52 protein-coding genes, 2 tRNA genes and 1 riboswitch (1 of these 55 cut by a window edge) are annotated in these 56,194 nt (G+C 70.7%); of the genes, 30 read left to right on the top strand and 24 right to left on the bottom strand.

The genetic code is table 11. The features are described from left to right. Nucleotides 1-14 precede the first annotated feature (14 nt). Nucleotides 15-1,136: a TOMM precursor leader peptide-binding protein gene (locus tag ACZ4Z4_RS22910; RefSeq protein ID WP_468330101.1), complete on the bottom strand. Its 1,122-nt coding sequence runs from the start codon at nt 1,134-1,136 to the stop codon at nt 15-17. A 316-nt stretch (nt 1,137-1,452) separates the two neighbouring features. Between ACZ4Z4_RS22910 and ACZ4Z4_RS22905 the strand changes: the two genes are divergently transcribed. The 4 genes from ACZ4Z4_RS22905 (at nt 1,453) to ACZ4Z4_RS22890 (ending at nt 5,376) form a co-directional block, all read left to right on the top strand. After that, on the top strand, nt 1,453-2,076 hold the full coding sequence (locus tag ACZ4Z4_RS22905) for a M48 metallopeptidase family protein (RefSeq protein ID WP_468330098.1): 624 nt from the start codon (nt 1,453-1,455) through the stop codon (nt 2,074-2,076). A 117-nt stretch (nt 2,077-2,193) separates the two neighbouring features. After that, entirely contained in the window at nt 2,194-3,912 is a 1,719-nt protein-coding gene (locus ACZ4Z4_RS22900) for a TerD family protein (protein ID WP_468330096.1), read from the top strand. A gap of 11 nt (nt 3,913-3,923) precedes the next feature. Then, nucleotides 3,924-4,604: an AIM24 family protein gene (locus ACZ4Z4_RS22895; protein WP_468330093.1), complete on the top strand. Its 681-nt coding sequence runs from the start codon at nt 3,924-3,926 to the stop codon at nt 4,602-4,604. A gap of 16 nt (nt 4,605-4,620) precedes the next feature. After that, nucleotides 4,621-5,376, top strand: a complete 756-nt coding sequence (locus tag ACZ4Z4_RS22890; RefSeq protein ID WP_468330090.1) for an AIM24 family protein — start codon at nt 4,621-4,623, stop codon at nt 5,374-5,376. A gap of 82 nt (nt 5,377-5,458) precedes the next feature. Here the strand turns inward: ACZ4Z4_RS22890 and ACZ4Z4_RS22885 are convergent, their stop codons facing one another. Next, a complete protein-coding gene (locus ACZ4Z4_RS22885) occupies nt 5,459-5,983 on the bottom strand; it encodes an NUDIX hydrolase (RefSeq protein WP_468330088.1) in 525 nt (174 codons plus the stop codon). After that, nucleotides 5,980-7,437: a zinc-dependent metalloprotease gene (locus ACZ4Z4_RS22880; RefSeq protein WP_468330085.1), complete on the bottom strand. Its 1,458-nt coding sequence runs from the start codon at nt 7,435-7,437 to the stop codon at nt 5,980-5,982. The genes ACZ4Z4_RS22885 and ACZ4Z4_RS22880 overlap by 4 nt, the downstream gene beginning before the upstream one ends. A gap of 191 nt (nt 7,438-7,628) precedes the next feature. On the opposite strand from ACZ4Z4_RS22880, the gene ACZ4Z4_RS22875 reads away from it, so the two are divergent. The 4 genes from ACZ4Z4_RS22875 to ACZ4Z4_RS22860 all read left to right on the top strand — a co-directional run bounded on the left by ACZ4Z4_RS22875 (nt 7,629) and on the right by ACZ4Z4_RS22860 (nt 10,842). After that, nucleotides 7,629-8,741 carry an SDR family oxidoreductase gene (locus ACZ4Z4_RS22875; protein ID WP_362996373.1) on the top strand — a complete coding sequence of 371 codons (1,113 nt, stop codon included), beginning with the start codon at nt 7,629-7,631 and terminating at the stop codon, nt 8,739-8,741. 168 nt (nt 8,742-8,909) lie between these two features. Beyond that, entirely contained in the window at nt 8,910-9,371 is a 462-nt protein-coding gene (locus tag ACZ4Z4_RS22870; protein ID WP_468330082.1) for a molybdenum cofactor biosynthesis protein MoaE, read from the top strand. 149 nt (nt 9,372-9,520) lie between these two features. Further along, entirely contained in the window at nt 9,521-9,691 is a 171-nt protein-coding gene (locus ACZ4Z4_RS22865; protein WP_468330079.1) for a hypothetical protein, read from the top strand. Nucleotides 9,692-9,750: 59 nt separating this feature from the next. Then, nucleotides 9,751-10,842 carry a YlbL family protein gene (locus ACZ4Z4_RS22860; protein ID WP_468330076.1) on the top strand — a complete coding sequence of 364 codons (1,092 nt, stop codon included), beginning with the start codon at nt 9,751-9,753 and terminating at the stop codon, nt 10,840-10,842. A gap of 78 nt (nt 10,843-10,920) precedes the next feature. Here ACZ4Z4_RS22860 and ACZ4Z4_RS22855 read toward each other — a convergent pair whose 3' ends face one another. Continuing rightward, complete coding sequence (locus ACZ4Z4_RS22855; RefSeq protein WP_468330073.1) at nt 10,921-11,460, bottom strand: PPA1309 family protein; 540 nt, start codon at nt 11,458-11,460, stop codon at nt 10,921-10,923. Between the two features lie 148 nt (nt 11,461-11,608). On the opposite strand from ACZ4Z4_RS22855, the gene ACZ4Z4_RS22850 reads away from it, so the two are divergent. The 4 genes from ACZ4Z4_RS22850 (at nt 11,609) to ACZ4Z4_RS22835 (ending at nt 16,919) form a co-directional block, all read left to right on the top strand. Next, nucleotides 11,609-14,587 (top strand): UPF0182 family membrane protein, encoded by a 2,979-nt coding sequence (locus ACZ4Z4_RS22850; RefSeq protein ID WP_468330468.1) that lies wholly within the window; start codon nt 11,609-11,611, stop codon nt 14,585-14,587. Nucleotides 14,588-14,637: 50 nt separating this feature from the next. Further along, nucleotides 14,638-14,711 (top strand) — tRNA-Met (locus ACZ4Z4_RS22845). Nucleotides 14,712-14,944: 233 nt separating this feature from the next. Then, the gene (locus ACZ4Z4_RS22840; RefSeq protein WP_468330070.1) at nt 14,945-16,765 is read left to right on the top strand and encodes a tetratricopeptide repeat protein; all 1,821 of its coding nucleotides are present in this window, start codon (nt 14,945-14,947) and stop codon (nt 16,763-16,765) included. An 80-nt stretch (nt 16,766-16,845) separates the two neighbouring features. After that, nucleotides 16,846-16,919 (top strand) — tRNA-Met (locus ACZ4Z4_RS22835). 44 nt (nt 16,920-16,963) lie between these two features. Here the strand turns inward: ACZ4Z4_RS22835 and ACZ4Z4_RS22830 are convergent. The 4 genes from ACZ4Z4_RS22830 to ACZ4Z4_RS22815 form a co-directional block, all read right to left on the bottom strand. Then, entirely contained in the window at nt 16,964-18,103 is a 1,140-nt protein-coding gene (locus ACZ4Z4_RS22830) for an ABC transporter substrate-binding protein (RefSeq protein WP_468330067.1), read from the bottom strand. Then, on the bottom strand, nt 18,100-18,972 hold the full coding sequence (locus ACZ4Z4_RS22825) for an ABC transporter permease (RefSeq protein WP_468330064.1): 873 nt from the start codon (nt 18,970-18,972) through the stop codon (nt 18,100-18,102). Before ACZ4Z4_RS22825 ends, ACZ4Z4_RS22830 begins: the two co-directional genes overlap by 4 nt. Continuing rightward, nucleotides 18,969-19,751 carry an ABC transporter ATP-binding protein gene (locus tag ACZ4Z4_RS22820; protein WP_468330060.1) on the bottom strand — a complete coding sequence of 261 codons (783 nt, stop codon included), beginning with the start codon at nt 19,749-19,751 and terminating at the stop codon, nt 18,969-18,971. The genes ACZ4Z4_RS22825 and ACZ4Z4_RS22820 overlap by 4 nt, the downstream gene beginning before the upstream one ends. Before the next feature lie 196 nt (nt 19,752-19,947). Then, a complete protein-coding gene (locus ACZ4Z4_RS22815) occupies nt 19,948-20,364 on the bottom strand; it encodes a Fur family transcriptional regulator (RefSeq protein ID WP_468330057.1) in 417 nt (138 codons plus the stop codon). Between the two features lie 139 nt (nt 20,365-20,503). Between ACZ4Z4_RS22815 and ACZ4Z4_RS22810 the strand changes: the two genes are divergently transcribed. After that, nucleotides 20,504-21,973 (top strand): catalase, encoded by a 1,470-nt coding sequence (locus ACZ4Z4_RS22810; protein ID WP_468330054.1) that lies wholly within the window; start codon nt 20,504-20,506, stop codon nt 21,971-21,973. An 81-nt stretch (nt 21,974-22,054) separates the two neighbouring features. Here ACZ4Z4_RS22810 and ACZ4Z4_RS22805 read toward each other — a convergent pair whose 3' ends face one another. Both ACZ4Z4_RS22805 and hisN read right to left on the bottom strand, forming a co-directional pair. After that, nucleotides 22,055-22,462, bottom strand: a complete 408-nt coding sequence (locus ACZ4Z4_RS22805; RefSeq protein ID WP_468330051.1) for a CBS domain-containing protein — start codon at nt 22,460-22,462, stop codon at nt 22,055-22,057. A gap of 216 nt (nt 22,463-22,678) precedes the next feature. Then, nucleotides 22,679-23,479, bottom strand: a complete 801-nt coding sequence (gene hisN / locus ACZ4Z4_RS22800) for a histidinol-phosphatase (protein WP_398300985.1) — start codon at nt 23,477-23,479, stop codon at nt 22,679-22,681. A gap of 160 nt (nt 23,480-23,639) precedes the next feature. Between hisN and ACZ4Z4_RS22795 the strand changes: the two genes are divergently transcribed. After that, nucleotides 23,640-24,245, top strand: a complete 606-nt coding sequence (locus ACZ4Z4_RS22795; protein WP_468330048.1) for a TetR/AcrR family transcriptional regulator — start codon at nt 23,640-23,642, stop codon at nt 24,243-24,245. A gap of 27 nt (nt 24,246-24,272) precedes the next feature. On the opposite strand, the gene ACZ4Z4_RS22790 is transcribed toward ACZ4Z4_RS22795, so the two are convergent. The 4 genes from ACZ4Z4_RS22790 to ACZ4Z4_RS22775 all read right to left on the bottom strand — a co-directional run bounded on the left by ACZ4Z4_RS22790 (nt 24,273) and on the right by ACZ4Z4_RS22775 (nt 27,849). Beyond that, nucleotides 24,273-24,596: a DMT family transporter gene (locus ACZ4Z4_RS22790; RefSeq protein WP_468330046.1), complete on the bottom strand. Its 324-nt coding sequence runs from the start codon at nt 24,594-24,596 to the stop codon at nt 24,273-24,275. 121 nt (nt 24,597-24,717) lie between these two features. Next, nucleotides 24,718-25,728, bottom strand: coding sequence for a ribosome small subunit-dependent GTPase A (gene rsgA, locus ACZ4Z4_RS22785; protein WP_468330043.1), 1,011 nt, complete (start codon nt 25,726-25,728; stop codon nt 24,718-24,720). 16 nt (nt 25,729-25,744) lie between these two features. Next, nucleotides 25,745-27,094 carry a 3-phosphoshikimate 1-carboxyvinyltransferase gene (gene aroA, locus ACZ4Z4_RS22780; RefSeq protein WP_468330040.1) on the bottom strand — a complete coding sequence of 450 codons (1,350 nt, stop codon included), beginning with the start codon at nt 27,092-27,094 and terminating at the stop codon, nt 25,745-25,747. A 32-nt stretch (nt 27,095-27,126) separates the two neighbouring features. Next, on the bottom strand, nt 27,127-27,849 hold the full coding sequence (locus ACZ4Z4_RS22775; protein WP_468330037.1) for a M50 family metallopeptidase: 723 nt from the start codon (nt 27,847-27,849) through the stop codon (nt 27,127-27,129). 49 nt (nt 27,850-27,898) lie between these two features. On the opposite strand from ACZ4Z4_RS22775, the gene ACZ4Z4_RS22770 reads away from it, so the two are divergent. The 10 genes from ACZ4Z4_RS22770 (at nt 27,899) to ACZ4Z4_RS22725 (ending at nt 37,990) form a co-directional block, all read left to right on the top strand. Further along, nucleotides 27,899-28,714, top strand: coding sequence for an SOS response-associated peptidase (locus ACZ4Z4_RS22770; RefSeq protein ID WP_468330034.1), 816 nt, complete (start codon nt 27,899-27,901; stop codon nt 28,712-28,714). A 1-nt stretch (nt 28,715) separates the two neighbouring features. After that, on the top strand, nt 28,716-29,363 hold the full coding sequence (locus ACZ4Z4_RS22765; RefSeq protein WP_468330031.1) for an alpha/beta hydrolase family protein: 648 nt from the start codon (nt 28,716-28,718) through the stop codon (nt 29,361-29,363). A 231-nt stretch (nt 29,364-29,594) separates the two neighbouring features. After that, entirely contained in the window at nt 29,595-30,278 is a 684-nt protein-coding gene (locus tag ACZ4Z4_RS22760; RefSeq protein ID WP_468330028.1) for a sigma-70 family RNA polymerase sigma factor, read from the top strand. Further along, nucleotides 30,275-30,583 (top strand): mycothiol system anti-sigma-R factor, encoded by a 309-nt coding sequence (gene rsrA / locus ACZ4Z4_RS22755; protein WP_362996335.1) that lies wholly within the window; start codon nt 30,275-30,277, stop codon nt 30,581-30,583. Before ACZ4Z4_RS22760 ends, rsrA begins: the two co-directional genes overlap by 4 nt. A gap of 129 nt (nt 30,584-30,712) precedes the next feature. Further along, nucleotides 30,713-32,077: an HD-GYP domain-containing protein gene (locus ACZ4Z4_RS22750; RefSeq protein WP_468330025.1), complete on the top strand. Its 1,365-nt coding sequence runs from the start codon at nt 30,713-30,715 to the stop codon at nt 32,075-32,077. Next, nucleotides 32,074-33,333: an HD-GYP domain-containing protein gene (locus ACZ4Z4_RS22745; RefSeq protein ID WP_468330022.1), complete on the top strand. Its 1,260-nt coding sequence runs from the start codon at nt 32,074-32,076 to the stop codon at nt 33,331-33,333. Before ACZ4Z4_RS22750 ends, ACZ4Z4_RS22745 begins: the two co-directional genes overlap by 4 nt. A gap of 138 nt (nt 33,334-33,471) precedes the next feature. Beyond that, nucleotides 33,472-34,452, top strand: coding sequence for a tetratricopeptide repeat protein (locus ACZ4Z4_RS22740; RefSeq protein WP_362996329.1), 981 nt, complete (start codon nt 33,472-33,474; stop codon nt 34,450-34,452). A gap of 63 nt (nt 34,453-34,515) precedes the next feature. Then, complete coding sequence (gene def, locus ACZ4Z4_RS22735) at nt 34,516-35,166, top strand: peptide deformylase (RefSeq protein ID WP_468330019.1); 651 nt, start codon at nt 34,516-34,518, stop codon at nt 35,164-35,166. A gap of 326 nt (nt 35,167-35,492) precedes the next feature. Continuing rightward, nucleotides 35,493-36,617, top strand: coding sequence for an epi-isozizaene synthase (cyc1, locus tag ACZ4Z4_RS22730; protein WP_468330016.1), 1,125 nt, complete (start codon nt 35,493-35,495; stop codon nt 36,615-36,617). Next, the gene (locus ACZ4Z4_RS22725; protein ID WP_468330013.1) at nt 36,614-37,990 is read left to right on the top strand and encodes a bifunctional albaflavenone monooxygenase/terpene synthase; all 1,377 of its coding nucleotides are present in this window, start codon (nt 36,614-36,616) and stop codon (nt 37,988-37,990) included. Before cyc1 ends, ACZ4Z4_RS22725 begins: the two co-directional genes overlap by 4 nt. 67 nt (nt 37,991-38,057) lie before the next feature. On the opposite strand, the gene ACZ4Z4_RS22720 is transcribed toward ACZ4Z4_RS22725, so the two are convergent. From ACZ4Z4_RS22720 to ACZ4Z4_RS22685, 8 genes are all read right to left on the bottom strand, one after another. Further along, nucleotides 38,058-39,080 (bottom strand): ribonucleotide-diphosphate reductase subunit beta, encoded by a 1,023-nt coding sequence (locus tag ACZ4Z4_RS22720; protein ID WP_468330010.1) that lies wholly within the window; start codon nt 39,078-39,080, stop codon nt 38,058-38,060. Beyond that, on the bottom strand, nt 39,080-41,497 hold the full coding sequence (locus ACZ4Z4_RS22715; RefSeq protein ID WP_468330007.1) for a ribonucleoside-diphosphate reductase subunit alpha: 2,418 nt from the start codon (nt 41,495-41,497) through the stop codon (nt 39,080-39,082). Before ACZ4Z4_RS22715 ends, ACZ4Z4_RS22720 begins: the two co-directional genes overlap by 1 nt. Before the next feature lie 131 nt (nt 41,498-41,628). Further along, nucleotides 41,629-41,751: riboswitch (cobalamin riboswitch) on the bottom strand. 59 nt (nt 41,752-41,810) lie between these two features. Continuing rightward, nucleotides 41,811-42,311: a GNAT family N-acetyltransferase gene (locus ACZ4Z4_RS22710; RefSeq protein ID WP_468330004.1), complete on the bottom strand. Its 501-nt coding sequence runs from the start codon at nt 42,309-42,311 to the stop codon at nt 41,811-41,813. 101 nt (nt 42,312-42,412) lie between these two features. After that, nucleotides 42,413-44,041, bottom strand: a complete 1,629-nt coding sequence (mctP, locus tag ACZ4Z4_RS22705) for a monocarboxylate uptake permease MctP (protein ID WP_468330001.1) — start codon at nt 44,039-44,041, stop codon at nt 42,413-42,415. After that, nucleotides 44,038-44,292, bottom strand: a complete 255-nt coding sequence (locus ACZ4Z4_RS22700; protein WP_468329998.1) for a DUF3311 domain-containing protein — start codon at nt 44,290-44,292, stop codon at nt 44,038-44,040. Before ACZ4Z4_RS22700 ends, mctP begins: the two co-directional genes overlap by 4 nt. Before the next feature lie 110 nt (nt 44,293-44,402). Next, nucleotides 44,403-44,600 carry a CstA-like transporter-associated (seleno)protein gene (locus ACZ4Z4_RS22695; RefSeq protein WP_468329995.1) on the bottom strand — a complete coding sequence of 66 codons (198 nt, stop codon included), beginning with the start codon at nt 44,598-44,600 and terminating at the stop codon, nt 44,403-44,405. Further along, complete coding sequence (locus ACZ4Z4_RS22690; RefSeq protein ID WP_468329992.1) at nt 44,597-46,711, bottom strand: carbon starvation CstA family protein; 2,115 nt, start codon at nt 46,709-46,711, stop codon at nt 44,597-44,599. Before ACZ4Z4_RS22690 ends, ACZ4Z4_RS22695 begins: the two co-directional genes overlap by 4 nt. 82 nt (nt 46,712-46,793) lie before the next feature. After that, nucleotides 46,794-47,576: a GntR family transcriptional regulator gene (locus ACZ4Z4_RS22685; RefSeq protein WP_468329989.1), complete on the bottom strand. Its 783-nt coding sequence runs from the start codon at nt 47,574-47,576 to the stop codon at nt 46,794-46,796. 326 nt (nt 47,577-47,902) lie between these two features. Here ACZ4Z4_RS22685 and ACZ4Z4_RS22680 point away from each other — a divergent pair, with 326 nt between their 5' ends. From ACZ4Z4_RS22680 to ACZ4Z4_RS22665, 4 genes are all read left to right on the top strand, one after another. After that, nucleotides 47,903-49,177, top strand: a complete 1,275-nt coding sequence (locus tag ACZ4Z4_RS22680) for an extracellular solute-binding protein (protein ID WP_468329986.1) — start codon at nt 47,903-47,905, stop codon at nt 49,175-49,177. A gap of 94 nt (nt 49,178-49,271) precedes the next feature. Then, nucleotides 49,272-50,261 carry a carbohydrate ABC transporter permease gene (locus ACZ4Z4_RS22675; RefSeq protein WP_468329983.1) on the top strand — a complete coding sequence of 330 codons (990 nt, stop codon included), beginning with the start codon at nt 49,272-49,274 and terminating at the stop codon, nt 50,259-50,261. Continuing rightward, nucleotides 50,258-51,088: a carbohydrate ABC transporter permease gene (locus ACZ4Z4_RS22670; protein WP_468329980.1), complete on the top strand. Its 831-nt coding sequence runs from the start codon at nt 50,258-50,260 to the stop codon at nt 51,086-51,088. Before ACZ4Z4_RS22675 ends, ACZ4Z4_RS22670 begins: the two co-directional genes overlap by 4 nt. A 6-nt stretch (nt 51,089-51,094) precedes the next feature. Then, complete coding sequence (locus ACZ4Z4_RS22665; protein ID WP_468329977.1) at nt 51,095-52,594, top strand: glycoside hydrolase family 3 protein; 1,500 nt, start codon at nt 51,095-51,097, stop codon at nt 52,592-52,594. An 86-nt stretch (nt 52,595-52,680) separates the two neighbouring features. Here the strand turns inward: ACZ4Z4_RS22665 and nagB are convergent, their stop codons facing one another. After that, entirely contained in the window at nt 52,681-53,466 is a 786-nt protein-coding gene (gene nagB / locus ACZ4Z4_RS22660; RefSeq protein WP_468329974.1) for a glucosamine-6-phosphate deaminase, read from the bottom strand. A 395-nt stretch (nt 53,467-53,861) separates the two neighbouring features. Then, nucleotides 53,862-54,680, bottom strand: coding sequence for an SDR family oxidoreductase (locus ACZ4Z4_RS22655; protein WP_468329971.1), 819 nt, complete (start codon nt 54,678-54,680; stop codon nt 53,862-53,864). A gap of 93 nt (nt 54,681-54,773) precedes the next feature. Here ACZ4Z4_RS22655 and ACZ4Z4_RS22650 point away from each other — a divergent pair, with 93 nt between their 5' ends. Further along, nucleotides 54,774-55,391, top strand: coding sequence for a TetR/AcrR family transcriptional regulator (locus ACZ4Z4_RS22650; RefSeq protein WP_468329968.1), 618 nt, complete (start codon nt 54,774-54,776; stop codon nt 55,389-55,391). A gap of 281 nt (nt 55,392-55,672) precedes the next feature. Next, nucleotides 55,673-56,194: the 5' portion of a sensor histidine kinase gene (locus ACZ4Z4_RS22645; protein ID WP_468330465.1), read on the top strand. 945 nt of this gene lie beyond the right edge of the window; the window shows 522 of its 1,467 coding nt (coding positions 1-522); the start codon lies at nt 55,673-55,675; its stop codon lies off the right edge, out of view.

Below are 56,194 nucleotides of genomic sequence, written 5' to 3'. Positions count from 1 at the left end.
GCCTTGTCAGGCGGTTACCCGGCCATTGTTGCGTGCGGCTTCGTGTCAGCGGTGGGCCGATCCCCCTTAACGGACACACCGGCCCCACAAGAGCATGATGGATGCGGCGAAATCGGGCTCGAGTGCCACTCGAATCCTGGGACGGAGGCCGTCCAGCGCACCCCCGCCCCGGCCGACGAACCGCTGTCCAAAAAGGCGAGGGCATGCCCTGCCGCCAGCCCGGCGACCGACGTCGACAGGGCCAGGTCGCACGCCGGCACCTGCCGGGCAGGCCCGGAGCGCCACTGCGCCAGCATCCGGGGCCAGGTGGCATCGCGGTCCGCGCGGTGCCGGAACAGGCACTCGGCACACGCGGTCGTCCCCGGCAGGACCAGAGGGCCCACCACGCCCGTCCCCTCGATCACTCCCGCGTAGAGATGGGGGATGCCGGAGGCGAGCAGCTCCTCGGCCGCGGCGGGCGCGGGAGCGTACGCATCCAGGCCGTCCCTCGGGGCGATGATCACCAGGGACAGACCAGCCGCCCCCTCGGGCTCGGTGGGCCGACGGGGTGGCCGTCCGGGTGCCGACTGGCGCACGATCCGGCGTGCGGTCGTGTCCCTGCGCTCCCCGACGGACTCGGCGGGCAGGCCGCCCGGCGCGACGTCCCACGGCCGCACATGCCCGCCGTCCAGCACATCGACCCGGCCGACGCCCGCGCCCGCCAGCACGGAGGCCACGACGGCGCCGACCCGCCCGGCGCCCTGCACCCGCACCCGCATGGCCCGCCGCGCCGCGGCCTTGGCCATCGCGCCGCCCGGCTCGGCGGAGAGAAGCGACAGCGAGGCCAGGTCGGCGCGCAGCCGGTCCATGACCTCGCCGCGCTCACGCAGCGCGTCGGCCGCGGGGCCGCCGCCCGTCGAGTCGTCGAGGAGGCCGGCCCGCGTGAGCTCACCCAGGAGTCTGTCCACGTGCCCGTCCGGCAGCCCCATCCGCCGGGCCTCCTCGCGCAGGAGCGGCACTCCGCGAGTGCCGTCCAGAAGGGTCAGGAAGCTGCTCGTCGCCGTGTCCATCGGGCCGAGCACCAGGGCGTGCGCGGGTGCCACCCCGAACTGCACGGTGCTCAGGTCCCGCCAGCCGCGCCGCAGTGCGGGCTTCAAGACCGGATGCGCGGTCGTCGCGGCAGTCGTGGCCCTTGCCTTCGTTGCCTTTGTCCCCTGCGTTGCGTTCGTTGCCTTCGTCGTGCTCGTCGCTGCGGTCATGGTCGTCCCCCGTCGGCCGGTCGTCGCGGTCCCGTCCGCCGCGCCGATCGAATGCCAGAATGCCCGCCCCACCGGACGCCCGCGTCGCGTTGTCCACAGGCGGTGGGTGTTAGTCGTACTAATCAGTCGTACTCATCGAACACACAGGGGCGGAACAGCGCCGAACCGTCCCGGAGGCGGGACTTCCCCCATGCCCAGCGGGTAACGTCGGGGCGTGCCCGCCGACCCGTCCTCTCGCGTCGCTGGGGAGACCTCAGCGCGTCGCGCCGGAGCTCCACAGCGCAGCACGGCCAGCCCGTCACCGTCCGGTGCGGTGGCGAGTGCGGTCGAGGTCAGACGGAGCGCCCGCCGCCGCAGAACGGTCTCCGCGTACCGAGAGGGCGACCGCACCGTCGTCCTCATCCCGGCCCGGATGTCCGAGGCGGAGGAGCAGCGCTGGGTCAACGTGATGCTCGACAAGCTAGCGGCCCAGGAGAGCAAGCGGCTGCTCGGCGACGCGGAGCTCGCCGAGCGCGCCGGCCAGCTGTCCGACCAGTACTTCGGCGGCCGCGCCAGGCCGGCCTCCGTTCGCTGGGTCACGAACCAGAACACCCGCTGGGGCTCCTGCACCCCGGCCGAGGGCAGCATCCGTCTGTCGCACCGGTTGCAGGGCATGCCCGAGTACGTCGTGGACTACGTGCTCGTCCACGAGCTCGCCCACCTTCTCGTCCCCGGCCACGGGCCTCGTTTCTGGCGGCTCCTGGAGGCCTACCCCCGCACCGAACGAGCGCGGGGCTACCTCGAAGGGGTGGTCGCGGCCGGTCGGCTGCCCCACCTGCCGGCCGCCCGCGAGGAGTGAAAGTCCGCCGGATCTCGCGGTTGTGTAGCGGCTCTGTACCGGCTTCGCCCGCTGTCGGACTTTGCGGTTAGCCTGACGCGACGCATTCACCTTCGGGATGGGGGACGGTCGTTACGTATGGCCAGGGAATTCCAACGCGGCCACAAGGCCAAGGTCAGTGACCTCACCGCGGGAACCGATCTGTACGTCGGCGTGCAGATCTCCGCACCGGGGCTGACGTTCGACATCAGCTGCTTCGGCCTGGACGCGAGCGAGCGGCTCTCGGACGACCGTTACTTCATCTTCTTCAACCAGCCGAAGTCCCCCGAGGAGTCGATCCAGCTCCTGGGCGCCCAGGCGGGCGACACCGAGTCCTTCCGGGTCACGCTCGACCGCATCCCGCAGCAGATCCAGCGACTGTCGTTCACGGCGACGATCGACGGCGCCGGCCAGATGTCGCAGGTCGCCTCCGGGTACATCCGCATCGTCGCGGGCGGCGAAGAAGTGGCGCGCTACGCCTTCAGCGGCGCGGAGTTCTCCACGGAGCGCGCCGTCATGCTGGGCGACTTCTACATGAAGGACGTCTGGCGGTTCGCCGCGATCGGCCAGGGCTTCGACGGCGGCCTCGAGGCGCTCCTGCGGAACTTCGGCGGCGAAATCGCCGAGGAGGAGCCCGCCGCCCCGCAGCCGCAGGCCGCCGCGCCCTCCTTCGCACCGCCCGCGCAGGCCGCGGCGCCGCCCGCGTTCGGCGCCCCGGCGTCCGCCGCGCCGCCCCAGGCACCCGCGCCCGCCCCCGCCCCGGCACCCGCCCCCGCGCCCGCACAGAGCTTCGCGGCGCCGCAGGGCGCCACCCCGCCCCCGGCTCCCGCCCCCGTGGACCCCTCGGTGCACGCCGCGCACACCGTCGTGGCCCCGATGAACCAGCCGCCGGGCGGAGCCGTGCCGCCACCGCCGGCTCCCTCGCCGTACGGCCAGCCCGGTCAGCAGCCTCCGCAGCAGCCGCCTTTCGGCCAGGCCCCGGGCCAGACCGCGCCCCCGCCGCCCGGATACGGCCAGCAGCCCGCCGCCCCCACCCCTCCGCCTGGGTACGGCCAGCAACCCGCCGCCCCCATGCCCCCGCCCGGCTACGGCCAGCAGCCCCCCAGTGGGCAGTTCCCCGGACAGCACGCCGCCCCGCAGGGCGCGGCACCCCAGGGCGCCGGTGTGGCCGCGGCCCTCCAGAAGTACCGCGAAGCACCCACCGGCCAGCGCTGGACGCAGCAGAACGAGAAGCTGGTCCGCGTCGACCTCGGCGTCGCCGACCAGCCCATCCTCGCCCGCCAGGGCAGCATGGTGCTCTACCAGGGCAAGGTCGAGTTCAGCTACAAGGGCGCGGGCTTCGCCGGGCGCATCGTGGGCAACGCCACCGGCCAGGAGATGCAGCTCATGCGCTGCTCCGGCCGGGGCCAGGTCTTCCTCGCCGAGGAGGGCACCCACCTGCACCCCATCGAACTCCAGGGCGACGCGATCTGCGTCTCCGCGGAGAACGTCCTCGCCTTCGACGAGTCCCTCCAGCACGAGGTGCGCAGGATCGAGGGGCACGGCATCCCCGGCGGCGCGCTGTTCGTCATGCAGTTCCAGGGCACCGGCACCGTCATCGTGAAGACGCACGGTGTGCCCGTGGTCCTGCCCGTCACACCGACGACCTTCGCCGACTGCCACGCCGTCGTCGCCTGGTCGGCCGCCGCTCAGGCGATCGTCTCCAGCCAGGTCCGGCTGCGCAGCAACGCGTACGCGGGGTCCACGGGCGAGAGCGTGAACCTCCAGTTCCGTGGCGCGCCCGGCAATTTCATCGTCGTCCAGCCGTACGAGGTCTGAGGGAGCCCGTCATGAATCAGCAGCTCGCGGGCTTTGCTCCCGCACCCGTCGCCGCCCGCATGGAGAACCACGGCCACCACATGGTCAAGGTCGCCATGCAGACCGGCAACGACCTCCTCGCGCGCGTGGGCTCGATGGTCGCCTACGAAGGGTTCGTGCAGTACGAGCCGAACCCGCCCGCCGTCCGTCAGGTCGCGCGTGAGTGGATGACCGGCGAGGGCGCGCCCTTGATGAAGTGCTCCGGAGACGGCCTTCTCTACCTCGCCGACTACGGAGCGGACGTCGTCGTCATCAATCTGGCGGGCGACTCCCTCTCGGTGAACGGCACCAACCTCCTCGCCCTCGACACGTCCCTCCAGTGGGGTGTCGAGCGGGTCAAGGGCATGGCCAAGTTCGCCGGGCAGGGCCTGTGGAACATCAAGATCTCCGGGCAGGGCTGGGTCGCGCTGACGTCCCGGGGCACCCCGATCGTCGTCGACTGCGGCCGCGGCGACGACGAGACGTACGTCGACCCGGACGCCCTGATCGCCTGGTCCCCGAACCTCAAGGTGAAGGGCAAGCGCAGCTTCAAGGCCGGCTCCCTCATCGGGCGCGGCAGCGGCGAGGCCTACCAGATGGGCTTCTCCGGAGAGGGCATCGTCGTCGTACAGCCCAGTGAGGACAGCACCGACCGTCTCCGAGCACGGGGCTGAGGGGGAGCAACACACCATGCAGAGCCCACTTTTCGCGCACGCCGAACAGCAGACCCAGGAGCGCTACTCCGTCCAGAACCCGCAGCTGCTGCGGGTCGCCCTGGACGGCCACGACGACGTCCTGGCCCGCAAGGGCTCGATGGTCGCCTATCAGGGGATGATCGAGTTCGACGCCGAGTACCAGAGTCAGGGCAACCAGCGGGCCCGCGCGCGCACTGGTGAGGGCTTGGACCTGATGCGCTGCCACGGCCAGGGCACGGTCTACTTCGCCAACCTCGCCCAGTACATCCACGTGGTGGATGTCGACCAGGACGGCCTGACCGTGGACAGCAGCTACGTCCTCGCGATGGACTCGTCGCTGACCCACCAGGTCATCGCCGTCGACAGCCAGTACGGCATCTCCGGCTCCGGCAAGTATCAGCTCAACATCAGCGGGCGCGGCAAGGTCGCCCTGATGACGTCGGGCCAGCCCCTGATGCTCCAGGTCACGCCCGACCGGTACGTCAACGCGGACGCCGACGCGATCGTCGCCTGGTCGAACGGCCTGCGCGTCCAGATGCAGGCCCAGACCCATTCCTCGGGCGTCTGGCGCCGCCGCGGCAACACCGGCGAGGGCTGGGAGCTCAGCTTCATGGGCCAGGGCTACGCGCTCGTCCAGCCGAGCGAGATGCTGCCGCCGCAGAACGCGGTCATCGGGCGGGGCGCCCAGGCGCAGTTCGGTGTGGGCCAGCAGGGTGCCCGGGGGCAGAACCAGGGCAACGTCTGGAGTTAGCCACCGGGGCTGAGGGGCGCGAGAATCTGCGGGTCGTATGTGGCTGGTCGCGCAGTTCCCCGCGCCCCTGACGGGGCGCGCCTTACAGGCGCGCCCTTGTTGCCTCCATCAGCCGTACCACCGACTCGTCCGCCACCCCCGCCACCTCGTCGTACGCGAACCAGCGCAGGTCCAGTGACTCGTCGCTGATCGCCTCGACCGCGTCGGACGGGGCGAGCGCGGCGTACTGGACGTCGAGGTGCTGGGTGCACGGGCCCGGGATCGAGTGCCGGTCCAGGCGCACGGGGCCGCCCGCCAGCAGCATCAGGCCCGGCACGCCGGACTCCTCCGTCGCCTCGCGCAGCGCCGCCGCGGCCAGCGTCGGGTCGCCCGGCTCGCAGTGGCCGCCCATCTGGAGCCACATCCGCAGCTTCTTGTGCAGGGTGAGCAGCACGCGTCCGCGCGAGGGGTCGACGACCAGGGCGCTGGCCGTCACGTGCCCGTCCGTGCAGGACTTCCACATGCCGTCCGCGGGGTGCGCGGCGAGGTGGTCCAGGTAGTACTGGCGCAGCTCGTCCTGGTCCTCATAGCCCTTCAGTACGAGGACCGTGTCGTCGTGCAGGCTCACTTGCCGTCGTCGTCCTTGGTGTCGTCACCCTCGTCCTTCGTGAGGTCGGGCTTCGCGGAGCCGCCTCCCGCCGCCTCGCCGAGCATCTTGTCCAGCTCGGAGAAGTCCAGCTGCTCGCGGTGCACGAAGCCGTCCGGGTCGTCCAGGTCGGAGGCCGTCGGCAGCATGTCCGGGTGCTCCCACAGGCCGTCGCGGCCGTCGACACCGCGCGCGTCCGTGAGCGAGGCCCACAGGCGCGAGGCGTCCCGCAGGCGGCGCGGGCGCAGTTCGAGGCCGATCAGCGTGGCGAACGTCTGCTCCGCGGGGCCGCCCGTCGCACGGCGGCGGCGCAGCGTCTCCCGGAGGGCGTCGGCGGACGACAGGCGGGGCTTCGCGGCGGCGTGGACCACCGCGTCCACCCAGCCCTCCACGAGCGCCAGAGCGGTCTCCAGGCGGGCCAGAGCGGTCTTCTGGGCCGGGGTGTCCTCCGGCTGGAACATGCCCTGCTGGAGCGCCTCCTGGAGCTGCTCCGGATTCTGCGGGTCGAGCTGGCCGACCACGTCCTCCAGCTTGGCCGTGTCGACCTTGATCCCGCGGGCGTACCCCTCCACGGCGCCGAACAGGTGCGAGCGCAGCCACGGGACGTGGGCGAAGAGCCGCTGGTGGGCGGCCTCGCGCAGCGCCAGATAGAGCCGCACCTCGTTCTTGTCGATGCCCAGGTCCTTGCCGAAGGCCTCGATGTTCACCGGGAGGAGCGCGGCCTTGCCGGACGGGCCGAGCGGGAGGCCGATGTCGCTGGAGCCGACGACCTCGCCCGCGAGGACGCCCACGGCCTGGCCGATCTGCTGGCCGAACATGGCGCCGCCCATGGAGCGCATCATGCCGATCAGCGGGCCCGCCATGGCCTGCATCTCCTCGGGCAGCACATCGCCCATGGCCAGCCCGACGCGCTCGGCGACGGGGTCGACGAGCTCCTTCCAGACCGGCAGCGTCGCCTCGACCCACTCGGCGCGGCTCCACGCCACGGCCGTGCCGGAGCCGGACGGCAGCGACGTCGCGTCGTCCAGCCACAGGTCGGCCAGGCGCACGGCCTCCTCGACGGCGGAGCGCTCGGCGGGGCCGACGCTGGCGTCCTTGGTGCCGTCCGCCGTGCCCTGGGACACGGTCTGGCGGGCGATGTCCTTGGCCATGTCCCAGTTCACCGGGCCGCCCTCGTACGAGAGCATCTGGCCGAGCTGCTGGAACGCGGCCCCCAGGTCGTTCGGATTCATGGAACCGAACATCGCGGCGAATGGGTTGTCACCGCCGCCGGCTCCGGGGAACCCCCCGAAACCGAACGGGTTCGCGGGGCCACCGGCGCCCTGCCCGCCCCGGCCCCCGCTCTGTCCCTCTCCAGGGGATCCCTTCTTCTTGCCCTCGTCGCCGTCTTCCGGCTCCTCCGGCGGAAGGCCGAATCCGAATGGGGTGTCACTCACGGGATTCCTCGGCTCGTCAGGCCGCCGGTATCGTTCCGGCGGCGGCTGCCCTACAACACCACCCAGCGTAGACACCGTGACGGGTTCGGGCCTCGGTGCTTCGCCGACTCCCGGCCTGCGGCAGGATGGATGCCACCTGGTACGTACGCGTCATACGTGTACGTACTGAAGACAACCGCTGGAGACGCCCGGTGAGTTCCCCAGATCCACAGGTTCGCGCAGCGCGAAACCCCTCAACCCCGGCACCCGTCCGAGGGCCGGTGGTCGCCGTGACCGGCGCCGCCTCCGGAGTGGGCGCGCTCCTGACCGAGCGCCTCGCCGCATCGGAGGCGATCAAGCAGGTCATCGCCATCGACGAGCGCCGGGGCGACTGCACGCAGGCGCAGTGGCACATCCTGGACGTACGGGATCCGGCCATCGCGGAGAAGCTGCGCGGCGCGGACGTCGTGGTGCACCTGGCGCTCGATCTCGACCTGGAGACCGACGCCGCGGCCCGCACCGCGTACAACGTGCGCGGCACCCAGACCGTGCTGACCGCGGCCGCGGCGGCCGGCGTGCACCGTGTCGTGCTCTGCACGTCGGCGATGGTCTACGGAGCGCTGCCCGACAACGAACTGCCCCTCTCCGAAGACGCCGAATTGCGCGCCACCGCGGAGGCCACCGGTGTCGGTGACCTCCTGGAGGTCGAGCGTCTGGCCCGTAGGGCGCCCCGCGCGCACCCTGGCCTCAACGTCACCGTGGTGCGGCCCGCGACCCTGGTCGGCGGCACGGACACGGCCCTCACGCGCTACTTCGAGTCGCCCCGGCTCCTGGTGGTGGCGGGGTCGCGCCCCGCCTGGCAGTTCTGCCACGTCGAGGACCTGTGCAGCGCTCTGGAGTACGCCGTCCTGGAGAAGGTCGACGGCGAGCTGGCCGTCGGCTGCGACGGCTGGCTTGAGCAGGAGGAGGTCGAGGAGCTGAGCGGGATCCGGCGCATGGAGCTGCCGTCGACGGTCGCGCTCGGCGCCGCCGCCCGGCTGCACCGCATCGGGCTCACCCCGTCCCCGGCCGGTGACCTCGCGTACACGATGTATCCGTGGGTGGTCAGCGTCAGCGGGCTGCACGACGCCGGGTGGCGGCCGCAGTGGACCAACGAGGAAGTCCTCGCGGAGCTGCTGGAAGAGGTCGCCGGGCGGCGCACCGTGGCCGGCCGGCGACTCGGGCGCAAGGACGCCACGGCCGCGGGCGCGGCGGGCGCCACGGTCGCGCTGCTGGGCGCCGCGGCGGTGGTGCGCAGGGCACGGAAGGCGCGGCGGAGGATCTGACACGCGGCCGGGCCGACCTCCGCGGGCGGGTCCTGTGCCGTCGGGTCCTGTGCCGTCCCGCGGCGGGCGGCCCCGCGGTGCCCCTGTAGGGAGCTCCAAGGCGGCACGCGCGCGTGCCGGGCGAAAGGTCTATTCCGTGATGCCCGTGCCGTGCGGCACCATGGCCGCATGGCACGCACCACGATGGACCACCCCGGCGAGCAGGCCGCGCAGGACCCGATCCGGCTGCTGGCGATCCGTGACACCCCGCTCTCCCTGGACGAGGTCTTCCGGGCCGTCGGTGACGACGCGGCGGGCGGCACGGCGCTCTTCGTGGGGACCGTGCGCAACCACGACGGCGGCGCGGACGTCGACGAGCTGGGGTACTCGGCCCACCCCACCGTCGAGGCCGAGATGCGCAGGGTGGCCGAGAAGGTCGTCGCGCAGTACCCGGTGCGCGCCCTTGCCGCGGTGCACCGCGTCGGCGACCTCGCCGTCGGCGACCTCGCGGTGGTCGTGGCCGTCTCCTGCCCGCACCGCGCCGAGGCCTTCGACGCCTGCCGCCGGCTGATCGACGACCTCAAGCACGAGGTGCCGATCTGGAAGCACCAGCGTTTCTCGGACGGCAACGAGGAATGGGTGGGCGCGTAGCGCCGCGTGGGGTGCCTGCCGAGCGTGGCTCCTACCGCGTGACCGGCGCTCCGGTTGCGTAACCGGACCCCTGCCGTGAGCGTTGACCATGCGGATGGTTAATCTGCTGATCAGTCAGTTGCGGTGGCTCACAGGTCCGGGAGGTCGGCATGGCATCACTTGCCTGGTTGCTCATTCCGCTCCTGGCGGCCGTCGGTGCGGGTCTGTGGGGCAGCTGGGCGGCCCGTGCCCGCAAGTCCGGCCGTACGGGTGACGCCAACGAGCTCAACGGCTACGCGGCCTTCCGCGAGGCGATGGAGAAGTCCCGCACCGGGAGCTGAGGCCCCGTACGGACCGGCCCCGGGGGTGCCCTCACAGGCAGGTCCCGTACTGTCGTTCCATGCCACGCCGCACTGCGACGATGCTCGCCTCCACCTTGATGCTGATCGCGCTCCTCTGCGCCGGAGTGCTCATCAAAGTGCCGTACTCGGAGATGTCCCCCGGGCCCACGGTGAACACCCTCGGCGACCACGACGGCGAACCGGTGTTGCAGATCTCCGGGCGCAAGACCTATCCCACGACCGGCCACCTGAACATGACGACGGTCAGGGTCACCAGCGCCGACTACGACATGAACCTCGCGGAGGCCGTCTACGGCTGGCTGGCGCACGACAACATCGTGGTGCCGCACGAGACGCTCTACCCGGACGGCAAGACCGAGCAGCAGTCCTCGCAGGAGAACGCCGAGGAATTCAGCCAGTCCCAGGAGAGCGCCAAGGTGGCGGCGCTCAGGCAGCTGGACATTCCGGTGAAGTCCCAGGTGATCGTCTCCACCGTCTTCAAGGGCGATCCGGCGGAGGGCAAGCTGCACGCGGGCGACGTCATCCGCAAGGTGGACGGCAAGCCCGTCAAGGAGATGACGGACGTCGCGAAGCTCGTCACCGATCACAAGCCCGGTGACACGGTCACCTTCACCGTCGTCCCGGTCAAGGCCGCGGCGGCCGCCGAGAAGGCGGGCAAGGAGCCGACCGAGACCGAGGAGATCAAGATCACGACGAAGGGCGCGGAGGACGACGCGGACCGTGCCGTCGTCGGCATCAAGGCGGGCACCGACCACACCTTCCCGTTCACGATCGACATCAAGCTGGCCGACGTGGGCGGGCCCAGCGCCGGTCTGATGTTCGCCCTCGGCATCGTCGACAAGCTGACCCCGGACGACCTCACCGGCGGCAAGTTCGTGGCCGGCACCGGCACCATCGAGGCCGACGGCAAGGTCGGCCCGATCGGCGGCATCGAGATGAAGACCGTCGGCGCGCGCGACAAGGGCGCCGAGTACTTCCTCACGCCGAAGGGCAACTGCGCGGCCGCCGCCGAGGACGTCCCCGACGGCCTCACGCTCGTCAAGGTGGACACCATCGCCGACGCGGTGAAGTCCCTGGCGAAGATCCGCAAGGGCGACACCGCCGACCTGCCGAAGTGCACCACGGGCTGACCGGCAGAACCGGGTCCCGACACAGCTGTGCGCGGGTGGGGCGGCCCACCCGCGCACAGAACGGAATATGACGTACCGCTACGCGAACGTCGCCGCGAGCGCCTCCGCCAGGCCGGGCACCAGGTCCGAGCCGGTGAGGACCTCGGTCGGCGAGTCCTTCTCGCGCAGCCGCAGCGCGGACTCGCGCGCACCGTCACGGAGCACCGCGACCGTCATCCGGACCTCCTGGCGGTCCGGGTGCTCGGCCACCCACTTCGCGAGCTGCGCCTCGCCGAGACCGTCCGGGACGGACGCCTCGGCGGACGGCGGCAGCATCAGGCGCTCCACGGTGAGGGCGCAGCCCGTCACCGCGTCAGGCCAGGCGATGGTGCCGAGGAATTCGTCCAGCGGCTTGTCCGCGGGAATCTCCTCCTGCTCGATGGGGGTCAGGCCGGCGTGCTCCACGCCGTCGTCGAGGCCGAGCTGGGAGGCGAGGCCGGGTTCTTGGGTGCGCAGTCGCGCCGTGTCGACCAGCGCGAAGAGGCGGGCGGGCCGGTCCCAGCCGAGGCCGGACACGTACTCGTCGATCTCGAGTACCGCCCGGGTGAGGGGGCTCGCTGCCATGGGAGTGTTGGACATGGTCACAATCCTGCCTCGTTCGTCCCGAGAAACGGGAACCGAGTAAAGCGTAGGTAAGTTGCATAGGTGTGGGTCCGCGATCTCGGGGGCCTGACGGACCAACAGCGAATCAACAGCGAACTTCGAGGTGCGCACCTTGGCTTTCCAGATGCCGGACCGCGGCGGAGGCCCGACGGGGCCACGGATCAGAGTGGGCCGACCCTCCCGGCGTGTCCGGACCCTGCTCATGACACTGGGGGTCCTTGCCGTACTGGCCATGGCCTTCGTCATGTTCTCCGGGTTCTGGACGGACTGGTTGTGGTACCGCTCGGTCAATTACTCATCGGTCTTCACGACGACCCTGTGGACCAAGATCGGCCTGTTCTTCGTCTTCGGCCTCCTCATGGCGGCCGCAGTCGGTGTGAACATCTGGCTGGCGCACCGGCTGCGCCCGCCGCTGAGCGCCATGTCGATGGAGCAGCAGAGCCTCGACCGGTACCGCATGGGCATCGCCCCGTACAAGAAGTGGCTCCTCATCGGAGTCACCGCCCTGGTGGGGCTGATCGCGGGCGCGTCCGCCGCGGGACAGTGGCGCACCTGGCTCCTGTGGGTCAACGGCGTGTCCTTCGGGCAGAAGGACCCGCAGTTCCACATGGACGTGTCGTTCTTCGCGTTCGACCTGCCCTGGTACCGCTTCCTGCTGGGCTTCGGCTTCGCGGCCACGGTGCTCTCCCTGGTCGCCGCCGCCCTGACGCACTATCTGTACGGCGGGCTGCGGATCACCAGCCCCGGCGCGCGCGCCACCGCCGCGGCCACCGGCCATCTCTCGGTGCTGCTCGGTGTCTTCGTGTCGCTCAAGGCCATCGCGTACTGGCTCGACCGGTACGGCCTGGCGGTGAAGTCCAGTGACTTCAAGGCGACGGACAACTGGACCGGCCTGAAGTACGTCGACGCGAACGCGTACCTGCCGGCGAAGACGATCCTGTTCTGCATCGCCGTCATCTGCGCCATCCTCTTCTTCGCCACGCTGTGGCGGCGCACCTGGCAGCTGCCGGTCATCGGCTTCGGCCTGATGGTGCTCTCGGCGATCCTCATCGGCGGGCTCTACCCCGCGATCGTCCAGAAGTTCCAGGTCCAGCCGAACGAGCAGGCCAAGGAAGCGCCGTACATCGAGAAGAACATCGAGGCGACCCGCCACGCCTACGGCATCAGCGGTGTGAAGCCCGAGGACTACAAGGGCGCGGGCAAGGTCGACGAGGATCCGCGCAAGAAGCGCGAGGACGCGGACACGGCGGCCAACTACCGGCTGAACGACCCGAACATCGTCTCGCCGACCTTCCAGCAGCTGGAGCAGGAGCGCAGCTACTACCAGTTCCCGAAGACGCTGGACGTGGACCGCTACAACGGCCAGGACACCATCATCGGCCTGCGCGAGCTGAACGTGAACAAGCTCGACAAGCGGAACTGGATCAACGACCACTTCGCCTACACCCACGGCTACGGAGTGGTCGCCGCCAAGGGCACGGAGACCAAGCCGGGCTCCAAGGGCGCCCCGGCCTTCACCGAGGCCGGCCTGCCCACCACCGGAAACCTCGGTGAGTACGAGCAGCGGATCTACTACGGCGAGAAGACGTCCCAGTACTCGATCGTGGGCGGGCCCCAGAAGGAGCTCGACTACGAAGAGGACGGCGGCGGTCAGAAGACCTACAGCTACAAGGGCAAGAGCGGGGTCAACCTCTCCAACCCGATCAACCGCGCGGCGTACGCGGTCTCCTTCGGAGAGCCGCAGATCCTGTACTCCGGAGCCATCGGCGAGGGATCGCGGATCCTCTACAACCGCACTCCGAAGGAGCGCGTGGAGGCCGTGGCCCCGTGGCTGACCATCGACGGCGACGTCTATCCGACGGTCGTCGACGGCCGCATCCAGTGGGTCGTCGACGCCTACACGACCAGCAACGGCTATCCGTACGCCTCGCGGACGACGCTCGGTGACACCACCGCCGACTCCCTGTCGCAGGCCGACAGCCAGCGCACGGTGATCGCCCAGCAGAACCAGGTCAACTACATCCGCAACTCGGTGAAGGCCACCGTCGACGCGTACACCGGCGACGTGAAGCTCTACACCTGGGATGACGAGGACCCGGTCCTGAAGACCTGGAAGAAGGCGTTCCCGGGCACCGTCAAGGACAAGAGCGAGATCCCGCCGAAGCTGATGGACCACCTGCGCTACCCGCAGGACATGTTCAAGGTCCAGCGCGAACTGCTCACGAAGTACCACGTCACGGACCCCGGCCAGTTCTACAACGCGAGTGACGCCTGGCAGGTCCCGAACGACCCGACGAAGAAGGACGACAGTGCGGTCCCGCCGTACTACCTGTCCCTGAAGTCGCCGGGCAAGACGCAGCAGCAGTTCTCCCTGACGACGACGTTCACCCCGAGTGAGCGGCCCAACCTGCGGGCCTTCATGACGGTCGACGCCGACGCCAGGAGCGAGAACTACGGCAAGATGCAGCTGCTCAGAGTCCGGGGCGACGTCGACGGCCCCGAACAGGTGCAGAACAAGCTGAACTCCATGACGGAAGTCGGCAACTTCGTCCGTGACATGAAGGGCGCCGACTCCGACGTCCTCTACGGCAATCTGCTGACCGTGCCACTGGACGACGGCTTCCTGTACGTCGAGCCCGTCTACGTACAGGGACGCAAGTCGGCGTATCCCCTTCTGAAGAAGGTCGCTGTGTCGTACGGCACGGAGACCGCCTTCGCGGACAGCCTCAGCGAGGGCCTCAACCAGGTCTTCAGTACCGAGGGGACCACCAAGCCGCCGGCCGACGATCCGGGCGAGGACGAGCCGACCAAGCCGCCGAAGACGAACGACCCGACGGTCCAGGACGCGCTCGACGACGCCCAGAAGGCCTTCGAGGACGGCGAGGCGGCCATGAAGGAGAACGACTGGAAGGCGTACGGCGAGGCGCAGGAGCGGCTCCAGGAGGCTCTGGAGCGGGCCGAGGAGGCCTCGGCGAAGGCCAAGGAGAAGGACGACAAGGCCGCCGACCGGAGCGCCGACAAGAACGCGGACAACGACGCCGACAAGGCCGACAAGGACGCCGACAAGAACGCGGACAAGCCGGAGTCCGACAAGACCGAGTAGTGGGTGGTCGGGCTGCCCTCCCGCGCCGTGGTACGGTTGCATCACAACGGCGCGGGGTGGAGCAGCTCGGTAGCTCGCTGGGCTCATAACCCAGAGGTCGCAGGTTCAAATCCTGTCCCCGCTACTGCAAGGTGAAGGCCCGGATCCTTACGGATCCGGGCCTTTGTCGTGTGTGCCGGGCGCCGGTGCCCGTCGTGTGCGGGTGGCCTATGCCAAGACATGCGAAGGGTGCCGGGTAGGGGGAGAGTTGGGAGATCTGTGTTTGACTTATCTCTCTGTGGGCATGTCGACAAAACGCTGAAGTGACCTCACTGGCTGCGGTATACCAGGTGTACCCAGGTTGCAGGTGGTGCGACGATGGACGTTATGGGGGACAAGGCAACTCTGTTGGAGACAGGGCGGTTTGTGCAGCCGGCCGACCCGGAGGATCCCGGGACGGCCGCCGAGGAGATGCGCCACCGGCTGGCCGCCGAGGCCGGCGACGTGGACGCGATGAGCGTCCTCGGAAGCCTTCTCCTGCGCCGCGGTGATCTCGACGGTGCCGAATCTCTGCTGCGCGCGGCGACCGCCGAGGGCGACCGCGCCGCCGCCAACAACCTCGGCGTCCTCCTCCACCAGCGCGGCTACGCGGACGAGGCGGCCGGCTGGTGGCGGGTCGCCGCCGTCGCCGGTTCCGCCGCGGCCGCGCACGCGCTCGGCCGCCACCACCGCGAGCGCGGTGACGAGCCCGCCGCCGAGTACTGGCTGCGCCAGTCCGCCGAGCAGGGCCACACCCTCGGGGCGTACGCGCTCGCGGACCTCCTGGAGCACCGCGGTGACGTCGGCGCCGAGCGCTGGCTGCGGGCCGCCGCCGAGCGCGGCCACCGCGAGGCCGCGTACCGCCTGGCCCGCGCGCTCGACCGGCGGGCCGACGCGGAGAGCGCCGAGCGGCCCCCGCCCGCGGGACGCGCCGACGCCGCCACGCGCACGCCCGCCGACGAGGCCGAGCAGTGGTACCGCCAGGCGGCCGCCCGCGGGCACCGGCGCGCCGCGCTGCACCTCGGCTCCATCCTGGAGCGGCGCGGCGAGCTGAAGGAAGCGGGCCGCTGGTACCTCAACTCCGCCAAGGACGGGGAGCCCAGAGCGGCCTGCGCGCTCGGGTTCCTGCTGCGGGACGCGGGCGACGAGGAGAGCGCCGCCGTGTGGTGGCTCAAGGCCGCCCAGGACGGCGACGGGAACGCCGCGAACGCGCTGGGCGCGCTGCACGCCGAGCGCGGCGAGACGCAGACCGCCGAGCGCTGGTACCGCGCCGCCATGGACGCGGGCGATGTGAACGGCGCGTACAACCTCGGGCTGCTCTGCGCCGAGCAGGGCCGCACGGCGCACGCCGACCAGTGGTACCGCCGCGCCGCGTACGCGGGACACCGCGAGGCGGCCAACGCGCTCGCCGTGCTGCTGCTCCAGGGCGGCGACGCGGCCGGGGCCGAGCCGTGGTTCTCCAAGGCCGCGGAGGCGGGCAGCGTCGACGCGGCGTTCAACCTCGGGATCCTGTACGCGAGCCGGGACGACGAGGCCGCCGCCCTGCGGTGGTACGAGCGGGCGGCCGCCGCCGGGCACACCGACGCGGCACTCCAGGTCGGCACCGCGCGGCTGCGCGAGGGCGACGACCAGGAGGCCGAGCGGCACTTGCGGTGCGCGGCGGGAGGCGGCAGCGCGGAGGCGGCGTACCGGCTCGGGATGCTGCTCGACGCGCGTCGCCCCCCTGCGGGCCCGCCGGCGCTCGGGGAGCCCGCCGCGGAGAAGACCGAGTGCGAGGAGTGGTACGAGAGGGCAGCCCAGCAGGGCCACCGGCGGGCCCAGGTCCGGGTGGGCATGCTCGCCTCGGGCCGCGGTGACGTGGTCGAGGCCGCCAAGTGGTACCGCAAGGCCGCGGAGGCCGGCAGCCGGAACGGCGCGTTCAATCTCGGGCTGCTCCTGGCCCGCGAGGGCAGCGAGCCGGAGGCCGCCCTGTGGTGGACGCGCGCCGCCGACGCGGGGCACGGCCGCGCTGCGCTGCGCCTCGCCCTGCTCTACGCGCGGCGCGGGCAGCTGGCGCAGGGCCAGCGGTGGGCCTCGCGGGCGGTCGACCTCGGCCCGGCGGAGGTCGCCGAGCGGGCGGGCCGCTTGCGCGAGGCGTTGCGGCAGGAGCTTTCCGCGTAGCTCGCCACCCCGGGCAGGTCGGAGCATCGCAGAACGAATTTGCGCTGGTCGTAGCGTTGACGTACTGTTGTGTTTACCGACGCGGGGTGGAGCAGCTCGGTAGCTCGCTGGGCTCATAACCCAGAGGTCGCAGGTTCAAATCCTGTCCCCGCTACTGACGGTCGAGGGCCGGAAGCCGATTGGCTTCCGGCCCTCGATTCATTTGTGGCCCACCGCCTCCTCGTACAGTGTGCGGTCCACCACCTTCTCCTCCGGCACCTTGTCGCCCTTCGAGACGCCCGCCACGCGGTACGCCTGCTGAAGGCGGTCCGTCGTGCCCGCGCGGATCTCCCAGTCCATGCGGAGGGACGGCGTGGCGCGCAGCACCTCCTCGTCCGTGTCCAGGAGCTGTGCGAGCCTCGCCGTGAAGGCCTCGTCGGTCTTGTAGTCGCCCGCGAAGTACGTGTTCACCGTGCGGATGTACGCGCGGAGCAGGGCGACGCCCGCGTCCGGGTCCTCCCTGAGGAGGTTCGGGCCGAAGAGGAGGCCGCCCAGCGGTTCGCCCCGGGGCTGGCCGCCGAGGAACGCGTACTTCTTGTTGCCGTCGACCTTGCGCCAGACCGGGTCGAGCAGCCAGGCCGCGTCGGTGCCGCCGTTCTGGAGGGCGGTGAGGACGTCGCCCGAGCCCAGCTGCTGGAACCGGATCTCGTCGAGGCCGCCGCCGTGCTTCTTCAGGGCCTTGTTCATGGGGTACGCGATGACGGACCCCTTGCCGATCATCGTGCCGAGCGTGCGGCCGGCCATGGGGACACGGTCCGCGGTCTCGCCCTTCTTCAGCCGTACCCACAGGCCGCTCTTCGAGCGGGGGTCGGGGGAGAAGTTGCCCGCTGTCCATTTGATGTCGAACCCGCTGGTGATGCCGTTCATCACGGCGGCTTCCGGGGCCGCCCACTGGGCGTCGACGTCGCCCTTGGCGAGGAGGGGGAGCGCGTCCGGGGTGGGCAGCACCTTCAATTCGACGTTCAGGCCCTCCTTCTTGAACTCGCCCTTCTCCACGGCCATCTGGAGGGGGCCGACGTATTCGGCGCTCAGGGTGCCGGTCGCGATCGTCAGCCTGCGTTCCTCGGGGAGGGGTTTCGGCGCGGGTGTGTTCGGGGCGCAGCGGGCCGGCTCACGGTCGGGGGACAGGTCGGCGGGGTCGGTCCAGCTGCCCTTGCCGCAGCCGGAGACCGGGGTGACCGTGCGGGGCCCGGTGGGCGCGGCGGCCTCCTCGCCGTCGTCGTTCTTCGCGCAGCCCGCGGCGGCGAGGAGCGAGCCCGCCACGAGCAGCGTGAGCGCGGTGGTGCGGAGATCTCTCATGACTGGCTCCGGCCGCGGTCGCGCGGGGCCCAGGGGGTGAGCAGGCGGCCCGCGACCCGCACCAGTTCGGAGAAGACGACGCCGAGCAGGGCGACGCAGACGATGCCGACGAACATCACGTCGTTCTGGAAGAGGGCGCGCGAGTCGAAGATCAGGTGGCCGAGGCCGTCGGCCGCCGCGATCTGCTCCGAGGCGACGATCACCAGGACGGCGACGCCCGCGGCGATCCGCGCGCCGACCAGGACGGCGGGCAGGGACGCGGGCAGCAGGACGTGGCGGAACATCTGCCAGGGCGAGGCCCCGAAGACCTGGCCCGCGTCACGGTGTCCTGACGGGACGGCGAGGACCGCCGCCATCGTCGAGATCCAGACGAAGAAGAAGACCGTGGCGGCGACGAGCGCCACCTGCGGCCCCTCGCCGAGCCCGAACATGTTGAGGAAGACGGGCAGGAGCGCCAGCTTCGGGACGACGTACAGCGCGTCGAGTGTGGGCTCCAGCGCGGCCCGTACGACGGAGAGCGTGCCCATCAGGAGGCCCAGCGCGTAACCGGCGGCCGTGCCGATCGCGTACCCGGCGAGCACGCGCTTCAGCGTGGCCCACACGTCCGGCCACAGCTCACCGTCCGCGGCGCGCTGCCAGCCGTCCTCCAGGATGGTCTGCGGCGCCGGGTAGACGCGGTCGTCGAGCCAGCCGCGGACGGCGGCCAGCTGCCACAGCAGGATCAGGGCGGCGGGCACGCCCACGGCGAGCGACAGCTCCAGGGCGCGGCGGCGGCGATGGGTGCGGACGGGGTGCAGCTCCTGGGGGCCCGGCCTTCTGACCAGCAGCTCCTCTTCAGGGGCGGGGCTCTTGTCGGTGGTCGTGGTCATGCCGCGGCCGCCGTGCCGACCTCGGCCCGCAGCAGCTCCCACAGCTCGCTCTTGAGGGCGGTGAACTCCGGTGCCGTACGGATCTCTCCGCCGCGGGGGCGCGGGAACGGCGGGCGGCGCTCGGCGATGACGCGGCCGGGCCGGGCCGACATCACGAGGACGCGGTCGCCCAGGACGATCGCCTCTTCGAGGCTGTGGGTGATGAACAGGGTGGTGGTGCGGGTGGTCTGCGTGAGGGCGAGGAGCTCGTCCTGGAGGATGATGCGGAGCTGGGCGTCGAGGGCGGCGAAGGGCTCATCCATGAGGAGGATCTCGGGCTGCACGGCCAGCGCGCGGGCGATGGCCACGCGCTGACGCATCCCTCCGGAGAGGGCGGCGGGATAGGCGTCGGCGAAGTCGGCGAGGCCCATCCGGGTCAGCCACTCCGTGGCGCGCGCGTTCGCCTCGCGGCGGGGGACCTTCTGGATGTCCAGGCCGAAGCGGACGTTGGCCCGGACGGTCTTCCAGTCGTAGATGCCGTAGTCCTGGAAGATCATCGCGACGGGGTGGCGGGCAGCCGTGCGGATGCTCAGCTCGCCGGAGGTGGGGCGCAGGAGGCCGGCGGCGATGCGGAGGAGGGTGGACTTCCCGCAGCCCGAGGGGCCGACGAGGCAGGTGAACTCACCGGGGGCGGTCTCCAGGTCGACGGGGCCGAGGGCGTGCACCGCCCTGGCGGCTCGGCCGAAGGTCCTGGTCACCGCGTGGGCGCGGAGTTTGGGGTGCGGATGCGGATCTTCCACGGCTTCTCCTTGCGGAGGGCAGGCGGATGTCGGGCGCCGCAGAGAATATGACGGGGCGTCAGATTCTGGAAGGGGTCGGTACGGTGGCCGGTACGGTCGACACCGGCCGGCGAGGGGACGGCGAAGGCCCCCAGCGCCTGTGCGGCGCCGGGGGCCTGCGAGTCGTATGCGGCTGCGCCGCTCGTGCGCGAAAGTGCTACGCCGCCGCGCAGCTCGGGCAGACGCCCCGGTACGTGACCTCGACGTCCTCGACCGTGAAGCCGAAGCGCTCCGAGTCGGGGAGGCTCGCCAGGGGGTTGCCCGTGGGGTGGACGTCGCGGATGGCGCCGCAGCGGGCGCAGACCAGGTGCTGGTGGGGGCGGTGCGCGTTCGGGTCGTACCGCTTGGCGCGGCGGTCGGTCGAGACTTCGAGGATCTCGCCGAGGCTCACGAGCTCGCCCAGCGTGTTGTAGACGGTGGCGCGGGAGATCTCGGGCAGCTTGTCCGTGGCGCGGGCGTGCACCTCGTCTGCTGTGAGGTGGACGTGGTCCCCGTCGAGGACCTCGGCGACGACGCGTCGTTGCGCCGTCATGCGCCAACCGCGGTCGCGCAGTCGTTCCAACAGGTCACTCATGGGAGCCAGCCTAACAGGCGGGGGACCTCAGTCCCGAACGGGTGTGACTTTGGATTCTCGCTTGACTTAGACAAAGTCCATCGTAGGATCGAGTACGGCAAACGCCAAGGGACAGGGCCGACGGACAGGACTGGCAGGAATGACGCAGGAGGCGCACGTGACGCAGGGACCGCTCACCACGGAGGCCGGGGCGCCGGTCGCCGACAACCAGAACAGTGAGACCGCGGGCGTCGGCGGTCCGGTTCTGGTCCAGGACCAGCTGCTCCTGGAGAAGCTCGCCCACTTCAACCGCGAGCGGATCCCGGAGCGGATCGTGCACGCCCGCGGCGCGGGCGCGTACGGCACCTTCACGCTGACCCGGGACGTCTCGCAGTGGACGCGTGCGAAGTTCCTCTCCGAGGTCGGCAAGGAGACCGAGACGTTCCTGCGGTTCTCCACCGTGGCCGGCAGCCTCGGCTCGGCCGACGCCGTGCGCGACCCGCGCGGCTGGGCGCTGAAGTTCTACACCGAAGAGGGCAACTACGACCTCGTCGGCAACAACACCCCGGTCTTCTTCATCCGGGACGCCATCAAGTTCCCCGACTTCATCCACACCCAGAAGCGGGACCCCTACACGGGCTCGCAGGAGGCGGACAACGTCTGGGACTTCTGGGGCCTCTCCCCGGAGAGCACCCACCAGGTGACCTGGCTCTTCGGCGACCGCGGCATCCCCGCTTCGTACCGCCACATGGACGGCTTCGGCTCGCACACGTTCCAGTGGAACAACGAGGCCGGTGAGGTCTTCTGGGTCAAGTACCACTTCAAGACCGACCAGGGCATCAAGAACCTCACCCAGGACGAGGCCAACAAGCTCGCCGGTGAGGACCCCGACTCCCACCAGCGTGACCTGCGCGAGGCCATCGAGCGCGGCGACTTCCCGTCCTGGACCGTGCAGGTGCAGATCATGCCGGCGGCCGACGCGGCGAACTACCGCTTCAACCCGTTCGACCTCACCAAGGTGTGGCCGCACGCGGACTACCCGCCGATCGAGATCGGCAAGCTGGAGCTCAACCGCAACCCGGAGAACGTCTTCGCGGAGGTCGAGCAGGCCATCTTCAGCCCCGCGCACTTCGTGCCGGGCATCGGCCCGTCCCCCGACAAGATGCTCCAGGGCCGCCTCTTCGCGTACGGCGACGCCCACCGCTACCGCGTCGGCATCAACGCCGACCACCTGCCGGTGAACCGCCCGCACGCCACCGAGGCGCGCACCCACTCCCGTGACGGCTTCCTGTACGACGGCCGCCACAAGGGCGCGAAGAACTACGAGCCGAACAGCTTCGGCGGACCGTTCCAGACGGACCGGCCGCTGTGGCAGCCCGTCCCGCTCACGGGCGGCACCGGCAACCACGAGACGCCCCGGCACGCCGAGGACAACGACTTCGTGCAGGCGGGCAACCTCTACCGCCTGATGTCCGAGGACGAGAAGGGCCGCCTGATCGACAACCTGGCGGGCTTCATCTCCAAGGTCTCGCGCGACGACATCGCGGAGCGCGCGATCGACAACTTCCGTCAGGCCGACGGAGACTTCGGCAAGCGGCTGGAGGCCGCGGTCCAGGCCCTGCGCGGCTGACCAGCACCACTTGTCGTAGGCAGAGCGGCGGGCCGGTTCCCTCACGGGAGCCGGCCCGCCGCCGCGTTCGGCCTGCCGCGCTCACCCCGCCATCGCGGCGGAGGCCGCCGCGCGCCGGTCGGGCGCCCAGCAGCGGATGATGTCGCGGACCGAGACGATGCCGGTCGGTTCGTTGCCGTCCATGACGACCAGGTGCCGGAAGCCGCCGTGCGACATGGCGTCCGCGGCGTCCTCCAGGGTCCACGAGGGGCAGGCGAAGACGATCTCGGTGGTCGTGTGGGTGCCGGCGACCTCCTGGTCCGGATCCTGGCCGAGGCCCAGGGAGATGAGGATGTCCCGCTCGGTGAGGATGCCGATGCCACAGGTGTCGGGGTCGAGGACGACGGCCGCGCCGACGCGGCGGGCCGCCATCAGGTGGGCGGCCTGGCGGAGAGTGTGGGCGGGGCCGATGGTGAGGACCATCGAGCTCATGGCGTCGCGGACGAGCATGGGCGTGAGCCACCTCCTTGGTGAAACCGCGGTCTCCCGGTGGGCGAAGGATTGCCTCCGCCACCCGCTTGGAGAACGGATTCACAAGTTCACAAGTGGGGGGAGTCTCAGAGTCGCAGCCATGCCGGGGGCGAGCAAGGGGGTGTGCGCGGCCAGTTCGGCCCGGCCGGTCGGGCCCGGTCGGTCAGGCTCAGCAGCTGGTTCAGTAGCGCTGGTTCAGTAGCGCTGGTTCAGGTAACCGAGCAGCTCGTCGTGGAGCAGGCCGTTCGACGCGGCCGCGTTGCCGCTGTGCGGGCCCGGCCTGCCGTCGAGGCCGGTGAAGCTGCCGCCCGCCTCGGTCACCACGATCGCGTTCGCCGCCATGTCCCAGAGCGAGAGCTCCGGCTCCGCGCAGAGGTCGACCGACCCCTCGGCGACCATCATGTACGGCCAGAAGTCGCCGTAGCCACGGGTGCGCCAGACCGAGCGCGTCAGGTCGAGGAAGCCGTCGAGGCGGCCCTGCTCCTCCCACCCGGAGAGCGAGGAGTACGCCAGTGAGGCGTCCGAGAGCCGCGAGACCTTGGAGACGTGCAGCCGGGTCGCCGAGGTGAGGGAGCGGCCCGTGTACGCGCCGCCGCCCTTCGCCGCCCACCAGCGGCGGCCGAGCGCGGGCGCGGAGACCACGCCGACCACCGGCTGGTAGCCGCCCTCGCCCGCCTCCATCAGGGAGATGAGGGTGGCCCACACCGGGACGCCGCGTACGTAGTTCTTCGTGCCGTCGATCGGGTCGATCACCCAGCGGCGCGGGCCCGTGCCCTCGACGCCGTACTCCTCGCCGAGGATCGCGTCACGCGGCCTGGCCCGCTGGAGGTTGCCACGGATCAGCTCCTCGGCGGCCTTGTCGGCCTCGCTCACCGGCGTCATGTCCGGCTTGGTCTCGACCTTGAGGTCGAGGGCCTTGAACCGGGCCATGGTCGCGGCGTCGGCGGTGTCCGCGAGGACGTGGGCGAGACGCAGATCATCGTGGTAGTCGGGCATGGATGAACAGTAGCGATCTCGTTCGGCACGATCCACAGCGCCGGGCGCGAGGGGCCCGCGCGGCGCTTGCGCCGGGGCTATTGACAGTGCTGCCGAGCGCGTCAACTCTGGCACGGAAGCCCCAATGGGCCTGTCCGGCCCTGGGCCCGGGGAGGCGACGATGCCCGCAGCACGGGAGTCCTTACTGGACGCGGCGTACACGGCGCTCGCACGGCGGCCGTGGCCCGGCGTCCGCATGGTCGATGTCGCGGCCACCGCCGGGGTGTCCCGGCAGACCCTCTACAACGAGTTCGGCAGCAAGGACGGCCTGGCCCGCGCCCTGCTGCGGCGCGAGACGGACGGCTATCTGCACGGCGTCGAGCGGGCGCTCGCCGCGGAGCGCGAACCCGCCGACCGGCTCGCCGCCGTGGCCGCGTGGACGGTGGGCGCCGCGCGGGGCAACGCGCTCGTACGGGCCGCGCTCACCGGCTGCTGGAGCGAGCGGCTGCCCGCGCCGAGCCGGGCCGCCGGCTCCACCTCGTCGGTGCCGGCGCAGCGCCGCGCGGACGCCGGGGTGCCCACCGCCGCCGAACTGCTCACGCTCGTACGCGACCGGGCGGTGCTCGCGCTCGGCGGCCGGGCCAGAAACCGCGACCCCGAACTGGCCCGCGCCTGCGAGAGCGCCGTCCGCCTCGCCCTGTCGTACGTCGTCGCCCCGGCCGGGAACGACGACGACCCCGCGGAAGTGGTCCGCGGGGCCATAGGGCGCTGGGTGGGCGCGAGGTAGGGGTCGGGCCCTGGTGCGCGTCGGGCCCTAGTGCGCCGAGCCGGACAGCTGGAGGCCGATCACACCGATGATGACGAAGGAGATCGACACGATCTTGAGCGTGGAGACCAGGTCACCGAGGAAGACCATGCCGTAGATGGCGGTGCCCGCCGCGCCGATGCCCGTCCAGACCGCGTAGGCGGGCCCCACGTCCAGCTTCTTCAGCGCCAGGGTGAGCAGACCGAAGCTGCCGAGGGCGAAGCAGGCGAACGCGATCGTGGGCCAGAGCCTGGTGAAGCCGTGCGACAGCTTCAGACAGACCGCGAAACCGGTCTCGAGAATCCCGGCGACGATGACCAGCAGCCACGCCATGTCCTTGCCTCCCGTACTCGTCCACGATGTGCGGCCGCTTCGTCTGGCTGGAATCCGGCTCGGTGCGACTGTGCGCGATTATGCATTTACCTTCACCCGCCCGGTGCAAACAACGCGAAGGTCAGTCGTCGTCCCGCCGCTCCCGCGTCGCGAGCAGCCTGCGCAGTGAGTAGAGGCGGTCCGGGTCCGCGTGCCCGGCGGCCACCCAGGAGTCCAGGGCGCAGTCCTTCTCGTCGTGGCTACAGCCGCGCGGGCAGTCCACCGTCCCCGGCTCCAGGTCGGGGAAGGCGAGGATGACGCGGGACGGGTCGACGTGGTTGAGGCCGAACGACCGCACGCCCGGGGTGTCGATCACCCAGCCGCCCACATCCGCGAGCGGCAGCGCCAGCGCGGACGTCGTGGTGTGCCTGCCGCGGCCCGTGACCGCGTTGACGTGCCCGGTGGTGCGCCGCCGCTCCTCCGGCACGAGCGCGTTCACGAGCGTCGTCTTGCCGACCCCGGAGTGCCCGACGAAAGCGGTCACCTTGCCGTCCAGCAACTCGTGGACCCGCGCGAGCTCCGCGCCGTCGGTGAACTCCTCGCGGCTGGTGACGACATAGGGGATGTCGAGCGTGGCGTACGTCTCCAGGAGCTTGTCGGCGGAGGCCAGGTCCGACTTGGTCAGGACGAGGATGGGCTCAAGACCGCCGTCGTACGCCGCGACGACGCACCGGTCGATGAGCCGCGGCCGCGGCTCGGGGTCGGCGAGGGCCGTGACGATGGCGAGCTGGTCGGCGTTGGCGACGACCACGCGCTCGTACGGGTCGTCGTCGTCGGCGGTGCGCCGCAGGACGGAGGTGCGCTCCGCGATCCTGACGATCCGCGCGAGCGTGTCCTTCTTGCCGGACAGATCCCCGACCACCGCGACCCTGTCACCCACCACGGCGGCCTTGCGGCCCAGCTCGCGGGCCTTCATCGCCATCACGATCCGGTCCTCGACCAGGACGGTCAGACGCCCCCGGTCGACGGTGAGGACCATGCCCTCGGCCGCGTCCTCGTGCTTGGGCCTGATGTGGGTGCGGGGGCGGTTGCCCTTGCGGTTGGGGCGGACGCGGATGTCGTCCTCGTCGGGGTTCTTGCCGTACCGGCGCATGTTCTCGTTCCGCCCGTCAGTTCCCGAGCATCCCGGTCCAGAGCTCGGGGAAGTCCGGGAGCGTCTTCGCCGTCGTCGCGACGTTCTCGATCTGTACGCCGTCCACCGCGAGGCCGATGATCGCGCCCGCGGTCGCCATGCGGTGGTCGTCGTAGGTGTGGAAGATGCCGCCGTGCAGCCGGCGCGGCCGGATGTGCAGGCCGTCGGCGGTCTCGGTGACGTCACCGCCCAGTTCGTTGATCTCCTTGGTGAGCGCGGCGAGCCGGTCCGTCTCGTGCAGGCGGAGGTGGGCGACGCCGCGCAGGGTCGACGGGGAGTCGGCGAGGGCCGCCACCGCGGCGATGCCGGGGGTGAGCTCGCCGACCTCGCTCAGGTCCACGTCGATGCCGTGGATCGAGCCGGAGCCGGTGAAGACCAGGCCCTGCTCGGTCAGCTCGCAGGAGCCGCCCATCTCCGTGAAGATCTCGCGCAGCGCGTCGCCGGGCTGCGTGGTGCGGGCCGGCCAGTCGGGGACGGTGACCGTGCCGCCGGTGACCAGGGCCGCGGCGAGGAACGGCTGGGCGTTCGACAGGTCGGGCTCGATGGTCAGGTCGCGGCCGAGGAGGGCGCCGGGGGCGACCCGCCACACGTTCGGCTCGCCGCCCGCCTCGGGGGTGTCCACCTGGGCGCCGACGGCCCGCAGCATGTCCACGGTCATCCGGATGTGCGGCATCGACGGCAGCGCGCCGCCCACGTGCCGCACCTCCACGCCCTGGTTGAAGCGCGGGCCCGAGAGCAGCAGGGCGCTGACGAACTGCGACGAGGACGAGGCGTCGATCTCGACCCGGCCGCCCTCCAGGGCACCGCCGCCGTGCACGGTCAGCGGCAGGGCGCCCGGGCTGCCCTGCGAGGCGTCGTCGATGCGGGCGCCGAGGGCGCGCAGGGCGTCGATCACACCGTGCAGGGGCCGCTCGTACGAACGGGGGTCGCCGTCGAACCGGATCGGCCCGTCGGCGAGGGTGGCGACCGGGGGCAGGAAGCGCATGACCGTGCCGGCGTTGCCGACGTCGACCGTGGCCGGGCCGCGCAGGCGCGAGGGGATCACGCGCCACGCCTCGCCGGAGCCGTCCTTGCCGCCCGCGACCGAGGAGCTCGACGACACGGTCTCCTCGATGCCGACGCCCATGGCCCGCAGCGCGCCCGCCATCAGCAGGGTGTCGCGGGAGCGCAGCGGGCGGCGCAGCCAGCCCGGCTCGGCGGCCAGCGAGGCCAGGACCAACGCGCGGTTGGTGACCGACTTCGAACCGGGGACGTGGACCGTCGCGGTGACGGCTCCGCTTGCGTGCGGGGCGGGCCAGAGGGCGGTGTTCGCCGGGGTTTCGGTCATGCCCTCACTTTAGTGGCTGGCCGGGACCTCGCTCAGACGTCGAGGAGCCAGCGACCGCCGCCCATCAGCGAGCAGAGCGAGACCGCGTGGAAGAGGAAGAGCCACATCCCCGCGGGCACGTGCGTCAGCCGCGACAGCTGGTCGGCGTCCGAGTCGCCCGCGCCTCCGCGCCTGCGCTTGGCCTGGAGCTCGAAGGCGGGACGTACGCCTCCCAGGAGCAGGAACCACACCACCGCGTACGCGAACGCCGCCTGCACGTCCGTGGTCGCCAGCCAGGAGACGACCAGGAACGTGCCGCCTGCGAGGACCACGGTCAGCGCGCCGTACGCGTTGCGGATCATCACCAGCATCACGACGAGCAGCGCGGTCGCGATCCACAGGAACGCCGTGATGCGTCCCGAGTCGAGCAGCGCGGCGCCGCCGAGGCCGAGCAGCGGGGGAGCGGTGTAGCCGGCGGCCGCGGTGAGGATCATGCCGAGGCCCGTGGGCCTGCCGCGCGAGACGGTCAGGCCCGAGGTGTCCGAGTGCAGCCGGATGCCGTCGAGGCGGCGCCCGGTGAGCAGCGCGAGCAGGCCGTGGCCGCCCTCGTGCGCGATGGTGATGGCGTTGCGGGCGAGGCGCCATATGTTGTGCGGGACGACGACGGCGAGGGCGACGACGCCGGCCGCGATCACCAGCCACTGCTCGGGCGCCGCCTGCGTGCCGAAGACGCGGTCCCAGAGGTCGGTCAGGCTGGCGTTGGCGGTGCTTTCCATTGCGGGGACTGGCTCCTCTGGCGGTGGCGGGTCTGGCAGTCTGGCACGTATGTGCGGACGGTATGCATCCAGTCGTGGGCCCGAGGATCTCGCGGGAATCTTCGAGATCGAGAAGTGGGAGCCGGAGGAGGCCCTGGCCCCCGATTACAACGTGGCCCCCACGAAGGAGGTCTACGCGGTCCTCGACCGTCCTCTGAAAGACGCCGACGACCCGCGTCCGGTTCGCCAGCTGCGCACCCTGAAGTGGGGACTCGTGCCCTCCTGGTCCAAGACGCCCGAGGGCGGCGCCCGGATGATCAACGCGCGCGCGGAGACCGTCCACGAGAAGCCTTCCTACCGCCGCGCCTTCACCTCGCGCCGCTGCGTCATCCCCGCCGACGGCTACTACGAGTGGGTGACCGCGCCCGAGGAGCGGCAGCTGGAGGTCGAGGGGAAGAAGAAGCGGCCGCGCAAGCAGCCCTACTTCGTGACGCCCGCCGACGGCTCGGTCTTCGCCATGGCGGGGCTCTACGAATTCTGGCGGGACAAGACCCTGCCCGACGAGCACCCCCTCGCCTGGTGGGTGACGTGCACGGTGATCACCACAGAGGCGGAGACCGCGCCGCTCGCGGAAGGACCCGACGACGGCCCGCGCTCGCTCGCGGACATCCACCCGCGCATGCCGCTCATGCTGACGCCCGACCGCTGGGACGCCTGGCTCGACCCGTCCCGCACGGACGCCGACGACCTGCGCACCCTCCTGGAGCCGCCGCCGCACGGCCTGATGCGGGCCTATCCGGTGTCCACCGCCGTCAGCAACGTACGCAACAACGGGCCGGAGCTGCTGAAGGAGCTCGACGGACCCGAAGAGGGCACACTCTTCTGACGTGACCAAGGACGCACCGAAGAGCGAGATCATCCCGACCGACGCCGGTGAGGCGCGCATCACCTGGCACCCGGCGAAGAAGGCCCGCTTCCTGCTCGCCGTCAGCCACGGCGCGGGCGGCGGCATCGAGGCCCGCGACCTCCGGGCCCTCGCCGCCGAGCTGCCCGCGCACGGCGTGAGCGTCGCCCTCGTCGAGCAGCCCTGGCGCGTCGCGGGCAAGAGGCTCGCGCCCGCGCCGAAGACACTGGACATGGGGTGGCGCGGCATCTGGCCCGCGCTGGAGAAGAAGGGGCTGCCGGTGATCTCGGGCGGCCGCAGCGCGGGCGCCCGCGTCGCCTGCCGCACCGCCACCGAGCTCGGCGCCGCCGCTGTGCTCGCCCTCAGCTTCCCCCTGCACCCCCCGGGCAAGCCCGAGAAGTCCCGCGCCGACGAACTCCTCGGCGCCGGCGTGCCCACCCTCGTCGTCCAGGGCGGCAACGACCCCTTCGGGAGGCCCGCGGAGTTCCCCGAGGGGCCGTACGAGCTGGTGGAAATCCCGTACGGCGACCACGGGTTCGCCGTGCCGAAGCGGGCGGGGATCGGGCAGGACGAGGCGGTGGAACGCGTCACGGACGGCGTCACACGGTGGACGGGAATGTTGGCCGGGTGACCTCTGTTGTTGCGGACAGACGGTGAACGCCGTCGGTAGCTGTTCGTACGAGAGGGAGTCCGCCGCATGGGTTCGACCATCTGCCCGAACCGCTCCAGCGCCACTGACCTGGAGTGGACGGTGCTGAGCGCACCCAAAACCGCATCTATTCGGGCGGCGCGCGGAGCGGGTCGTCGTCTATCCTCCGATTCGAGTGGGGCTGCTTTCGGCCTCACCACGTCGTTGGAGGAGGTGGGTCCGGTCACTGGGACCGACGCAGGGACCGAGCACGGCCAGGCGGAGCAGCCCCGACAGAGTTCGGAGAAGACCGAGACGGCCGCGGAGCGCACGGCCCGCTTCGAGCGGGACGCGCTGACGTTCCTCGACCAGATGTACTCGGCGGCGCTGCGCATGACGCGCAACCCGGCGGACGCCGAGGACCTGGTGCAGGAGACCTACGCCAAGGCGTACGCGTCGTTCCACCAGTTCCGCGAGGGCACCAACCTCAAGGCGTGGCTGTACCGCATCCTCACCAACACCTTCATCAACTCGTACCGCAAGAAGCAGCGCGAGCCCCAGCGCAGCGCCGCCGAGGAGATCGAGGACTGGCAGCTCGCGCGCGCCGAGTCGCACATGTCCACCGGTCTGCGCTCGGCCGAGTCGCAGGCGCTGGACCACCTGCCCGACTCGGACGTGAAGCGGGCGCTCCAGGCGATCCCCGAGGAATTCCGCATCGCCGTCTATCTGGCCGACGTAGAGGGCTTTGCGTACAAGGAGATCGCGGACATTATGGGGACACCCATCGGTACGGTGATGTCCCGACTGCACCGGGGCCGCCGCCAACTGCGCGGCATGCTGGAGGACTACGCCCGTGAGCGCGGGCTCGTCCCGGCAGGTGCCGGGGAGTCGAACGGAACGAAAGGCTCGGGCTCATGAGCTGCGGAGAGCCGCACGAGACTGACTGCAGTGAAGTCCTGGACCATCTCTATGAGTTCCTCGACCACGAGATGCCGGACAGCGACTGCACCAAGTTCGAGACGCACTTCGAGGAGTGCTCTCCGTGCCTGGAGAAGTACGGCCTCGAGCAGGCGGTCAAGAAGCTGGTGAAGCGCTGCTGCGGCCAGGACGACGTCCCCGTCGACCTGCGGGCCAAGGTGATGGGCCGCATCGACCTCATCCGCTCCGGGCAGGCCGTCCCCGAGCAGGACGTCACCCAGGACGCGGCCCCCTCGGAGGCCTGAACACGCGGGGTCCGCTCACGGGCCCCGCTCTCCTCCCCCGTCACTCGAACGTGCTAATTACCGGCAGCCGGGCGCTGACCGGGAGAACGCCGTTCTAGTCTCCGGACCGGAAACGGGGAGGAGACCTCCATGCGGTCGGTGCCGGTGCGGGCCCGTGTCTACATCCTGTGTGTCGCCCTGGCCGGCGTCGCCTGCGCCGTACCCGCGGCGGGCGAGCGCCCCTCGTGGCCGGCCGTCGCCCTCCTCTCCGTGCTCTACGCCGGATGCGAGCAGGTCACCAGGTGCCGCCTCGTCGGCCGCCGGGCCCCGCGCGGGCTCGGCACCTTCTTCCCCGTGCTGCTCGCCGGGGTCTTCCTGCTGCCGCCGTCGGCCGCCGCGCTCGTCGCCGTGCCCGGCGCGCTGCTCGCCCGCGTCGACCGGCGCCCCCGCCGGCTGCGCCGCATCTGGCGCGCCGCCCGACTCGCCCTGGCCGCTTGGGCCTCCGCGCGGGTCTACGCCGTGCTGGGCGGCCCCGCCGCCAGCGCCGCACCCGACTTCCCGTACGTCCTCGGACCCGCCGCAGCCGCCGTCCTCGCCTTCTCCGGCGTACTCACCGTGCTGGACGGCGGCGCCCTGGTGACCGCCGAGCGCGTCCCCGCGCGGACCGCCTGGCGGGGGCTCTTCCCGCGCGTGCTCGCACCCGTCGCCGTGCACGGGCTCGCCGGACTGATGATGGCGGTGCTCTGGGCCAGTCCGTACGGCCCGGCCGCCGCCCTGCTCGTCCTGCTCCCGATGGGCGTCTCCTGCTGGGTCTTCGCGCAGTACCACCGCGAGCGCGCCGCCCACCAGGCGACCATCCGCGCGCTCGTCCAGGCCGTCGACCTCAAGGACAAGTACACCCGCGGGCACAGCGAGCGCGTCGGCCGCGCCTCCGTGATGATCGCGCGCGAGCTCGGCATGGACGACGAGCGCGTCGAGGTCCTGCGGTTCGCGGGCATCCTGCACGACGTCGGCAAACTCGGCGTACCGACCCGGCTGCTGCGCAAGGACGGGCCGCTCACGCCGGAGGAGCGCCGCGTCATCGAACTGCACCCCGAGTACGGGCACGAGATGGTGCGCGGCATCGGCTTCCTCGGTGAGGCCAGGGCGGCGATCCTGCACCACCACGAGCGGATCGACGGCAGCGGCTACCCGTACGGGCTCACCGGGCCGCAGATCCCGCAGAGCGCACGCGTGGTGGCGGTGGCCGACGCGTTCGACGCCATGACGTCGACCCGGTCCTACCGGCGGGCCCGGCCCGTCGAGGCGGCCGTCGCCGAACTCACCCGGTGCGCGGGCAAGCAGTTCGACCCCGAGATGGTCGGGGCGCTCGCCCGCGCCCTGGAGCGGCACGGCTGGCACCCCGAGGTCACGGCGGACGTGCCCGAACAGGGCGGGCCGCGGGAACCCGTGCCCACCGCGCCCGCCACCCCCGGGCCCGTCACGCCCGCGGTCTTCCGCCCGGTGGCCCGGTGAAGGCCCCCTCCCGGCTGCCTTCCACGGTCACCTGCCTGGCCGGGCTGCTCGCCCTCGCCTCCCTCGCCTGGACCCTCTGGCACGGCATCACCGAAGGCCGGGCCGCCCTCGCCTTCGGCGTGCTCATCGCCCTCGGCGAGCTGGCCCGGTGGGGGAGCGGGGAGGACAGGGAGCCCGCGCCGCTGGGCGCCGCGGGAGCGCTCGCGTACGCCCTGCTCGGCGAGAGCTCCGGGCGGCCCACGCACCACGGGGTGCTACAGGTGATCGCCGTGGTCGTCGCGGCGGCCCTGGTCGGAGCGGTGCCGCACGTGGCGCTCGGCCGGGGGCCCTCGCCGGACCACATGGCGCGCCGGGTGCTGACCGTCGGGTTCGCGGCGGCGTGCTTCCAACCCCTCTACAACTCGGGCAAGCTCGGCGAATGGGTCGGGCACGGGCCGTACTTCGCGCTCGTCATCGTCGCCCTGCTGGCCCTCACCGCGCTCTGCGACGCCGTCCTCGCCGCCGTGACGGCCCACGCCCGCACCCGCTGGCCATTCGGGCCGCTGCTGCGGGAGGAGCTGCGGGCGATGCCCGGCATCGGCTCCGCGGTGTGCGCGACGGGCGCCGTCATGGCGCTCGCGGTGGCCGTGGCCGGCCTGTGGGCGCTGCCCGTCCTCAGTCTTCCGCTGCTCCTCACCCAGCTCTCCTTCCGGCGGTACGCCGCGGTCCGCGCGACCTACCGGCAGACCATGGCCTCCCTGGCCAGGGCCACCGAGATCGCCGGCTACACCCCGCAGGGCCACGCCCACCGGGTGGCCGGCCTCAGCCGGGCCGTGGGGCGGGACCTCGGGCTCTCCGAGTCGGACCTCACCGTCCTCGAGCACGCGGCGCTGATGCACGACATCGGGCAGCTGTCCCTCGTCGACCCCGTCCCCGCGGGCGCCACCGCGACGCTCGCCCCGGCGGAACAGCGCCGAATAGCCCTGCTCGGCGGAGCGGTCGTCCGGCAGACGGGGGTGGCGGCCGCGGTCGCCGTCGTGGTGGAGCGGCAGGCCGACCCGTACCGCGAGCAGCCGCTCACCGCACGTATTGTGCGGACGGCGAACGCGTACGACGAGATGGCGCGGGGAGAAGGACCGTCAGGGGCGCTGGGCGGCCCGCTCCACGCCCTGGAGAGGCTGCGCCTGGCCACGGGCCACGACTATCAGCCGGAGGTCGTGGAGTCGCTGGCCAGGGTGCTGTCCAGGGATGGCCTTACCTCTCGCCCGGCTGGGTAACCCATGGGTAATGAGCGGCCGTCCGACCGTACGTGGTTGGATGCGAAGAAGAGGGTGCACGGGGGTACGGACCCGACGCTGTGCCCGGACGAGACGAGACCTACGCATGACGTGGCAGGCGGGAATCAGGCGGGAATCGTGAGGATCTTCGGCAAGGGACGGCACCGGCCCTCCGCCTCATGGCGGCAGGCGACCGACCGCGCGTTCACGCTGATCGGCGACGGCCGGTACGAGGACGCGGGGGCACTGCTGACGCGCGCGGCGGATCTCGAACCCTGGCTGTCCGAGTCCTGGTTCAACCTGGCGCTGCTGCACAAGTTCCGGCACGACTGGGAGCAGGCGCGGGCGGCCGGACTGCGGGCGGTCGCGCTCCTCGACCGCTCCGCGGGCGCCCCCGACTGGTGGAACGTCGGCATCGCGGCGACCGCGCTCCAGGACTGGCCCCTGGCCCGCCGCGCCTGGCAGGCGTACGGCCTGCGGGTGCCCGGCGGGGTGGCCGCCTCCGGCGAGCCCACGGGCATGGACCTCGGCAGCGCGGCCGTGCGGCTCTCCCCGGAGGGGGAGGCCGAGGTCGTGTGGGGCCGGCGCCTGGACCCGGCCCGCATGGAGGTCCTCTCCATTCCGCTGCCCTCCTCCGGGCGCCGCTGGGGCGAGGTCGTGCTGCACGACGGCGTCCCGCACGGCGAGCGGACGACGGCGGCCGGGCACTCCTTCCCCGTGTTCGACGAGATCGAGCTCTGGGCGCCCTCGCCCGTGCCGACCTGGGTGGTCCTCCTGGAGGCCGCCACCGAGGACGACAGGGACGCACTGGAGCGGCTCGCGGCCGACGCGGGCTTCGCCGCCGAGGACTGGTCGTCCTCCGTGCGGCTGCTCTGCCGGATGTGCTCCGAGTCCCGGATGCCGAGCGACGAGGGCGACGGCGAGCACCTGGATCCGCACGACCACAGCGAGCCGGGCCACCCCGGCCCGCTCGGCCACCGCAGCCCGGGCGCCCTCTGGGTGCCGGAGCGCGAGTGCGGCCTCGCGGCGCCCGCGGGCCTGGTGCGCGGGCTGCTCGACGGCTGGGTGGCGGACAGCCCGGATTCCCGTGACTGGCGGGATCTCGAAGAGGTCTGCTGACGCTTCGCCGTAGGCTGTACCGGCACAATCTCTTGAGGGTTTCAAGGAAGGCGTACGGCGGACATGGCGCAGGACACTGAGCAGCAGGCTTCCGGCGGGGTGCTCCCCGTCGACGACGAGGGCTTCGTCATCGACACGGAGGACTGCGAGGAGCGGGAGACGGCCTACCGCGAGCGCGGCACGTCCCGGCCGATCACCGTCGTGGGCAACCCGGTGCTGCACAAGGAGTGCAAGGACGTCACGGCCTTCGACGACGACCTCGCGAAGCTCATCGACGACATGTTCGCGACCCAGCGCGTCGCGCAGGGCGTGGGCGTGGCCGCCAACCAGGTCGGTGTGGACCTGAAGGTCTTCGTCTACGACTGCATGGACGACGAGGGCGTGCGCCACGTCGGCGTCGTCTGCAACCCGGTCCTCCAGGAGCTGCCCGCCGAGCGGCGCCGCCTCGACGACTCGGGCGAGGGCTGCCTCTCCGTCCCGACCGCCTACGCCCCGCTGGCCCGCCCGGACTACGCCGAGGTGACCGGCCAGGACGAGAAGGGCAACCCGATCAAGGTGCGCGGCACGGGCTACTTCGCGCGCTGCCTCCAGCACGAGACCGACCACCTGTACGGGTACCTGTACATCGACCGCCTCTCCAAGCGGGAGCGCAAGGACGCGCTGCGCCAGATGGCAGAAGGCACCCCGCGCTACCCCGTGGTGGCGAATGACTGACGCGCGCGCCGCCTGAGCGGCGCGGGAACCGCGTGACACCAGCGGCCCCTGGTCCGGGAAGTACCCCGTGACCAGGGGCCGTTGGCATGCACGTGGCATGCACGTGGCATGAGCCGCTCGCTTGTGCGAGCAGAACAAGCTGCCGGTGATCCATATTCAGTCACGTAAGGGGATGTTCTCGGCACTGGGGGGTAGTGAATGGCGCAAATCTGTTCCCTGAACGGTCAGTTGTGGTGCTGAATGGAAAGCGCGGGGATACGCAACGGCGCGCGCCCGGCACGGCGGGAGGGGCGTGTGTCCTCAGCGCGGCTGAAAGGGGTTTGTTCGTGCCTGCATATTCCGGAAGCACTTCACAGACACAACCACACACACGGCCACGGGTGGCGGCGGTAACGGTGCCGCCGGCACTGGCCCTTCCGGTGATCGAAGCGACCTTCCCTCGCCGTCTGCACCCGTATTGGCCAAAGCTTCAGGAGAAGTCCAGGACGTGGCTGCGCGAAATGCGGCTCATGCCCCCGGACAAGGTCGAACGGTACGCGGACAGCCTCTGCTACACGGATCTCGTCGCCGGCTACTACATTGGCGCGCCGGACGAGTTGCTCACCGCGATAGCGGACCTCAGCAGCTGGTTCTTCGCCTGGGACGACCGGCACGACCGCGACTCGGTGCACGGCAGGACGGTCCAGTGGCGGCTGCTCTGCCGGGGCCTGCACGGCACCCTCGACGAACCCCGGCAGTTCGTGCACCACAAGGATCCGCTGGTCGCGGGGTTCGCGGACTGCGTGCTGCGCCTGTACTCCTCCCTGAGCCCCAGCTGGAACGCCAGGTTCGCCCGGCACTTCCACCCGGTGATCGAGGCGTACGACCAGGAGTTCAGGAACCGCCGGTTCGGCACCGTGCCGACCGTCGAGGCGTACATAGAGCTGCGCCGCCTCACGTTCGCGCACTGGGCGTGGATCGACCTCCTCGAACCCACCGCCCGGTACGAGCTGCCGAGCGCCGTGCGCAGACACCCCGCATACCGCAGGGCGGCGCTGGCGACCCAGGACTTCTCGGCCTGGTACAACGACCTGTGCTCACTCCCCAAAGAACTCGCGGGAGACGAACTGCACAATCTCGGAATCAGCCTCATCCAGCACGAGGGAATGCGACTGGAAGAGGCGGTGCGGGAAGTTCACAGGCGCGTCAGCCAATGCGTCACAGAATTCATCGGAGCCGAACGCGAAGTTCTTCTCTTCGCCGAAGAATTGGCGGACGGCAGTGCGAACGGCAGGGAACTCGCGGACGCGGTGACATCATGCGTCTTCAACATGCGGAACTGGTTCTCTTCCGTGTACTGGTTCCATCACGAATCCGGCCGCTATCGGGTGGACAGCTGGGACGACAGGGCCATTCCCCCGTACGTGACGGAAGAAGCCCTGGCGGAAAACGAACTGGTAGGTGAGGAATGAGCGTCGAATCCGCGATACCCGCGCCCTCCGCTTCCGGCTCCGGGCCGCTGCGCACCCCGCCCCTCGTCCGGGGCGGGGCCCCCGTACTCGGCCACGCCTGGAACCTGGTGCGCGACCCGCTCGGCTTCCTCTCGGCGCTGCGCGACCACGGGGATCTCGTACGGATCAGGCTGGGACCCCGGACCGCGTACGTGGTGTGCGATCCGCAACTGGTCGGGGCCATGCTGAAGAACCCCGAGTACATCGTCGGCGGACCGCTCTGGGACACCCTCGAAGTGCTCCTCGGCAAGGGCGTGGCGACCAGCAACGGCAAGCTGCACCGGCGCCAGCGGCGCATGATGCAGCCCGCGTTCCGCCCCGAGCGGATCGCCGACTACGCCAAGGTGATGGAGGAGGAGGCGCGCGCCACGGCGGCCCGCTGGCAGCCGGGCGCCACGGTCGACGTGAGCGCGGAGATGTTCCGCACCGCCGTGCGCATCGTCTCGCGCTCCCTCCTCGAGGTCGACTCGATCAGGGAGAAGGCGGACCGCATCGCCGACTCGCTGCACACCGTCTTCGAGGGCCTCTACCGCCGGATGGTGCTCTCGGTCGGCCCGCTCCACCGCGTGCCGACCCCCGCCAACCGGCGGTTCGAGAGCGCGCTCGCCGACCTGCACGCGCTCGTCGACGAGATCGTCGCGGAGCGCCGCGCGGCCGGCCCGGGCGGCCCCGACGACCTGCTGGCGGAATTGCTGCGGGCCACGGACGAAGCCGGGGAGCCCATAGCCGACCAGGAGATCCACGACAACGTGGTATCGCTCGTCGTGGCGGGCGCCGAGAATGTCGCGTCGACGCTGGCGTGGACGTTCCAGCTGCTGACCGAACACCCCGAGCAGGAAAGGCGGTTGGTTGAAGAGGTAAATTCCGTGGCCCCGGATCGGGCGATCACATTCGCCGATCTCAAGGCCCTGCCGCACACCCGCAATGTCGTCACCGAGGCGATGCGTATACGACCGGCCGCCTGGATATTCACGCGCCGGTCCGTGGCCGAAACCGAGCTGGGCGGCTATTCGATTCCGGCGGACGCGGACATCGTCTACAGCGTGTACGCGATGCAGCGCGACCCGCGTTCCTTCGAGCGGCACCTCGACTTCGACCCCGACCGCTGGAATCCCGAACGCGCCGGTGCGGTGCCGGAGTTCGCGATGATGCCGTTCGGCGTCGGCAACCGGAAGTGCCCCGGCGACCACTTCAGCCTGGCCGAACTCGCCCTGATCCTGGGGACGGTGGCACCGAAGTGGCGCCTGGAGCCGGTCGAGGAGACCGACGCGGACACCCGGGTCGGCATCACCCTGCACCCCAAGCGGCTCGTCCTGCGGGCCAGGCCGCGCTGACCGCACACGTGCCCGCCCCACCCGTGCGAGGGCGGGGCGGGCACATCGGGGGCGCCGCGCGCCAGGGCTAGAACTCGTCGTCGAAGGAGACCGAGCCCTCGACCGCGACCTGGTACGCCGAAGGCCGCCGCTCGAAGAAGTTGGTCAGCTCCTGGACGCCCTGGAGCTCCATGAAGGAGAAGGGGTTCTCGGAGCCGTAGACCGGCGCGAAGCCGAGGCGCTGGAGGCGCTGGTCGGCGACGCACTCCAGGTACGCGCGCATCGAGTCGGTGTTCATGCCCGGCAGACCGTCGCCGCACAGGTCGCGCGCGAACTGGAGCTCGGCCTCGACGGCCTCCTTCAGCATGTCGGTGACCTGCGTCTGGAGCGCGTCGTCGAAGAGCTCGGGCTCCTCCTTGCGGACGGTGTCCACCACGTCGAAGGCGAAGCTCATGTGCATCGTCTCGTCGCGGAACACCCAGTTGGTGCCGGTCGCCAGGCCGTGCAGCAGACCGCGGCTGCGGAACCAGTAGACGTACGCGAAGGCGCCGTAGAAGAACAGGCCCTCGATGCACGCGGCGAAGCAGATGAGGTTGAGCAGGAAGCGGCGGCGGTCGGCCTGCGTCTCCAGGCGGTCCAGCGTCTCGACCGAGTCCATCCACTTGAAGCAGAACTGCGCCTTCTCCCGGATGGAGGGGATCTCCTCCACCGCGTCGAACGCGGCGGCGCGGTCCTCGGGGTCGGGCAGATAGGTGTCGAGCAGCGTCAGATAGAACTGGACGTGCACGGCCTCCTCGAAGAGCTGACGGCTCAGGTAGAGCCGCGCCTCGGGGGAGTTGATGTGCTTGTAGAGCGTCAGCACGAGGTTGTTGGAGACGATCGAGTCGCCGGTCGCGAAGAACGCGACGAGCCGGCCGATCAGGTGCTGCTCCTCGGGCGTCATCTTCGCCAGGTCGGCGACGTCCGAGTGGAGGTCGACCTCCTCGACGGTCCAGGTGTTCTTGATCGCGTCCCGGTAGCGCTCGTAGAAGTCGGGGTAGCGCATGGGGCGCAGGGTCAGCTCGAAGCCCGGGTCGAGGAGGTTCTTCTCGCTGTTGGTCGTCGTGCTCATTATTGGCAGGCCTCGCAGGACTCGGGGTTTTCCAGGGAACAGGCGACGGCTTCCTCGGCCGTGGCCTGCGCGGGGACGGGGGCGGTGGCGGCGGTCCGGGAGCCGCCCGCGGCGCGGGCGATGCGGGTGGCGGGGCGCGAGCGCAGGTAGTACGTCGTCTTCAGGCCCGACTGCCACGCGTACGCGTACATCGAGGAGAGCTTGCCGATGGTCGGCGTCTCCAGGAACAGGTTCAGGGACTGCGCCTGGTCCAGGAACGGGGTGCGCGCCGCGGCCATGTCGATCAGGCCGCGCTGCGGCAGCTCCCACGCCGTGCGGTACAGCGCCCGCACGTCCTCCGGAATCCAGTCGAAGCCCTGCACCGAGCCGTTGGCCTCGCGCAGCGCCTCGCGGGTCTGCGCGTCCCAGACGCCGAGCCGCTTCAGCTCCTCCACCAGATAGGCGTTGACCTGGAGGAACTCACCGCTCAGCGTCTCGCGCTTGAAGAGGTTGGAGACCTGCGGCTCGATGCACTCGTAGACGCCCGCGATGGACGCGATGGTCGCGGTCGGCGCGATGGCGAGCAGCAGCGAGTTGCGCATGCCGGTGGCGGCGATACGCGCGCGCAGCGCCGCCCAGCGCTCCGGCCAGGTCAGCTCGACCCCGTAGTGGTCGGGGTGCAGGACACCGCGCGCGGTGCGGGTCTTCTCCCAGGCGGGCAGCGGCCCGTTCCGCTCGGCGAGGTCCGCGGACGCCTCGTACGCCGCGAGCATGATCCGCTCGGCGATCCGCGTGGAGAGGGCACGCGCCTCGGGGGAGTCGAAGGGCAGCTTCAGCTGGAAGAAGACGTCCTGGAGGCCCATGGCGCCGAGGCCCACCGGGCGCCACTTGGCGTTGGAGCGGCCGGCCTGCTCGGTCGGGTAGAAGTTGATGTCGACGACGCGGTCGAGGAAGGTGACAGCGGTACGGACGGTGTCGTCCAGCCGCTCCCAGTCGATGTCCTGGGTGGCCGGGTCCACGAACGCGCCGAGGTTCACCGAGCCCAGGTTGCAGACGGCCGTCTCCCCGTCGTCCGTCACCTCCAGGATCTCCGTGCAGAGGTTCGAGGAGTGCACGGTGTGGCCGGGCTCCGCCGTCTGGTTGGCGGTGCGGTTGGCGGCGTCCTTGAACGTCATCCAGCCGTTGCCGGTCTGCGCGAGGGTGCGCATCATGCGGCCGTACAGCTCCCGGGCCGGCATGGTCTTCTTCGCGAGCCCGGCGGCCTCCGCCTTCCGGTAGGCGGCGTCGAACTCCTCGCCCCACAGGTCGACGAGCTCGGGCACGTCGGACGGCGAGAACAGCGACCACTCCTGGTCGGCGGCGACGCGGCGCATGAACTCGTCGGGGATCCAGTGCGCGAGGTTGAGGTTGTGCGTGCGCCGCTGATCCTCGCCCGTGTTGTCGCGCAGCTCCAGGAACTCCTCGATGTCGGAGTGCCAGGTCTCCAGGTAGACCGCGGCGGCGCCCTTGCGCCGGCCGCCCTGGTTCACGGCGGCGACCGAGGCGTCCAGGGTCTTCAGGAACGGCACGATGCCGTTGGAGTGCCCGTTCGTGCCGCGGATCAGCGAACCGCGGGAGCGGATGCGGGAGTACGAGAGGCCGATGCCGCCCGCGTGCTTCGAGAGCCGTGCCACCTGGTGGTAGCGGTCGTAGATCGAGTCGAGCTCGTCCAGCGGGGAGTCGAGGAGGTAGCAGGACGACATCTGCGGGTGGCGGGTGCCGGAGTTGAAGAGCGTGGGCGAGGACGGCAGGTAGTCCAGGCGGCTCATCAGGCCGTACAGCGCGGCGACCTCGTCGACGGCGCGGGCGCTGTCGTCCTCCGCGAGACCGCTCGCCACGCGCAGCATGAAGTGCTGCGGGGTCTCGATGACCTGCCGGGTGATCGGGTGGCGCAGCAGATAGCGGCTGTGCAGGGTGCGCAGGCCGAAGTAGCCGAAGCGGAGGTCGGCGCCGTCGGCGAGCGCGGCGTCCACGAGCGCGTCGAGGCGGGCCGCGTGGGCGCCCACGAAGCCGGCGGTGCGGTCGGCGATCAGGCCCTCGCGGTGGCCGACGGCGATCGACTCGGTGAAGGAGCGCACGCCCTGCGAGGCGGCCTCGGCGGTGATGGAGAGGGTGAGCAGCCGGGCGGCGAGCTTCGAGTACGCCGGGTCCTCGGAGATGAGCCCCGCGGCCGCCTCGGTCGCCAGCTCGCGCAGCTCCGCCTCGTCGGCCCTGGCCGACCGGCCGCGCAGCGCGGCGGCGGCGACCCGGCCGGGGTCGGTGTCGGGGAGGTCGGCGGTGAGGTCGGTCAGGGTCCGCAGCAGCGCGGCCCCCGGCCCGTCGGTGCCGTCGGCACCCTCGGTGCTTTCGGTGGGCTGCGGTGCCCGCGCTGACGCAGGTTCGGCAGGCGCGATGGTCACGTGGAGCTCTCCCTCGCTCGGCTCTGGGCCTGGGGGAGGGGACGGCACACACGGGCGCACCCGGGCAGGGCGGCGTACCGCGTCCACCGGCCCATTCCACGAGGCCCGGACGGTCGGCACCCGGGCCGGACGGCACGGGTGCACTGCCGGCAGGTCTTCGGACTCCGCGTACGACAAATGCGTACACGTCTACCGTTGCGGGACAGTTCCGGACTTGCACCGGATTCCCCTGCGGCGACAGCGAGCACGAGCATACATCTTGTGCTGCCGCCCTGAGGCGGGCCCACATCTTGTGTCGGCCCCGCGGGGGTGGCTAGAGCTTCAGCGCGTACGCCAGCAGCGGCACCGTCTCGATCGGGCACCAGTCGCGCTCGGGTGTCCGCACGAAGCCGAGGCGTCCATAGAGCCGGTGGGCGGCGTGCATGGAGGTCTGCGTGGACAGGACGAGCGTGCTGCGGCCCGCCTCCCGGGCGCGCCGCACGCACTCCCGTACGAGCGCCTCGCCCACACCCCGGCCCCGCGCGTCGGAGGAGACGGCCAGCATGCGGATCTCCGCCTCATCGGCACGCGCAATGTCGGCCATCGGGCCGCCGGCCGGCACGTAGGTGACGCAGCCGAGCGCCTTCCCGTCCGCCGCGGCCACCAGGACCTCGGCCGCCGCCGCCCGCGCCGGCACGTCGCGCAGCACCGCGAGATAGGGGTCGTCCACCCCGAAGTCCAGGTGCCCGCCGTCGAGATAGGCCTGCGCGGTGAGGTCGCCGAGCGCCTCGTACTCCTCGGGGTGTGCCCCTCTGATGGTGATCGTGAAGTCCATGGGGCGCAGTGTGCAACAGGGGCACGACTAAGGGCCGCCGGTTTTTCCGGCGGCCCTCGTCACGTGCGGGTGGTGCGCAGTCGCGTGCGCGGTGGCGCGGATCAGTGCCCGGCGCCCGCCGTCACCTTCGGCAGTTCCCGCATGACACCGGGGTCGCCCGCGTCGGCCGTGTAGTCCTCCGGCGACGTCTCGTCGATGCCCTCGGGGGCCTTCAGCGCCTTCAGGACGAAGGTGAGGACCACGGTGACGACCACGTTCAGGACGAACGCGGTGAGGCCGATGTAGCCGATCTCGCCGATGCCGGGGATCTCGTCGGACGACCCGCCGAAGTGCTTCTGGGTCGGCGACGCGACACCGTACGCCGCGACCGTGCCGTAGACCATGCCGACCGCCCAGCCCGCGAGCAGCGCCCAGCGGTGGAACCACCGGGTGAACAGGCCGCCGACCAGCGCGGGCATCGTCTGAAGGATCCAGATGCCGCCCAGGAGCTGGAAGTTGATGGCGACGGTCTTGTCCATGCCGAGGACGAAGACGAGGGCGCCCACCTTCACCATGAGCGAGACCAGCTTGGAGACCTTGGTCTCCTGCTCGGGCGTCGCGTCGGGCTTGAGGAAGTCCTTGTAGATGTTCCGGGTGAAGAGGTTCGCGGCCGCGATGGACATGATGGCGGCCGGGACGAGCGCGCCGATGCCGATCGCGGCGAAGGCGACGCCCGTGAACCAGTCGGGGAACATGTTCTCGAAGAGCTGCGGGATCGCCAGCTGGCCGTTCTCGACCTTGACCCCGGCGGCGATCGCCATGAAGCCGAGCAGCGCGAGCAGGCCCAGCATCAGCGAGTACAGGGGCAGGATCGTGGTGTTGCGGCGGATCACGTTGCGGCTCTTGGAGGAGAGCGTCGCCGTGATCGAGTGCGGGTACATGAAGAGCGCGAGGGCCGAGCCGAGCGCCAGCGTGGCGTACGTCCACTGGCCGGCCTCGGGCGGCGCGAGCGCGCCGCGCGGCTTGTCGGTCGCCGGGTTGGTCTGCGAGAACGCCTCGCCCGCCTTGGCGAAGATGTCGTCGAAGCCGCCGAGCTTGATCGGGATGTAGATGATCGCGACGACGATGACGAGGTAGATCAGGCCGTCCTTCACGAACGCGATCAGCGCGGGCGCGCGCAGCCCCGACGAGTACGTGTACGCGGCGAGCACCGCGAAGGCGATCAGGAGCGGCAGGTCCTTGATGAACCAGTTGGTGTCGGGACCGCCGCCGATGCCCATCACGTCCAGGACGGCCTGGATGCCGACCAGTTGGAGCGCGATGTACGGCATCGTGGCGAGGATGCCGGTGACCGCGACGGCCAGCGAGAGCCCCTTGGAGCCGAAGCGCCCGCGCACGAAGTCGGAGGTGGTCACATAGCCGTGCTTGTGCGAGACCGACCACAGGCGCGGCAGGAAGGTGAAGATCAGCGGGTAGACGAGGATCGTGTACGGCACGGCGAAGAAGCCGGCCGCGCCCGCCGCGTAGATCGCGGCCGGGACGGCCACGAAGGTGTAGGCGGTGTAGAGGTCGCCGCCGAGCAGGAACCAGGTGACCCAGGTGCCGAACGACCGTCCGCCGAGGCCCCATTCGTCCAGGCTCTGGTCGTTCTCGGCCTTGCGCCAGCGGGCCGCGAGGAAGCCCATGACCGTGACCGCGAGGAAGAAGAAGATGAAGACGGCGAGGGCGACGCCGTTGACCCCGTCCTTCATGACCGCGCCCCTTCCTTGCGGGCGCGCTGGTCACGCTGCCACAGCTTGTAGGCGATCATCGTGAGCACCGTGGAGATGACGACCCACAGCATCTGGTACCAGTAGAAGAACGGGATGCCGATGAAGGTCGGTTCGACCTTCGCGTAGGAGCTCACCCAGAGCATCGCCACGAACGGTGCGACAAGGCAGACGGCGATGACCACGCGGACCGGCGTGACGACCGGTCTGTTCACTTCAGGCGCATCTGACATATCGCGGCTCCGTTCCCTCACTTATCCCATGCTTAACGTGCGGGAAATCTAAGCGAGAGTCTTGATCTATGGAACCCCTGTCCGGATAACGGACGAGTCAATGTGCCTGCTCAGCAGCAGCGGAATCCCTGGCGCGGGTCCGACTCCTGCTGGTCTGTCCGCATGCGCTCAAATGCGTGGCGGCTGGGGACGGTTGCGGCCGGATGGTCCCGGCGCAGATGAGCCACGTAACGGTCGTACGCCGACTCGTCGGTCAGCTCACGGACGTACCACCGCATCCAGCGGACCCCGCGCAGCAGCCAGGTCATCGCGTCAGCTCCCGCTTCTCCTCCGCGGTCGCGAAGAGCCCGTCGGGGGCGGTCAACTTCGATTCCACGTACGGTGCTTCGCTCAGCCGCGACGCGGCGGGGTTGCGGACGTGCCGGACGCAGACGCGTGCCGCGTCCACGATCACGATGACGATGAGCAGGGCGAGCGCCGCCGAAAGGACGCCGTCCACCGTCGAGTTGGTGACGACGGTGTGCATGTCGTCCATGGTCTTGGCGGGCGGCAGGATCTTGCCCTCGTCGATGGCGTCCTGGTAGTTCGCGCGCTGCTGGAAGAAGCCGACGCGCGGGTCGCTGGAGAACACCTTCTGCCAGCTCGCGGTGAGCGTCACCGTCGCGTCCCAGGCGAGCGGGATCCCGGTGATCCAGGCCCACTTGAGGCGTCCGGACTTGACGAGCAGCGTGGTGCAGACGGCGAGGGCGACGGCCGCGAGGAGCTGGTTGGCGATGCCGAAGATCGGGAAGAGCTGGTTGATCCCGCCGAGCGGCTCGTGCACGCCCACCCACAGGAAGTATCCCCACAGGCCGGTGACGAGCGCGCTGGTGACGATGAGGCCGGGCTTCCAGCTCACCTTCCTGAACGGCTTGTAGACGTTGCCGAGCATGTCCTGGAGCATGAAGCGGCCCACGCGGGTGCCCGCGTCGAGCGCGGTCAGGATGAACAGCGCCTCAAACATGATCGCGAAGTGGTACCAGAAGGCGCGCATCGAGCCGCCGGTGACCTTGGAGAAGATCTCCGAGACGCCGACCGCGAGTGTGGGCGCGCCGCCGGTGCGGGAGAGCAGCGAGGACTCCTCGACGTTCTTCGCGGCCTGCGCCAGGTCGGCAGGCGAGATGGAGTACCCGAACCCCGCGACGGCCTTCGACGCCTCCTGGACGGTGTCGCCGACGACGCCCGCCGGCGCGTTCATCGCGAAGTAGAGGCCCGGGTCGATGATCGAGGCGGCGACGAGCGCCATGACCGCGACGGACGACTCCATCAGCATGGAGCCGTAGCCGATCATCCGGACCTGCGTCTCCTTCTGGATCATCTTCGGCGTCGTGCCCGAGGAGATCAGCGCGTGGAAGCCGGAGAGCGCTCCGCAGGCGATGGTGATGAAGACGAAGGGGAAGAGCGAGCCCGCGAAGACGGGTCCGTCGCCGCGCGAGGCGAAGTCGGTCACCGGGTCCATCTTCAGCGTCGGCAGGCTGATCACGACGCCCAGCGCGAGCAGGACGATGGTGCCGATCTTCATGAACGTGGAGAGGTAGTCGCGGGGCGCGAGCAGCATCCACACCGGCAGGATCGAGGCGACGAAGCCGTACGCCACCAGCCAGATCACCAGCGTCGAGGGCGCCAGCGTGAAGGTGTCCGCGAGCGACGACTCGGCGACCCAGCGCCCGGCGACGAGCGCGAGCAGCAGCAGGGCGATGCCGATGAGCGAGACCTCGCTGACCCGTCCCGGTCGCAGGACCCGCAGGTAGAAGCCCATGAGCAGGGCGATCGGGATGGTCATCGCGATGGAGAAGGTGCCCCACGGGGACTCGGCGAGCGCGTTGACGATGACGAGCGCGAGCACCCCGAGCAGGATGATCATGATGGCGAAGGTGGCGAGCAGCGCGGCGGCGCCCCCGAACGGGCCGATCTCCTCGCGCGCCATCTGCCCGAGCGACTTGCCGTCGCGCCGCGTCGAGAAGAACAGCACGACCATGTCCTGCACGGCGCCCGCGAAGATCACGCCGACGATGATCCAGATGGTGCCGGGCAGATACCCCATCTGGGCGGCGAGGACCGGGCCGACCAGTGGTCCCGCCCCGGCGATCGCGGCGAAGTGGTGGCCGAGCAGCACGCGCCGGTCGGTCGGGTGGAAGTCGATGCCGTTGTCGAGCCGCTCGGCCGGGGTGGCCCGGGTCCGGTCGACCTTGAGGACCTTGTACGCGATGAACTTCGCGTAGAAGCGGTACGCGATGGCGTACGTGCCGAGGGCCGCCGCCACCATCCAGGCGGCCGACACCTCCTCGTCGCGCGCGAGCGCGAGGACGGTCCAGCCCGCGGCGCCGACCAGCGCGACGAGGGACCAGATGACGATGGATCGAGGAGTCGCTCTGCGCACCGGGTCGTCCTCCCGCTCATCAGGCGATGACGGGAGGAACGTAGAGCAGCGGAGCCGCCCGGCGCCAGACCTCGGACGGGTGTCAGTCCGTGGGTCTCTTGAGGCGGGCGACGAACTTGTACCGGTCGCCGCGGTAGACGGAGCGCACCCACTCCACCGGCCGGCCGTTCCCGTCCTGCGAGTGGCGGGACAGGAGCAGCATCGGCAGGCCGACGTCGGTGCCGAGCAGCCCGGCCTCGCGCGGGGTGGCGAGGGAGGTCTCGATGGTCTCCTCGGCCTCCGCGAGGTGCACGTCGTACACCTCGGCGAGTGCCGTGTAGAGCGAGGTGTACTTGACCAGGGAGCGGCGCAGGGCGGGGAAGCGCTTCGCCGACAGGTGCGTGGTCTCGATGGCCATCGCCTCGCCGTTGGCGAGGCGGAGCCGCTCGATGCGCAGGACGCGGCCGCCCGCGCTTATGTCGAGCAGGCCCGCGAGCCTGTCGTCGGCGGTGATGTAGCCGATGTCGAGGAGCTGCGAGGTGGGCTCCAGGCCCTGGGCCCGCATGTCCTCCGTGTACGAGGTGAGTTGCAGGGCCTGCGACACCTTCGGCTTGGCGACGAAGGTGCCCTTGCCCTGGATCCGTTCGAGCCGGCCCTCGACGACCAGCTCCTGGAGGGCCTGGCGGACCGTCGTGCGGGAGGTGTCGAACTCGGCGGCGAGGGTGCGCTCCGGGGGGACGGGAGTGCCGGGCGGCAGCGTCTCCGTCATGTCCAGCAAGTGCCGCTTCAGGCGGTAGTACTTGGGCACGCGTGCGGTGCGGCCGACGCTCGGGCCCTCCGAGGGCGCGCCGACATCGGTCCCCGTGCCACCCGCTTCGGTGCCCATGCTCTGCCTTCCCGGCTCCTGTGCTGCTGCCGTCACCGGCTCCTCCGTCTGTCGCGGCTCACATCGTGGCACGTACCGGGGCATGGGGGCGCCCCCTGGGCGAGCGAAGTCGAGCGCTCGGGGGAGGACTCTGCCCGCTCAGGTGTCGGTCCGATAACGGACGCGACTGCCCTTCTTATACACCCTTGACACCCCTAAAGGTCTAGGCCAAGCTCCCCGTACTGGTCTACACCATTAAAGACCAGGTTCCAGTCCCACGGGCAGATCTCGGTCCATTCGGTCGCTGCGGGTGGGGGGTTGACTGGCATCCCTTGAGGAGGGTGAACGTGAAGCGCAAGCTCATAGCGGCCATCGGTGTCGCGGGCATGTTGGTCTCGGTCGCGGCCTGCGGCAGTGACGACGGGGACAAGAAGGCCGGGGGAGCCGACAGCTTCAAGGGCGAGACCCTGACGCTCTGGGCGATGGACGGTTCGACGCCGGACCAGTGGCAGAAGGACGTCACGGCGGCCTTCGAGAAGAAGACCGGCGCGAAGCTGAAGTTCGAAGTCCAGCAGTGGAACGGCATCCAGCAGAAGCTGACCACCGCCCTCTCCGAGGAGAACCCCCCGGACGTCTTCGAGATCGGCAACACGCAGACCCCGGCGTACGCCAAGACCGGCGGCCTCGCCGAGCTCGACGACCTCAAGGAGTCCATCGGCTCCGACTGGACCGACTCGATGAACAAGTCGTCGGTCGTGGACGGCAAGCAGTACGCCGCCCCGCTGTTCGTCCTCAACCGCGTCGTCATCTACAACAAGAAGGTCTGGGCCGACGCGGGCATCAAGGAGACCCCCAAGACCCGCGCCGAGTTCCTCAAGAACCTCAAGCAGATCGGCGAGAAGACCGACGCCGAGCCGATCTACCTGCCCGGCCAGAACTGGTACCACTTCGTCGGCCTGACCATCGGTGAGGGCGCCGAGCTGGTCAAGAAGGACGGCGACAAGTACGTCTCCAACCTCGACGACCCCAAGGTCGGCAAGGCCATGAAGACGTACAAGCAGTTCGCGGACCTCTCCAAGGCCCCCAAGAACAAGGACGAGGCCACCCCGCAGCAGGCCGAGATCTTCGCCAAGGGCAAGACCGGCGCCTTCATCGGGATGAGCTGGGAGGCCGCGACCGCGATCAAGGCCAACAAGAAGATCGAGAAGGACATCGGCTACTTCACGATCCCCGGCGCCACGGCCGACAAGCCCGAGGGTGTCTTCCTCGGCGGCTCCAACCTCGCCGTCGCCGCGACCAGCAAGAAGCAGGAGCTCGCCAAGGAGTTCCTGAAGATCGCGCTGTCCGACAAGTTCGAGGGCCAGCTCGCCAAGGAAGGCGGCGTGATCCCGAACAAGAAGGCCCTGGAGTCCAACCTCAAGGGCAACCCGGCCGCCGAGGCCGCCGCCCCCGCCACCGCCGGCGGCGGCACCACCCCGCTGATCCCGGAGTGGGGCGCGGTGGAGAACCCGCCGAACCCGATCAAGAACTACATGACCGCGGTGCTCAACGGTAAGTCGCCTGCCGACGCCGCCAAGCAGGTCGAGGGCGAGCTCAACAAGCGCCTGTCGCAGAAGCAGTAACAACCCCCCTCTTGCCGGGGGCGGCGGGTGACACGCCCCCGCCGCCCCCGGCATACCTCTGCGTACCGCTATGCCCACGAAAGAGATGGCGAGCATGACCGTGCAGAAGACCGAACGGCCGCCCTCCGGCCCGACGGAGGTGCAGACACCGGAAGGCGGACCACGGCCGAGTGCCCCGCTCAAGGAGCCCCGGCGTCTCGCCGGCCTGACGCCCTATCTGCTCCTTGCCCCCGCGATCATCGCCACCCTGCTGCTGCTCGGCTGGCCACTGGTCAACAACGGGATCCTGTCGTTCCAGAACCTCAACATGCGGCAGTTCATTCTGCACTTGACCGAGTGGAACGGATTCGACAACTACAAGGACGTCCTCACCGGCGAGGACTTCTGGCGGGTCGCGGGACGCTCGGTCGTCTTCACCGCCGTCAACGTCGTCCTGATCATGGTGCTCGGCACGCTGGTGGGACTGCTGCTCGCGCGCCTCGGCCGGAAGATGCGCACCTTCCTCCTGCTCGGCCTCGTGCTCACCTGGGCGATGCCCGTCGTCGCGGCGAGCACCGTCTACCAGTGGCTGTTCGCGCAGCGCTTCGGCGTCGTCAACTGGGTGCTCGCCAAGATCGGCTTCGAGTCGATGGCCGAGCACGACTGGCTGGCCACGCAGTACTCGACCTTCTTCGTCGTCCTGCTGCTGATCGTCTGGATGTCCATCCCCTTCGTGGCGATCAACCTGTACGCCGCCACGACCACCATCCCCAAGGAGCTGTACGAGGCCGCGGCGCTGGACGGCGCGGGGGCCTGGAAGCAGTTCACCCAGGTGACGCTGCCGTACCTGAAGCCCTTCCTCTACGCCACGACGTTCCTGGAGATCATCTGGGTCTTCAAGGCGTTCGTGCAGGTCTTCACGATCAACGAGGGCGGCCCCGACCGGCTCACCGAGATCCTCCCCGTCTACGCCTACATCGAGGGCATGGGCAACCAGCACTTCGGCATGGGTGCCGCGATCGCGCTGCTCACCATCGTCATCCTGCTGGCCATCACCTCGTTCTACCTGCGGATCGTGCTCAAGCAAGAGGAGGACGAGCTGTGAAGCGCTCGCTGATGGGCCGCCTGTGGCCCAACCTGGCCGCGGTCGTCATGTTCGTCTTCTGCGTCTTCCCCGTGTACTGGATGTTCGCCACGGCCTTCAAGCCGACCGGCGACATCATCGCCGAGGACCCGGTCTGGTTCCCGACCGACGCCACCCTCGAACACTTCAAGACGGCGATCGACGCCGAGCACTTCTGGACCATGGTCGGCAACTCGATCATCGTGACGGTCCTCGCGGTGCTCTTCTCCCTCATCATCGGCGTGACCGCGGCCTTCGCCCTCGCCCGGATGCGGTTCAAGGGACGGCGCGGCTTCATCATCGGCTTCATGCTGGCGCAGATGGCGCCCTGGGAAGTCATGGTCATCGCCATCTACATGATCGTGCGCGACGCCGACATGCTGAACAGCCTGATCCCGCTCACCCTCTTCTACATGGTGATGATCCTGCCCTTCACCCTCCTCACGCTCCGCGGCTTCGTCGCCGCCGTGCCCAAGGAGCTGGAGGAGTCCGCCATGGTCGACGGCTGCACCCGCATGCAGGCCTTCCGCCGGGTGATCCTGCCGCTGCTCGCACCGGGCCTGATGTCGACCTCGCTCTTCGGCTTCATCACCGCCTGGAACGAGTTCCCCCTGGTCCTCGTGCTCAACAAGGAAGCCGAGGCCAAGACCCTGCCGGTGTGGCTGTCCAGCTTCCAGACCGCCTTCGGCGACGACTGGGGCGCCACCATGGCCGCGGCCTCCCTCTTCGCCATCCCCATCCTGATCCTCTTCGTCTTCCTGCAACGCAGGGCCGTGAGCGGCCTGACCGACGGTGCAGTGAAGGGATAACGCCTGATGACGACAGCCACGACGCACGCCGGTGACACCCTCACCCGCAACGCCCTCGCCGTCCTCCAGCCCGGCTTCGACGGCACCGCCACCGTGCCGGACTGGGTGCGCCACCGGATCGACGAGGGCCTCGCCTCCGTCAGCCTCTTCGGCCGCAACGTACGGACCGCCGACCAGGTGGCCGCCCTCACCGCCCAGCTGCGCGCCGAGCGCGACGACCTCCTGATCGCCATCGACGAGGAGAGCGGCGACGTCACCCGCCTGGAGGTGCGCACCGGCTCCTCCTACCCGGGCAACCACGCACTCGGCGCCGTCGACGACACGACGCTGACCCGCGAGGTCGCCGCCGACCTCGGCCGGCGCCTCGCCGGCTGCGGCATCAACCTCAACTGGGCGCCGTCGGCCGACGTCAACGCCAACCCCGACAACCCCGTCATCGGCGTACGCTCCTTCGGCTCGGACCCCGACCTCGTGGCCCGGCACACCGCCGCCTATGTCGAGGGCATGCAGTCGGCCGGCGTCGCCACCTCCGCCAAGCACTTCCCCGGGCACGGCGACACGGCGATCGACTCGCACCATTCCGTGCCGGTCATCGACGTCGACAGGGACGTGCTGAACTCCCGCGACCTGGCCCCGTTCCGCGCCGCCATCGCCGCCGGCACCCGGGCCGTGATGAGCGCCCACGTGCTGGCCCCGGCCCTGGACCCGGACAACCCCGGCACCCTCTCCCGCCGCATCCTGACCGGCCTGCTCCGCGAGGAGTTCGGCTACGACGGCCTCATCATCACCGACGGCATGGACATGCAGGCGATCGCCGGGACGTACGGCTTCGAGCGCGGCTGTGTCCTCGCCATCGCCGCCGGCGCCGACGCGATCTGCACGGGGGGCGGGCCCTCCGACGAGGGAACCGTGCTGCGGCTGCGGGACGCCTTCGTCGCGGCGGTGCGCGCGGGCGAACTGTCCGAGGAGCGGCTCGCCGACGCGGCGGACCGCGTGCGGGCGCTGGCCGGCTGGGCCTCGGTGTCGGGCGCGACCGCACGCTCGGGGGGCGCGCCCGACTCCGGCATCGGCCTGGTAGCGGCCCGGCGCGCGCTGACGGTCACCCGCGGCGAGACGTACGTGGCCCCGGTCACCGAGGCCCCCTACGTCGCCACCTTCTCCCCGCTGCCCAACATCGCCGTCGGCAACGAGACCCCCTGGGGCGTCACCGCCGAGCTCTCGCGCCGCTTCCCCGGCACGGAGTCGGGCACCTTCTCCGGCGACGGCGCGGGCGAGCAGACCCTCGCCGCGGCGGGGGAGCGCCGCATCGTGGCCGTCGTCCGCGACGCACACCGCCACGCCTGGATGGCCGAGGCCCTGCGCACCCTCGTGTCGGCTCGGCCGGACACGGTCGTGGTCGAGATGGGCGTCCCCCAGTCCGCCCCGATCGGCGCCCTCCACATCGCGACGCGCGGCGCGGCCCGGGTGTGCGGCGAGGCGGCGGCAGAGGCCGTCGTCACGGGCTGACCACCCACCGCGCGCCCACCGCACCAAGCCGCCACACGCAGAAGGGGCGCCCCGACCGGGGCGCCCCTTCCGCATGTCCGCGGCCTTTACAGCCCCTGCCACTCCGGCTTGTTCGCGTACGTGTGCCGGAAGTACTCCGCCAGCTTCAGCTTCGACGCCGCGGCCTCGTCCACCACGACCGTGGCGTGCGGGTGCAGCTGCAACGCGGAGGCGGGCACGACCGAGGCGACAGGCCCCTCCACCGTCGCGGCCACCGCGTCCGCCTTGCCCTCACCCGTGGCGAGCAGCACCAGGTGCCGCGCCTCCAGGATCGTCCCGATCCCCTGGGTGATGACGTGGTGCGGGACCTGGTCTATGTCCCCCTCGAAGAAGCGCGCGTTGTCCACCCGCGTCTGCTCCGTCAGCGTCTTGATGCGCGTCCGGGAGGCGAGCGACGAGCACGGTTCGTTGAACCCGATGTGCCCGTCCGTGCCGATCCCGAGCAACTGGAGATCCACGCCACCGGCCTCGGCCAGCGCCTTGTCGTACGCCACGCACGCCGCCTGTACGTCCTCGGCACTGCCGTCCGGCCCCATGAAGGAGGCCTCGCTCAGCCCGAGCGGCTCGACGACCTCACGGAGCACCACGGAGCGGTACGACTCGGGGTGCCCGGCCGGCAGCCCCACGTACTCGTCGAGCTGACAGATGCGCGCCCGCGAGGCGTCCACGGCACCGGACGCGACCTTGGCGGCCAACGCCTCGTAGATGGGCAGCGGGGTGGATCCGGTGGCGACACCGAGCAGGGCGTCGGGCTTACGACGCACCAGGGCGGCCATGGCCTCCGCGATGAGCTCGCCGCCTGCCGTGGCGTCCGGGACGATGACAACTTCCACGCTGGGCCTGCCGATCTGGAGAGGGGCTCGAAAGTACTGGTGGAGTACTGGTGGTATAGACCAATCTAGCAGAGCTGCGCCGCTGGAACAGCAGTGCCGCAATGCCAGAACAGCCGATTCCGCCGCTCTTCGATCCATGCTCGACTCTTCGCCCCGCCTCCGCCCGTCGAGGGCCCGCCCGACGCGTGCCCGGCGCCCGCCCGCGCCCGCCCGGCGCCCGTCCCGCGCCCCTCGGGTAGGCGTGTGCGGAGGTCCGGAGACGGCCGGTCACGCGCCGCCGGTCGCTAGCCGTCTGGTCGTGAGCCGCGTGGTCAGGAGCCGCCCGGTCACACGCCCAGCGTGTGCGGAGGGTCGGCGTCGCCTGGTCGCGAGCCGCCCGGTCGCGAGCCGCCCGGTCACGCGCCCAGCATCGAACCTCCCGTCGCGTCGATGTACTGCCCGGTGATCCAGCGCGCGTCGTCCGAGGCCACGAAGGAGACGATGTCCGCCACGTCGGCGGGCTGGCCTATGCGGTCGAAGGTCGAGTACCCCGCCATCTCCGCGCGCTGCGCCTCGGGGATGCCGTCCATCATTTCCGTCTGGATGATGCCGGGCGCCACCGCGTTGACCGTGATTCCCCGCGGGCCGAGCTCCTGCGCGAGGGTGTGCGTCAGCACGTTCACCGCGCCCTTCGTCATCGAATAGGCCACGGTGACCGGGAAGGCGATGCGTGTGACGCCCGACGAGATGTTGATGATCCGGCCGCCGTCGCGCAGCCGGTCGAGACCCTTCTGGACGATGAAGAACAGCGCCTTGGTGTTGACCGCGAACACACGGTCGTAATCCGCCTCCTGGACCTCGGCCACGTGGCTGTACAGGCCGATGCCCGCGTTGTTCACGAGGATGTCCAGGCCGTCCGCGTGCCGGTCGAACTCCGTCCAGAGCGCGTCGGCGTCGCCGGGCACCCCCAGCTCCGCGCCGATCGCGAAGGCGGAGCCGCCCGCCGCCTCGATCGCCGCCACCGTCTCCTTCGCCGCCACCTCGTTGCTGCCGTAGTGCACGGCGACCCGTGCTCCGTCCCGGCCGAGGCGCTCGGCGATGCCCCGCCCGATGCCCCGGCTGGCTCCGGTGACGAGGGCGGTCTTCCCCGCGAGCCTGCCCTGGTGCTTCCCCTGCTCCTTACCGTGCCCGTTCCCCAGCTTGATCCCCTGCTGGTGTCCCTCGAACGCACCCATGGTCGACGCCCCCTCTTTCTCTAGTGGTCGCTACAGAAAGAACGCTACCCCACACCGCGCCTCTTTTTCTAGTGCCCGCTATACAATTCACCCATGGCGACGAAACAGCGCGGACGCCCCCGCTCCTTCGACCGCGAGACGGCCCTGGAGCAGGCGATCCGTACCTTCTGGGAGAACGGATACGAGGCGACGTCCGTCTCGGACCTCACGCGCGTCATGGGGATCGGGGCGCCCAGCCTCTACGCCGCGTTCGGGGACAAGCGCAAGCTCTTCGACGAGGTTGTCGTGCGGTACGGAGCGACGCACGGCGCCTTCGGCGACCGGGCCTTCGACGAGGAGCCGACCGCACGCGCCGCCGTCTCGCGGATGCTGCACGAGGCCGCGGCCGAGTTCACCGACCCGGATCACCCCCGCGGCTGCCTCGTCATCACCGCCGCCACCAACTGCACGACGCCGGAGGTGGAGCAGTCCCTGCGCGAGCGGCGGAACGCCAATGTGGCGGACATCGAGTCCCGTATCCGCGCGGCCGTCGCGGCGGGGGAGCTGCCGGACCGCACCGACCCCGCGGCGCTCGCCCGTTACACGGCGGCGGTCTTCCAAGGCATGTCGCAGCAGGCCAGGGACGGCGCCACCAGGGACGACCTGGAGGCGGTGGCCGATCTCGCCATGCGGGCGTGGCCGGACCGGCAACAAACATCCGTCGACGCATAGACACAGGAGAATGGTCTAGTCCACAATGCGTGGGTAAAGCCTCCGCTCTTCCCGCACAGGAGAGCGGATCGAGGAACCGGCGCTCTCTGCCCTGACCGCGTCGGATCCTCACGATCGGCTGTTCAGGACCGCACATTCTGGCGGCCGATGCACCTGAAGGGCTGCGGTGCCGTGGGTGGGTTGAGGGTCCCACCCTGGCGCCGCGGCTCGTCGGGTACGCCGGAGCCTTCGGGGGCGCGGGCCCACCGGACGCGAAAGGTACGCTCGCACACGTGCCCTCCATGAACGACCTCGTACGCCAGCACACCGCCCTCGGTGACTCCGACCTCGAGTGGCTGCATCTGCTGGTCTCGGAGTGGCAGCTGCTCTCCGACCTCTCCTTCGCCGACCTGGTCCTCTGGGTCCCCACGCGCGACGGCACCCGCTATGTCTCCGTGGCGCAGATGCGGCCCAACACCGGCCCCACCTCCTACCAGGACGACATGGTCGGCCACCTCGTCCCGCGCGGCCGCCGCCCCCTCCTCGACGCCGCCCTGGACGAGGGCCGCATCGTGCGCGAGGGCGACCCGGAGTGGCGCGAAGAGGTGCCGGTGCGCGTCGAGTCCATTCCCGTACGCAGGGAAGGACGCGTCCTGGGCGTCATCGCCCGCAACACCAACCTGCTGACGGTGCGCACACCGTCACGGCTTGAGTTGACCTACCTCCAGTCGGCGTCCGATCTCGCGCAGATGATCGCCGCCGGGTCGTTCCCCTTCCAGGGGCAGCAGGTCGACATGGACGCCTCCCCGCGCGTGGGCGACGGT

This window comes from Streptomyces sp. NPDC030245 (assembly GCF_055572995.1).
Note: the sequence above shows the minus strand (reverse complement) of the source record. Positions and strands in the feature narration are given on the sequence as shown.

Coding starts and splice junctions, on each gene's coding strand:
- ACZ4Z4_RS22860 (WP_468330076.1), top strand. CDS start 9,751: ATGCCACGCCGCACTGCGACGATGCTCGCCTCCACCTTGATGCTGATC.
- ACZ4Z4_RS22710 (WP_468330004.1), bottom strand. CDS start 42,311: ATGGACTTCACGATCACCATCAGAGGGGCACACCCCGAGGAGTACGAG.
- ACZ4Z4_RS22750 (WP_468330025.1), top strand. CDS start 30,713: ATGCGGTCGGTGCCGGTGCGGGCCCGTGTCTACATCCTGTGTGTCGCC.
- ACZ4Z4_RS22855 (WP_468330073.1), bottom strand. CDS start 11,460: ATGTCCAACACTCCCATGGCAGCGAGCCCCCTCACCCGGGCGGTACTC.
- ACZ4Z4_RS22650 (WP_468329968.1), top strand. CDS start 54,774: ATGGCGACGAAACAGCGCGGACGCCCCCGCTCCTTCGACCGCGAGACG.
- ACZ4Z4_RS22675 (WP_468329983.1), top strand. CDS start 49,272: ATGACCGTGCAGAAGACCGAACGGCCGCCCTCCGGCCCGACGGAGGTG.
- ACZ4Z4_RS22655 (WP_468329971.1), bottom strand. CDS start 54,680: ATGGGTGCGTTCGAGGGACACCAGCAGGGGATCAAGCTGGGGAACGGG.
- ACZ4Z4_RS22695 (WP_468329995.1), bottom strand. CDS start 44,600: ATGACCTGGCTGCTGCGCGGGGTCCGCTGGATGCGGTGGTACGTCCGT.
- ACZ4Z4_RS22830 (WP_468330067.1), bottom strand. CDS start 18,103: ATGAGAGATCTCCGCACCACCGCGCTCACGCTGCTCGTGGCGGGCTCG.
- ACZ4Z4_RS22810 (WP_468330054.1), top strand. CDS start 20,504: ATGACGCAGGAGGCGCACGTGACGCAGGGACCGCTCACCACGGAGGCC.
- ACZ4Z4_RS22850 (WP_468330468.1), top strand. CDS start 11,609: ATGCCGGACCGCGGCGGAGGCCCGACGGGGCCACGGATCAGAGTGGGC.
- rsrA (WP_362996335.1), top strand. CDS start 30,275: ATGAGCTGCGGAGAGCCGCACGAGACTGACTGCAGTGAAGTCCTGGAC.
- ACZ4Z4_RS22700 (WP_468329998.1), bottom strand. CDS start 44,292: ATGTCAGATGCGCCTGAAGTGAACAGACCGGTCGTCACGCCGGTCCGC.
- def (WP_468330019.1), top strand. CDS start 34,516: ATGGCGCAGGACACTGAGCAGCAGGCTTCCGGCGGGGTGCTCCCCGTC.
- ACZ4Z4_RS22795 (WP_468330048.1), top strand. CDS start 23,640: ATGCCCGCAGCACGGGAGTCCTTACTGGACGCGGCGTACACGGCGCTC.
- ACZ4Z4_RS22840 (WP_468330070.1), top strand. CDS start 14,945: ATGGACGTTATGGGGGACAAGGCAACTCTGTTGGAGACAGGGCGGTTT.
- ACZ4Z4_RS22890 (WP_468330090.1), top strand. CDS start 4,621: ATGCAGAGCCCACTTTTCGCGCACGCCGAACAGCAGACCCAGGAGCGC.
- ACZ4Z4_RS22805 (WP_468330051.1), bottom strand. CDS start 22,462: ATGCTCGTCCGCGACGCCATGAGCTCGATGGTCCTCACCATCGGCCCC.
- aroA (WP_468330040.1), bottom strand. CDS start 27,094: ATGACCGAAACCCCGGCGAACACCGCCCTCTGGCCCGCCCCGCACGCA.
- ACZ4Z4_RS22725 (WP_468330013.1), top strand. CDS start 36,614: ATGAGCGTCGAATCCGCGATACCCGCGCCCTCCGCTTCCGGCTCCGGG.
- ACZ4Z4_RS22870 (WP_468330082.1), top strand. CDS start 8,910: ATGGCACGCACCACGATGGACCACCCCGGCGAGCAGGCCGCGCAGGAC.
- ACZ4Z4_RS22720 (WP_468330010.1), bottom strand. CDS start 39,080: ATGAGCACGACGACCAACAGCGAGAAGAACCTCCTCGACCCGGGCTTC.
- rsgA (WP_468330043.1), bottom strand. CDS start 25,728: ATGCGCCGGTACGGCAAGAACCCCGACGAGGACGACATCCGCGTCCGC.
- mctP (WP_468330001.1), bottom strand. CDS start 44,041: ATGAAGGACGGGGTCAACGGCGTCGCCCTCGCCGTCTTCATCTTCTTC.
- ACZ4Z4_RS22825 (WP_468330064.1), bottom strand. CDS start 18,972: ATGACCACGACCACCGACAAGAGCCCCGCCCCTGAAGAGGAGCTGCTG.
- ACZ4Z4_RS22815 (WP_468330057.1), bottom strand. CDS start 20,364: ATGAGTGACCTGTTGGAACGACTGCGCGACCGCGGTTGGCGCATGACG.
- ACZ4Z4_RS22770 (WP_468330034.1), top strand. CDS start 27,899: ATGTGCGGACGGTATGCATCCAGTCGTGGGCCCGAGGATCTCGCGGGA.
- ACZ4Z4_RS22685 (WP_468329989.1), bottom strand. CDS start 47,576: ATGGGCACCGAAGCGGGTGGCACGGGGACCGATGTCGGCGCGCCCTCG.
- ACZ4Z4_RS22790 (WP_468330046.1), bottom strand. CDS start 24,596: ATGGCGTGGCTGCTGGTCATCGTCGCCGGGATTCTCGAGACCGGTTTC.
- ACZ4Z4_RS22665 (WP_468329977.1), top strand. CDS start 51,095: ATGACGACAGCCACGACGCACGCCGGTGACACCCTCACCCGCAACGCC.
- hisN (WP_398300985.1), bottom strand. CDS start 23,479: ATGCCCGACTACCACGATGATCTGCGTCTCGCCCACGTCCTCGCGGAC.
- ACZ4Z4_RS22895 (WP_468330093.1), top strand. CDS start 3,924: ATGAATCAGCAGCTCGCGGGCTTTGCTCCCGCACCCGTCGCCGCCCGC.
- ACZ4Z4_RS22900 (WP_468330096.1), top strand. CDS start 2,194: ATGGCCAGGGAATTCCAACGCGGCCACAAGGCCAAGGTCAGTGACCTC.
- ACZ4Z4_RS22865 (WP_468330079.1), top strand. CDS start 9,521: ATGGCATCACTTGCCTGGTTGCTCATTCCGCTCCTGGCGGCCGTCGGT.
- ACZ4Z4_RS22775 (WP_468330037.1), bottom strand. CDS start 27,849: ATGGAAAGCACCGCCAACGCCAGCCTGACCGACCTCTGGGACCGCGTC.